Raw genomic sequence first — 56,042 nt, 5'->3', positions numbered from 1 at the left:
GGCCGGAACCGCGCTCGGGCTCTTCACCACGCTGGCCGTGCCGTACCGGATGATCACCGGCCGGATCGACGCGAGCGAGGTCTCCCCCACCTGGCTGCTGCCGGTCGTGCCACCGATGGTCTCCGCGACGACCGGCGCGGCGCTCGCCGCGCATTTGCCTGACGGGCAAGGAAAACTCGCACTGGTACTGGCTTGCTATGGCTTCTTCGGCATCAGTCTCTTCGCGACACTCGCGCTGCTGCCGCTGATCTGGGGCCGCCTGATGCGCGGCGGCGTGCCGTCACCGACGCTGTGGATCGTGCTCGGCCCGCTCGGCCAGTCGACGACCGCGGCACTCGTGCTCGGCGAGGTCGCACCGGCGCCGTACGGCAACGCGGCGCGGGCGTTCGGCTTGCTCTACAGCGTGCCGACGCTGGGGTTCGCGATGCTGTGGCTGGCGCTCGCGATCGCGGTCACCGTGAAGGAGCGACCGGAGTTCTCGTTGTCCTGGTGGGCTTTCACGTTCCCGCTCGGGACATGCGTCACCGGTGCGAGCGCGCTTTCCGCCCGCACCGGGTCAGCGGTGGTCACCGGCTTGGCGGTGACCCTCTATGTGCTGCTGGTCGCGCTCTGGCTCAGCGTCGCACGAAAAACGCGTTGGCGTCAGACTTGAATTGGAAGAGGATCGCCCCGGCGATCAGCACGAGGCTGACGACAGAAAGAAGCGCCGAGAGGATCGCGAGGCCGCCGACGGCGAAGTAGATGCCGAGCGCGAGCAGTCCTACCAAGCCGAGCAGCAAGGCGATACCGCCGAGCACGGTCAGCAGGATGCGGGCCCAATTCTGGCCGGAGCGCATGGCGAACACGGTGCCGATCCAGGCCGCGGCCAGGATGAGCGTGAAAATGGTGCCGAGGATGCTGGCACCAGTGGAGGTCGCCGTGGTGCCGGGGTTGGCGACCTGGAACCGCCGGAAAGTCTCGTCGGCGACGTCCTGGCTGACCGCGATCTCGAGGATGCCGCGGAGGATGAACACACCCGCTGCCGCGAACCAGAGCTTGATCGAAAGTTCGAGCGACTTGGGCACCGGGCCCAGCGCGGCTGGCGCGTGGGGCGGCGGCGGAGGCGCGGCGGGGTAACCGCCACCTGGAGGAGGCTGCTGCGGCTGCTGGCCCCAGTTCTCAGGGCCGGGATTGGTCGACATAGCGCAGCAAGCTACTGCAGACCAACCAGCCAAAACAGACGAAACCCGAAACGTTACCCCCTACTTTTGCCCGACCGGGTGACCCCACCGGCCCCCTAGCCGACAAAAGTACTAAACGGTTAAACCACCCATACTTCCGTAGGTTATTCACCAACCACAAGCGTTCCTAACGTGCAGGATGACCGGTTACTCCTCACCGAAGGAGCACATGATGAAAGCAAGGTCCCTGCTCGCCGGCCTCGCCGTCACGGCGGCTGCAGCACTGTCGCTGACAGCACCCGCCGCCGCCCAGACCGATATCGTCGGCGGCGGGAACGCGACCCAGGTCTACTCGTTCATGGCCTCACTCCAGTCGGCCGGCGGCGGTCACTCGTGCGGTGGCTCGCTCGTCAAGGCGAACTGGGTCGTCACCGCCAAGCACTGCGGGCAGCCGGCCCAGGTGCGCGTCGGCACCACGAACCGGACCAGCGGCGGCACCGTCGCCAAGGTGAGCCAGCGCATCGCCCACCCCAGCGCCGACCTGGCGCTGCTCAAGCTCGCCACCTCGGTGCCGCAGGCCCCGGTCGCGATCTCGGCCTCATCCGGCCCGGTCGGCCAGGCCACCCGGATCATCGGCTGGGGTCAGACCTGCGCACCGGCGGGCGCCTGTGGCGCCCCGGTGATCCTGCAGCAGCTCGACACCTCGATCGTCGCGGACAACAAGTGCCTCGGCATCAGCGGCGCCAGCGAGATCTGCACCAACAACCCCGGTGGCAACAAGGGCGCCTGCTACGGCGACTCCGGTGGCCCGCAGGTCAAGCAGGTCAACGGGACCTGGGAGCTGATCGGCGCGACCAGCAGGGCCGGCAACAACTCCAGCACCTGCGCCACCGGCCCGTCTATCTACGTCGACGTGTCGTACTACAAGTCCTGGGTCACCAGCAACACCCAGTGAGTTCCGGCTCGCGCCGCCCCATCTGCCCCGGGGGCGGCGCGGGCCGAGCAACACGGTGAGCGCACCGGGCGGCAACTCGAACAGCTCCTCGAAGATCCGCACGGCGCGCAGCGAGTCGCTGCGCTCCGGGCGGCTTCTGCCGTTTCGCCAGTAGCTCAACGTCGCGACGCTGACGCGCACGCCACGCTCGGCGAGCCGGTGGCGGACCCGTTCCAGGCTCAGCCCACTGGCGGTGATCGCGGCGTCCAGTGCTCGGGGGAACGCGTTCTGCATGTCTCCCGACACTGCCCGTTGATCACCACGGGAAACAATCAGGGAGCACTACGTACTTGTCACCCGACGTACGCCGCCAAGTGCTCACCGGTGAGCGTCGAACGGTCCGCGATGAGGTCGGCTGGCGTGCCCTCGAAGACGACCTTGCCGCCGTCGTGGCCGGCACCGGGGCCGAGATCGATGATCCAGTCCGCGTGCGCCATGACCGCCTGGTGGTGCTCGATGACGATCACCGACTTGCCCGCGTCGACGAGCCGGTCGAGCAGTCCGAGCAGGTGCTCGACGTCGGCGAGGTGCAGACCGGTGGTCGGCTCGTCGAGCACGTAGATGCCGCCCTTCTCGCCCATGTGCGTGGCCAGCTTGAGCCGCTGCCGCTCGCCGCCGGACAGCGTGGTGAGCGGCTGTCCGAGGCTGATGTACCCGAGCCCGACATCGGACAGGTGGGTCAGGATCTTGTGCGCCGCAGGCGTTTTCTGCTCACCCGCCGCGAAGAACTCGCCGGCCTCGGTGACCGACATGGCGAGCACCTCGCTGATGTCCTTGCCGCCGAGCTTGTACTCGAGCACCTCCGCCTGGAACCGCTTGCCCTCGCACTCCTCGCAGAGCGTGGCGACGGTGGCCATCACGCCGAGGTCGGTGTAGATGACGCCGTTGCCGTTGCAGGTCGGGCAGGCGCCCTCGGAGTTCGAGCTGAACAACGCGGGCTTGACGCCGTTGGCCTTCGCGAACGCCTTGCGGATCGGCTCCAGCATGCCGGTGTAAGTCGCCGGGTTGCTGCGCCGTGAGCCCCTGATCGCGCCCTGGTCGACCGAAATGACGCCGTCCATGGGAGAAACCGAGCCGTGGATGAGCGAGCTCTTCCCCGATCCGGCAACGCCGGTCACCACGACCAGCACGCCGAGCGGGATGTCGACGTCGACGCTCTTCAGATTGTGCGTGCTCGCACCGCGGATCTGGAGCACTTCCGACGACTCCCGCACTTCCGGCTTCAGCGAAGCGCGGTCGTCCAGATGCCGCCCGGTGAGCGTGCCGCTGGACCGCAGGCCCTCGACGGTGCCCTCGAAGACGACCTCGCCGCCCTTGGTGCCCGCGCGCGGTCCCAGGTCGACCACGTGGTCCGCGATGACGATCGCTTCCGGCTTGTGCTCGACGACGAGCACGGTGTTCCCCTTGTCCCGCAACTGGATCAGCAGGTTGTTCATCCGCTGGATGTCATGCGGGTGCAGCCCGATGGTCGGCTCGTCGAAGACGTAGGTGACGTCGGTGAGCGCCGACCCGAGGTGCCGGATCATCTTGGTGCGCTGCGCCTCGCCGCCGGAAAGCGTGCCTGCCGGGCGGTCGAGACTGAGATAGCCGAGCCCGATCTCGACGAACGAGTCGAGTGTGGCCGTCAGGTTCGCCAGCAGCGGCGCCACCGACGGCTCCTTGAGGCCACGCACCCAGTCGGCGAGATCGCTGATCTGCATCGCGCAGGCGTCGGCGATGTTGATGCGCTTGATCTTCGACGAGCGCGCCAGCTCGGACAGCCGCGTTCCGTCGCACTCGGGGCAGACGGTGAAGGTGACCACCCGCTCCACGAACGCGCGGATGTGCGGCTGCATCGCCTCGACATCCTTGGACAGGAACGACTTCTGGATCTGCGGGACCAGGCCCTGGTAGGTCAGGTTGATGCCTTCGACCTTGATCTTGGTCGGTTCCTTGTACAGCAGGTCGTTCAGCTGCTTCTTGGTGAACTTCGCGATGGGCTTGTCGGGGTCGAAGAAGCCGGAGCCGCGGAAGATGCGGCCGTACCAGCCCTCCATGCTGATCCCGGGGATGGTGATCGCACCCTCGTTGAGCGACTTGGTCTCGTCGTAGATCTGGGTCAGGTCGATGTCGTTGACCTGACCACGGCCCTCGCAGCGCGGGCACATGCCGCCGGTGATGCTGAAGCTGCGGCGCTCCTTGACCTTCACGCCTGCCTTTTCGATCGTGACAGCGCCCGCGCCGCTGATGGAGGCGACGTTGAACGAAAACGCTTGCGGTGAACCGATGTGCGGCTTGCCGAGCCTGCTGAAGAGGATGCGCAGCATCGCGTTGGCGTCGGTGGCGGTGCCGACCGTCGAATGCGGGTTGGCCCCCATCCGCTGCTGGTCGACGATGATCGCCGTGGTGAGCCCCTCCAGCACGTCGACCTCGGGCCGCGCCAGTGACGGCATGAAACCCTGGACGAACGAGCTGTAGGTCTCGTTGATCAGCCGCTGCGACTCCGCCGCGATCGTGCTGAACACCAGCGAGCTCTTGCCGGAGCCGGAAACACCCGTGAACACCGTCAGCCTGCGCTTGGGCAGCTCGACACTGACGTCCTTGAGGTTGTTCACGCGCGCGCCCAGCACCCGGATGAGATCGTGGCTGTCCGCGGCGGGCTTGCTCATCGTTTCTCCATCGGTCGGATGCGGCTGGTTACGGCTGCTGCTGGATGCGGATCAGATTGCCCGCCGGGTCACGGAAGGCGCAGTCGCGCACGCCGTACGGCTGGTCGACCGGCTCCTGGACGACTTCGGCGCCCGCCGCCTGCACCTGGTCGAAGACGTCGTCGACGTTCTTGGCAGCCAGGCTGAGGCTGCCGTAGGTGCCCTTGGCCATCATCTCGGTGATGGTCTTGCGCTCCTCGTCGGTGAGCCCGGGGGTGGCTTCCGGCGGGAACAGCACGATGTTGGTGTCCGGCTGACCGGCAGGGCCGACCGTGATCCAGTGCAGTCCCTTGTAGTCGACGTCGTTGCGGACCTCGAAACCGAGGATGTCGCGGTAGAAGCCCAGTGCGGCGTCCGGGTCGTTCTGCGGAAGGAAACTCGCGTTGATGGTGATGTCCATGGCGATCACACTAAGTGCGCCCCGAAGACCGCGCTTCTCGATTCCTGATCGGTCTGGTCACCTGCTTGGCCACGCACGCTGGCATGCCTTCCGTCGCGCTCGCGGCCTGGTCACGGTAGGTGCTGGGAGGTACGCCGACCAGCTCGGTGAAGCGGGTGCTGAAGGTGCCCAGCGACGAGCAGCCGACCTCGAAGCAGACCTCGGTGACACTGAGGTCACCACGGCGCAGCAACGCCATCGCCCGCTCGATGCGCCGCGTCATCAGGTAGGAGTACGGCGCCTCGCCGTAGGCGCGCTTGAACTCGCGGCTGAGATGCCCGGCGGACATGTGCACGCCCCGTGCGAGCGCCTCGACGTCGAGCGGCTGCGCGTACTCCCGGTCGATCCGGTCCCGGACGCGACGCAGGCGCGCGAGGTCGCTGAGTCTCGCCGCGTCGGGGCTGCTGGTCACGCCGACGATCGTGCCACGCGCGCCCCTGAAGTGCCTAGAAAGCGGGATAAAGCGGGCTTTACTCCTTGGTGGAGCAAAGCCCGCTTGTCCTCAGCCTGCGACCAGGGTTCGCCCGTACGTGGTGGTGCGCTGACGTGACGGACGGCCCGCGAGCGAGGCCAGGTGGTCCAACTCGGCCGTGGTCCGCGAAGAACCGTGCTCCGAACCGGCCATCCGCGAGATGGTCTCCTCCATCAGCGTGCCGCCGATGTCGTTCGCGCCGCCGCGCAGCACCTGCGCGGTGCCCTCGTCACCGAGCTTGACCCACGAGCACTGCACGTTGTCGATGCGCCCGTTCAGCGCGAGCCGCGCGAACGCGTGCACCGCGCGGTTGTCACGCATGGTCGGGCCGGGCCGTGCCACGCCCGCCAGGTAGATCGGCGCGTTGTGGTGGACGAACGGCAGCCCGACGAACTCGGTGAAGCCACCGGTCTCGACCGCGATCCGGCCGAGCACCCTGAAGTGCCCGAGCCAGTGGCCGGGATGGTCGACGTGGCCGTACATCATGGTCGACGAGGACTGGATGCCGAGCCGGTGCGCGGTCGACACGACGTCGATCCAGGTCTGCGCGGGCAGCTTGCCCTTGGTGAGCACCCAGCGGACCTCGTCGTCGAGGATCTCCGCCGCCGTGCCGGGAATCGAGCCGAGCCCGGCGTCGCGCAGCTCGGTCAGCCACTCCTCGACGCTCACGCCGGCCTTCGACGCGGCGGACACGATCTCCATCGGCGAGAACGCGTGGACGTGCATGTCCGGGACCGCCGCCTTGATCGCGCGGACGATGTCGGCGTAGTAGCTGACCGGCAGCTTCGGGTCGATGCCGCCCTGCATGCAGACCTCGGTCGCGCCTGCCTCGGCGGCTTCGACGGCACGCGCCGCGACCTCCTCGACGGACAGCCGGAACGCGTCCGCGTCCCGCTCACGCTGGGCGAACGCGCAGAAGCGGCAGCCGACGTAGCAGACGTTGGAGAAGTTGATGTTCCGGTTGACGACGTAGGTGATGTCGTCGCCGACCACGTCGGCGCGCAGGTCGTCGGCGAGCTTGGCCATCGTCTCCAGCGCGGCGCCGTCGGCGGTCAGCAACGCCATCGCGGCCGACGCGTGCTCCGGTTCGAGCAGCGCGCCGGGGTAGTTCTCGGCGAGGCGCAATCCTTCGCGGACATCGGTGTCGAGACGCTCGGCCGACGGGACCTGGGTCTTGAGGATGTCCCAGTCGCCGTAGACGCTGTCGAAGTCACCCCGGCGGTCGGAGGTGCGGCCCTCGGTGTCGATCGAGGTGTTGAGGTCGGCACGGCCGGTGGTCTCCAGCCCGCCGTCCGGCTCCTGCCAGCGGTGACCGACGACCGGCGCGGACTCGTTCGCGAGCCCGTCCGCGTCGGCCAGCGCGGAGATGTGCGGGTCGATCCGGATGTCGAGCCACTTCTCGGCGGCCTTGACGTACTTCGGGTACACCGCGAGCCGCTCGCGCAGTTCGAAACCGGCCTCAGCGGTCAGCGCGCGCAGTTCGTCGACCGCGGGCCAAGGGCGCTCGGGGTTGACGTGGTCGGGGGTGACCGGCGAGACGCCGCCCCAGTCGTCGATACCGGCGCGCAGCAGCAGCGCGTGCTCGTCACCGACGAGGTTCGGCGGGGCCTGGACGCTGACGCCGGGCGGCATCAGCAACCGTCCGACCGCGACGGTCGCGGCGAGATCGTGGAGGTCGGCGTCCGGGGTGTCGCGCATCGCCGTGTCCGGCTTCGCGCGGAAGTTCTGGACGATGATCTCCTGGATGTGGCGGAACTGCCGCGCGCGCTGGCGGATCGCGTGCAGCGACTCGGCGCGCTCGGTCAGCGTCTCGCCGATGCCGAGCAGGATGCCGGTGGTGAACGGGACGCCGACGCGGCCCGCGTCGTCGAGCACGCGCAGCCGGACGGCGGGCTCCTTGTCGGGGCTGCCGTAGTGCGGACCGCCCTTTTCGGACCAGAGCCGGGTCGCCGTGGTCTCCAGCATCATGCCCATGCTCGCCGCGACGGGCTTGAGCCGCTGCTGTTCCTCCCAGCTCATCACGCCGGGGTTCAGGTGCGGCAGCAGGCCGGTCTCCTCGAGCACCGCGATCGCACAGGCGCGCAGGTAGTCCAAAGTGGAGTCGTAACCGCGCGCGTCGAGCCACTCACGCGCCTGCGGCCACCGCTCCTCCGGCCGGTCCCCGAGGGTGAACAGCGCCTCCTTGCACCCGGCGGCGGCGCCGGCGCGGGCGATCTCCAGCACCTCGTCGCGTTCGAGGTACATCGAGTGGAGCTTGCCGGGGACGGTGACGAAGGTGCAGTAATGACATCGGTCGCGGCACAGCTTGGTCAGCGGGATGAACACGCTGCTGCTGTACGTGACGATGCCGCTGCGGCCCTGGTCGGCGAGGTGCGCGTCGCGGACCTTCGCCGCGGCGGCCAGAAGTTGCTCGAGGTCGTCACCACGGGCGTGCAGCAGCACGGCGGCTTCGGTGACGTCCAAGGCCACCCCGTCCGACGCGCGGCGTAGTGCCCGTCGCATCGCGGAGGAGGTCGGCTTCGGCTCGGGCGGGGTGATCAACACGCGGTCAGCCATGACGCGAGCCTACGGACGTGGAGTAAGTCCTAGTAAGAGTTTTCGCTGTGAGGGATCTACGACTCACGCGGGAATAAAACGGCCTCAGCCCGCGAGCGGCGCGCGAGACGGCGGCTCGTCGGCCAGCACGGCTTCCGCCATCGCCGTCGCGGACTCGGCCTGCGCGACGGCACGCGCCTTGCGGCGCTGGCGCAGCACGCCGAGCATCATGCCGACGATCCCCAGCGCGACGGCGATGAGACCGACCGGGCCGAGCAGTCCGAAGGCGACGGAGTTGGACTCCACGACGGCGGCGCCCTGCGCGTGCGCGGCGCCCGCGCCCAGCACGAGCAGCCCGGCGGCGAGTGCCGCTCCACTGATCGCGCGCAGGGCGGATCGCATGAGCAGATGAACTGGGTTGTGCACCGGAGTGCCCTCCCGCAACGTAACGGCTCGCCCGAAGGCCTTCACCCGGAAGAGGGAACCTCTTCGCGTCGATGCTGAAAAAGCTACCCAGTGTGTCAAGACCGGTGGGTCCTGCCTCGCTGGGACGCCCAGAATAGCGACCAGGCGGGTACACACCGCGACCGGGACGGCGGCTTGCCCCTGACCTGCGACAGGGCCGAATCTGGCTGTCCGGCCGCACGCACAGGAGACAGCCATGGTGTCGTTCCCGTTCGCCACTCCGCACAGTGACCACCAGGAGACGGAAGGTGCCAAGCTGCTGGCCGAAGCCACAGTCGTCAGCGCCGAGCTCGCCGGGTCACCCATCTGGCTGGCGCTGGGGCACGACGCCTGTCGCAAGACGCTCTCGGATCATCGGTTCAGCCGCGAGGCGGCGCTCGGCCCCGACGCGCCGGTCATCGTCAGGAGCGCGGCCGACCCCGACGTGCTGACGAGCATCGACCCGCCCCGGCACGCCCAGCTCCGCCGTCTCATCGCGACCGCGTTCAGCCCGCGGATGGTGGAGGCGATGGCGCCGAGGGTCCAGCAGATCGTCGACGACCTGCTCGACACCGTGCAGGCCGGGGACAGACCGGCGGACCTGGTGCCGTCGTTCGTCGCGCCGCTGCCCATCACGGTCATCTGCGACCTGCTCGGCATGCCGGGCGCCGACCACGCCCGCATCGGCGCCTGGTCGCGCAAGCTGATGGCGTCGACGGCATACACACCGGACGAGATCGCCGCCGCCGTGACGGACATCCGCGAGTACCTGAGCGGCCTCGTCGCCGAAAAGCGCGCGAACCCCGGCTCGGACCTGACCTCGGTGCTCGCCGCCGCGCCCGAACTGACCCCGGTCGAACTGCTGGCCAATTTGCAGATGTTGCTCATCGCCGGCCACGAAACGACGGTCAACCAGCTCGGCAACTCGATCGTCGCGTTACTGCGCAACCCTGATCAACTCGCGCTGCTGCGCGCGAAACCGGAACTGATGCCGCAAGCGGTCGAGGAACTGATGCGCTACACGCGGCTCACGACCAGCACACTGCCCCGAGTGGCCACAGAGGACGTCGACCTCGACGGCAGCCTGATCAAAAAAGGTGAAGCGGTGATCGCGCTGACCGGCACCGCGAACATCGACCCGCGCGTGTTCACCGAGCCTGCCGAGCTGAACATCGAGCGCACCGACCGGGCCGGTCAGCTCGGCTTCGGCCACGGCACACATTTCTGTCTCGGCGCGCACCTCGCCCGCCTGGAACTGCGCACGGCACTCACGGCCGTGGTGACACGGTTCCCCGATTTGGCGCTGGCCGTCGACGAATCCGAGCTGCGCTGGAACGAAGGCACCCCGGTACGAGCGTTGAAAGCGCTTCCGGTCACCTGGTAGCCGAAATCGGATAGCCGACTGGCGGAAACCCGACACCCGCGGCGCCCCTGCCGGAAATTGGTCTATACCTAACGTGGTATGGACCAATTGCCGCACAAAGGAGTGCTCAGGTGTCGATACAGCGTGTCTTCGCTTCCTTGATGGCTTTCGCCGCCGCCACGACACTCGCCGTGGTACTCCCGATGTCCTCCGCCTCCGCCGCGAGTTGTGTGGCTGCCTGGAGTTCCGGGCAGGTCTACACCGGCGGCATGACGGCCTCCTACAACAGTCACAACTGGTCCGCGAAATGGTGGACCCAAGGCGAAACCCCCGGCACCGTCGACGTCTGGGCCGACCAAGGTTCCTGTAGTGGCGGCTCCACCCCTCCCGGTGGTGGCGGAAGCTGTGACTACCCGGCCTGGGTCGCCGGAAAGTCTTACGTGACAGGGAATATCGTCAAGTACACCGACGGCAAGTACTACATCGCCGAGCACGACAACCCCGGCTACGACCCGGTGATCAGCACCTGGTTCTGGGACCCGTACACCTGTGGAGGCACTCCGCCGACCACGCCGCCCACCAATCCCGGCGGGTTCGTGGTGAGCGAGGCCCAGTTCAACCAGATGTTTCCGAGCCGGAATTCCTTCTACAGCTACGCGGGCCTCACCGCGGCGATGAGCGCGTACCCGGCCTTCGCGCAGACCGGCAGCGACACCATCAAGAAGCAGGAGGCGGCGGCGTTCCTCGCCAACGTCAACCACGAAACCGGCGGACTGGTGTACATCGTCGAACAGAACACGGCGAACTACCCGCACTACTGCGACTACAGCCAGTCTTACGGCTGCCCTGCCGGCCAGGCCGCTTATTACGGCCGAGGTCCGATCCAGCTCAGCTGGAACTTCAACTACAAGGCGGCGGGCGACGCGCTCGGCATCAACCTGCTCGGTGACCCGTGGCAGGTGGAGCGCAACTCGGCCGTCGCTTGGAAGACCGGCCTTTGGTACTGGATGACGCAGAACGGCCCCGGCACGATGACCCCGCACAACGCGATGGTCAACAGCCGCGGCTTCGGCGAGACCATCCGCAGCATCAACGGCAGCCTGGAATGCAACGGCGGCAACCCCGGCCAGGTGCAGAGCCGGATCGACGCCTACCAGCGTTTCGTGCAGATCCTCGGCACCACCCCGGGCGGCAACCTGTCCTGCTGACCCGAGGTGTCCCTGCTGCCGGGATGACTCCCGCATCATCCCGGCAGCACCACCTGCCCCACGCGTCCGGCTTGACCGACTTTCGTTGTGGGGCAAGCGGTTAGAGCCTGCGCGCGACTCGGAAACTCCTCCTTACCGTGATCTTCGGGGCCGTCACCCACGACGGCCCCGAAGATGTGAGGAGCCGCAGATGCGCTTAAAAGAAGCGTTTGCCCTACTCGCCGCCGCAGTCCTGCTGACCGGGCTAAGCACCGGCACCGCTTCGGCCCAACCGCTCACCCGTGGCTGGCCTGCCCCGATCGACGCAGCCCGCTGGCAGAACCAGGACGACATGACCTGGGCCGACTACCACAAGGTGCCGGGCACGAACTGGGCCGATCCGTCGCTCAAGCCCACCAAACGGACCTTCAAGGGCGCCGTCGTGCTCGCCGACTACCCCGACCAGAACTTCGTCGTGACGCAGCCGCCGAACTCGACCGTCTTCGGCAACCCCGGTGTCGCCGCGAGCAACATCCCGCGCGCGAACGTCGCCAAGTACTACCAGGACTTCCTCAACAAGCCCGGCGCGCTCAACCACGGGCACACGATCAACGAGTACTGGATGGAGGACTCGCTCGGCCGGTTCGGCGTGCAGCTGACCGCGTTCGGGCCCTACCGGATGCCCGGCAAGTCCTTCGAGTACGGCATGGAGTTCCAGCCGGGCGCCTGCCCGCCGGACGCCAACTGCAACCGCAATCTCCGCACCGACGCCGGCAACGCGTGGCGCGCCGAGGTCGGCGGTGGGGCGAACCAGTTCGACTTCATCTTCTACCTCTCCGCGGGCCAGGACGAGAGCTCGACGTGGCAGGAATTCGGCGAAATGAAGTTCGGCAGCAAGGAAAACGTGCCTGACACCTTCGGCCCGCCGAACCACAACCTGCCCAACTACGCCGCCACCCGCTACGTGCCATGGACCTCGTGGAAGTCCGCCGCGAGCATCTGGCCGAACGCGCAGAGCGGCAGCTCGACCCAGGCCGAAAGCTCAGGGCAGTCGACCTACGCGCACGAGTTCAGCCACATCCTCGGCATCGCCGACAACTACAACAACCCGTTCGGCACCCCGCCATCACGCGACTACAGCGGACCGTGGGAAATGCTTTCGCGTGGCACGTTCAACGGTCCTGGCGGCCCGCACACCCGCTGGCAGATCCCGGCCACCCAGGGCAGCTCGATGGGCTCGCAGCACATGATCCGCAACAAGATGAAGCTCGGCATCGTCGACCCGGCCGCCATCCTCCAGCTCGACCGCAACAAGCTCGCCACCACCGGCCCGGTCACCGCCCGCGTCACCGCCCGCGTGGCGGCGCCACTGCCCGGCACCTACAGCGGCCTCAACATCAAGCTCACCGGCGGCGACAAGTCCCCCAAATGCGACCGCGCCAAAGATCCGTTCTGTGACGGCGGCGGCTACGACAACTACACCGTCGAGGTCGTCGACCGTCTCGGCGCGGACTCCTTCAACCCGGATTCCGGCGTGCTGATCACCAAGACGAAGAACGCGGACAGCGCGCCCTTCGAGTGGGTCATCGACGCCAACCCGGGTGACATCGGCATCACCGACTACAAGAAGCCGGACGGCACCCCGGTCAAGATCACCATCGGCGACTACCGCCAGCTCAACGACGCCGCGTTCAAGGCGGGCACCGGCGCGGCCAGCCCCTACGAGTACACCGATGTGGCTAACCGGCTCCACTTCCTGATCACCGACGTCGCCAAGGACAGCCGCGGCGTGCTCACGTACACGGTCACGGTCGCCTCGCTGGACGGCGTAGGCACCCAGGCGCGTGGCACCACGCTCTGGCCGTCACCGCCCGCGTTCGGCGAAGGTGGCCTGGCTTCCTGCGACTTCACGCTGCTGAACAGCGGATCGTCGCGCGGCGCCGAGGCCCCGTACGACACCGACACCTACCGGCTGACCGCGTCCACCGACGCGCGCGGCTGGGAGGTTCGCCTGCCGAACGCGCTCGCCACGGCCAAGTTCGGCCAGCACGTCAAGGTCACCGCGCTGGCGAAGCGAAGCCAGGGCGGTGACCTCACCGCACGGGTCAAGCTGACGGCGACCTCGATCAGCGACCCGTCGAAGACCGCGACAGGCACCTGCACCGCCTTCGGCTTCTAATCGAAAGGGGTCGTGAGTGGTACGGCCGGTTCTAACCGGCGAAAACACTCACGACCCCTTGAAGCCTGCTCGTCTCAGTACCCGCGCGGCGGCTGGCCGAACTGCCCGGGATAGCCGTACTGCTGCGGTCGCTGAACCTGTCGCTGCCCAAGATGAAGTGGCAGCACGGAAACCAGCGACAGCAGTTTTCCGAGCACTGCCAGCACATCGTCCGGCTTGGTCCGGCCGAAGATCGGATGCTCGACGTAGACCAGCTCGTTCCCCACGAGCGACCAGGTGTGCAGTTTGAGCTGCCGCATGGTGCTCATCACCTGCGGCGTCAGTATGTGCACGGCGAGATTCGGGTCGGTGCCGATCAGCTTGTACCACCGGTTGAACTTCCGGTCGGCCGTCGCGGGCTCGGGATAGGCGTCGGTCTCGAACGCGGAGTCCACACTGGACACGATCTGGAAGTTCGGCATCGCCACGGGCAGCGTCACCACCCGCACCGAGTCGATGGTGATCGTGTCGAGCTCGTTGATCTTCTTGTTCGTCCACCGGGTGTGCACGCTCGTCACGGTCGGCCGCCGGTGGAAGTCGAACGTCGTGAACGGCATGCCCTGGTACGCGCCGGCCAGCATGCCGAACGCGAGCCGCTTGTCACCGTGCTGGCTGAACGGCAGCACCCGCCACCGTCCGAGCAGATCCGGCGCGTCCGCGCGGAAGTGCCAGCCCTGCGCGAGCGAAAGCTGGTAGCGCTCGGAGTTGGTCGTCTCGATCCGGTTGGCCTCGTTGGTGTCCACGGTCCGCCCCAGTCGCGTCGCTCAGTCGGAGTAGGTCACCGTGACCGGCGCATGGTCCGACCACCGCTCGGCATACGTCTCGGCACGCTCGACCACCGCGAGCTTCGCCCGCTCGGCCAGCCCGGGAGTGGCGACCTGCAGGTCGATGCGCCAGCCGGCGTCGTTGTCGAACGCCTTGCCGCGGTAGGACCACCACGTGTACGGGCCGGGGCCTTCCGGGTCGAGACGGCGCTGGACATCGACGTACCCGGCCTCGCCGTAGACGCGGTCCATCCACGCGCGCTCCTCCGGCAGGAAGCCGGAGTTCTTGCGGTTGGTCTTCCAGTTCTTCAGGTCGACCTCGGCGTGCGCGATGTTCCAGTCACCGACCACCAGCACCTCTGAGCCCGACGCCTCCGCCTTGCCACGCAGTTCGACGAGATAGGGCAGGAACGCGGCCATGAAGCGTTCCTTCTCGTCCTGCCGAGGCGTGCCGACGTCGCCGCTGGGCAGGTACAGGCTCGCGACGATCACCCCGGGAAGGTGCACCTCGACATAGCGGCCGCTGTCCTCGAACTCGGCCTCACCGAAGCCGATCCGCACCAGCTCGGGCTCGATCCGGCTGAACACCATGACGCCGTTGCGCCCCTTGACCACGGAGCTCGCGTGCGCGACATGCCAGCCTTCCGGCGCGGCGACGGCCGGCGGCAGTTCGTCGAGCTCGGCGCGCACCTCCTGGCAGCAGACGACATCCGCCTCGGTGGCGGCGAGCCACTCGACGAAGCCCTTCTTGGCGGCGGCGCGCAGGCCGTTGACATTCACAGTGGAGACCGTCAGCACGCCAGCGAGGCTACCGGCAGGGTCCGACAAGTCCGCTCAGGCCCGTCAGGCGTTCAGCTTCTCCGCCAGCGCGGCCTCGTACTTCGCGGCGATCTTCCGCAGCTGGGGACCCATCGTCGGCTCCAGCAGCCGCAGCACACCGTTGGTCTCGATCACCACGTCGCAGACGACCTCGGTGCCCTCGCCACTCGGCTGGATGTGCCAGGTGCCGGACACGGTCACCGGCCCGGGGGCGAGCGTGCGAAACGCGACCTCGTTCGGCTGCGAGGCCTCGGTGAGCTCGACATCGCTCGACGTCTCCTTGCGGCCCGGCTTGACCTTCTGCCGGTACTTCGCGCCGACCTGCCCGGTCTCGCCCGACACCAGCTCGGAGGCCAGCACGTCGAACCGCCATTCCGCCTGGTTCGTGAAGTCGACGAGGTAGGCATAGACATGCTCGACCGGCCACGGTGTCACCACCTTGGTCTGCACCTTCTTCATGACGCGCCTGCCTTCCGAGAACCGGGATCGGTAATCGTGGGAGTCGCTCCGACTCCACACCCGTTACGCGGACGGCTCTGCGAGGTTCACTGTGAAGTTGTGAGGGTGTCCAGCCAAGCGCCCACCTCCTTCGCGTAGCGCTCCGGCTCGACCCGGTGCGGGGTGTGCCCGGCCTCCGGGAAGGTGGCCAGCCGCGTACCCGGCCGCGACTGGACCATCTCCCGTGCCTCGGCGGCGGACAGCACCTCGCTGCGCCCGCCGTGGATCAGCAGCGCCGGGCAGCCGGACCCGAGCCAGTCCGGCCACCAGTCACCGCCCAGGCTCCGGCCCGCGGACTCGATTTCGGCGGCGCGCCACCGAAATCCCCAGCCGTCTTCGAACTCGGCGGCGTTCTCGAGGAAGTAATCCTCTTGACCGGCCATGGCTTCGCCGAGTGCCCGCCGCAGGTCGCGGAAGGCGTCGAATCTGACGGGGAGCTCGTACATCCAGCCCGCGGGTCCGGGCTCAGGCCTGGCACCGATGTCCTCGACCACGATCGCCGTGACCAGCTCGGGGCGCCAGCAGGCGAGCTGGAAGGCGTTGACGCCGCCTAGCGAATGCCCGAGCACCGGACACGGGCCCATGCCCAGTCGCTCGATCATTTCCGCGGCGTCGGACACGAAACCCTCACGCGAGTAGCAGGAAGCCGCGTCCGACCAGCCGTGTCCACGCTGGTCCGGTGCGACGACGCGCCACCGCGGGCCGAGTCGCCTGGCGAGGCCGGCGAACATCCGCCCGCGTCCGCACATGCCGTGCAGCGCGAGCAACGGCCGCCCTGGCCCGCCTTGGTCGAGATAGGCGAGCCGGCGTCCGTCCGCGAGAGTCAGGAACCGGGTTTCCATGCCCTCGTGTCTAACAGGGCACACCGACAGTTTTCGAAGATCGGCAGGTCAGCCGCAGTTGGCGGAGCCTTCGAGCGGCTTGACGAACTCGGCGGACACCCACTTGCCCTCGGCGATCTTGCGGTAGCCGTTCTGCACGAGCGGGAGCGCGTCGATCTTCGCGTCCTTGGTGTACTTGCCGACGATGCCGCCGTTCACGGCCGGCGCGTCACGCGCGTTGAGCACGTCGGCGGTGACGATCACCTTGCATCCCGTCGGCGAACTCGCCGCGGACTGCTTGTCGGAGCCCAGCACGTAGACGATCAGCACACCGGCCAGCACGGCGATGACGATCAGCATCTTCTTCGGAATGCCCAAGAACACCTGTGCTCCTCAGGACGGAACTTGTCCTCGACCAGGGTAGACACACAGTGGGCCCGGCGGACAGCTCTGGCGCGATCAACCACCCGACAGCGCCAATGGCGTGACCACCCCATTACAAAAAGTGACGGCCTCCTTCGCGAACGAAGGAGGCCGTCACGGTCGATCAGGTGAAAATCAGCCCGCGATCTTCTTGGCGAGGTTCTCGTCGAGGGTCGCGAGGAACTCCTCGGTGGTCTGCCAGGCCTGGTCGGGGCCGACCAGCAGTGCGAGGTCCTTGGTCATCTTGCCGCTCTCGACGGTCTCGACGACGACCTGCTCCAGCTTGGTGGCGAAGCCGATGAGCTCCGAGTTGGAGTCCAGCTTGCCGCGGTGCTCGAGGCCACGGGTCCACGCGTAGATGGACGCGATCGGGTTGGTCGAGGTCGGCTTGCCCTGCTGGTGCTGGCGGTAGTGCCTGGTCACCGTGCCGTGCGCGGCCTCGGCCTCGACGGTGCGGCCGTCCGGGGTACGCAGCACCGAGGTCATCAGGCCGAGCGAGCCGAAGCCCTGCGCGACGGTGTCGGACTGGACGTCACCGTCGTAGTTCTTGCACGCCCAGACGTAGCCGCCCTCCCACTTCATCGCCGCGGCGACCATGTCGTCGATCAGGCGGTGCTCGTAGGTGATGCCCTTGGCGTCGAAGTCGGCCTTGAACTCGGCCTGGAAGATCTCCTCGAACACGTCCTTGAACATGCCGTCGTAGGCCTTGAGGATCGTGTTCTTGGTCGACATGTAGACCGGGTACTCACGGTCGAGGCCGTACTGCAGCGAAGCGCGCGCGAAGTCCTCGATCGACTTGCGGTAGTTGTACATGCCCATGGCGACGCCGCCGCCCTCGGGGAACTTCGTGACCTCGAACTCCATCGGCTCGGAGCCGTCGTCCGGGGTGTAGCTGATGGTCAGCGTGCCGGGACCGGGGACCTTGAAGTTGGTCGCCTTGTACTGGTCGCCGTGCGCGTGACGGCCGATGATGATCGGCTTGGTCCAGCCCGGCACCAGGCGCGGGATGTTCTGGATGACGATCGGCTCGCGGAAGATGACACCGCCGAGGATGTTGCGGATCGTCCCGTTGGGCGAGAGCCACATCTTCTTCAGGCCGAATTCCTCGACCCGCGCCTCGTCAGGGGTGATCGTCGCGCACTTGACGCCGACGCCGTGCTTCTTGATGGCGTTCGCGGAGTCGATGGTGACCTGGTCGTCGGTGCGGTCGCGCTCCTCGATGCCCAGGTCGTAGTAGTCCAGGTTGATGTCCAGGTACGGGTGGATCAGCTTGTCCTTGATGAACTGCCAGATAATGCGGGTCATCTCATCGCCGTCAAGCTCGACGACGGTGCCCTGGACCTTGATCTTGGCCATGAGCGACGGTGCTCCTCTCGCGCGGATCTTCGCGTCTTCTTAAGCCTCTGGGTAGCGGTACGAGCGTACTGCTAAACGGACCTGAATGGTTCTAGAAGTGGTCAGTATCAAGTCTCTCAGCAGGCCATTGTGTGCGACATCACCGGGCGGGATCGTAGGGGGATGAGAGCTTTGGGGATCGGGGGCGCCCTGCTGCTGCTCGCGGGGTGCGCGCCCGCGCCGATCGAAGTCAAAGCGCAGGTCGACTGCGCACATCCGCCCGCTTTCGACGGCAATGTGATCCAGGCGCAGTCGACCGGCGGAACGGTGTTCGCGGTGCTGTTCACCACCGGCGCCATCACCGCGGGCGTCGAGACGAAGATCGTCTGGCGGATCACCGGCACCGGGCCCGCCCGGTTCAGCGCGACGGGGCCGGACTTCCAGGCGGTCGGGCCGACGTGGGGGCCGGAGGGACATGGTGGCTCGACACTCGACGTCCCCGGCGAGGAATGGGGCACCGGGTTCGCCTTCCCCACCCGCGGCTGCTGGACGATCCACGTCGCGCGCGACGACGTGAACGGGTCGCTGAGCCTGCCCGTGGGCTAATTACGATGGCGGCCATGGGATTGTTCACGGTGCCGGAGGCGCGCGCCGAGCTCGCCCGCCTGCGTCCGGTACTCGACGAACTGGTGGCCGTCCGCGCGGACGCCGCCGAACTGGTCGCCTCCCTGAACCCCGGCGGCACCCCGACCGAACTCGGCGGGCTGCCCGAGCTCAAGGGCGCGCAGGCCAGGCTCGACGAGCTGATGACCACGGTCCAGCGCACGGGCGCGGAACTCAAGGGCTTCGCGCCACTGCTGGTCGACTTTCCCGCCGACCTCGATGGCGTGCCGGTGCTGTTGTGCTGGCTCGAAGGCGACCCCGAGCTCGGCTGGTATCACCGGCTCGACCTGGGGTTCGCCGGGCGCCGCCCGCTGGACTAAAGCGTCTCGCGGTACGCGTTCACCGAGCGGGTGAGCTCCCGCAGCGTGGCGTGCAGCTGGTTGAAGCGCACCGGGGGAAGTCCCATCGCCTCGGTGACGGCACCGGGGATGCAAGTGGCCTTCGCGCGCAGCGCGTCGCCTTCTTCGGTAAGCGTCACGCGCACCGAACGCTCGTCTTCGCTGCGGCGCTCGCGACGCACGAGCCCAAGCTTTTCAAGCCGCTTGAGAAGCGGTGACAGCGTGCCGGAGTCCAAGCTGAGCGCCTCGCCGATCTCGGTGACACCGCGGTCGCCGTGCTCCCAGAGGGTGAGCATCACCAGGTACTGCGGGTAGGTGATCTCCAGCTCCTTGAGCAGCAGCCGGTACAGCGCGGTCACCGCACGCGAAGCGGCGTACAGCGAGAAGCACAGCTGGTCGTCGAGCAGGGGCGTTTCTTCCACATCGTCCATTGTGGTCACACCTTTCCCGCCTCGCAATCTAAGTGCGCTACATCTCATCGCGCACAGTTTAGTTGTGCACAACTTAGTTGCTCGCTAGCTTATCGGGCAGACAGTCCACCGGCACTTGAGGAGACCGAGATGACCGCCAACCCGCACAACCTCGCGCTGGAACCCGCCGCCCAGGCCTTCGCCGAGGCCACCGACAACCCGCCCTACCTGTTCGAGCTGGATCCGTCCGAAGGCCGCAAGGCGGTCGACGAGGTCCAGTCGGGTGAAATCGCGAAGCCTGCCGTCGATATCGAAGACCTGACCGTTCCCGGCGGGCCCAAGGTCCGGATCTTCCGCCCGGAGAACGCGACCGGACCGCTGCCGGTCCTCGTGTACCTGCACGGCGCGGGCTGGGTGTTCGGCAACGCGCACACGCACGACCGGCTCGTCCGCGAACTCGCGGCAGGCACGGGAGCCGCGGTGGTCTTCCCCGAGTACAGCCTTTCCCCGGAGGCCCGCTACCCCATCGCGATCGAGGAGAACTACGCGGCGGCGAAGTGGGTGGCCGAGCATGGCGCCGAGCACGGCTTCGACACCACGCGCATCGCCATCGCGGGCGACTCCGTCGGCGGCAACATGACCGCGGCCGTCACCCTGCTCGCCAAGCAACGCGGCGACGTGAACTTCCTGCAGCAGGTGCTCTTCTACCCGGTGACCGACGCGAACTTCGACACCGAGTCCTACCTGCGCTTCGCCGAGGGCTACTTCCTCGGGCGCGAGGGCATGAAGTGGTTCTGGGACCAGTACACGACGGACCCGGCCCAGCGCGCGGAGATCACCGCGTCACCACTGCGCGCGAGCCTCGACGACCTCGCCGGGCTGCCGCCCGCGCTGGTCATCACCGGCGAGGCCGACGTGTTGCGTGACGAGGGCGAGGCGTACGCCGCGAAGCTGCGCCAAGCCGGTGTCGCGGTGACGGCGGTGCGCTATCAGGGCATCATCCACGACTTCGTGATGCTCAACGCGCTGCGCGAGACCTACGCGGCCGAGGCCGCTATCACCCAGGCGATCACGACGCTTAAGAAAGCGTTCGGTCTCTGAAGTAGCGCCTCCGGGTGCCGGATCACCCTGACCTTGGGCGATCCGACACCGGAAGTCGATTCAGCTAACGCTCGAAGTGCACCGAGCCACGGAACGCCGGGTGGTCAGGACCGCTGCATCGCTGTTCGAACGTGGCGTCCAGCGCGACGAGCTGCTCGCCGTCGCGCTCGATGCGCGTGATGGTGAAGGCGGAGTAGTCATCGGTACAGCCGAGGCCTCCGGAAATGGCGAGAATGTGCGCGCCGCCCGCATGGTCGTAAGTGCCGGGCCGCAGCGAGGCACCGTCCGGGCCGGTGAATTCGAGTGCGAAGTAATCGAACCCGCCGTTCGCGTCCGCGTCGACCTTGAGGACGTTGCCGCTTTCGCGGATCATCACCTCGTGGTCGGGCCCGGCCACCCAATGCCCGCTCTGCCCGCCGAACGGGAAAGCACCGTCCTCGGCGACGAAGTCGACGGTCTCCGGAATGCTTTCCGCCGACGCGGCGGGCGCCAACGCGGACCCGATGCCCGCGACGACAGCACAAACGGTCAGTGCACGACGAAACATGTACTCCCCCAGGAGTCGATGCCGTCCCCCATGGATCGGCAGCCTCGATAGTGCCACAAAAGTCTTTCAGCCCTCGGAGTTGCCGATGGCCGGGACTACGGCTTGAGCCAGACCCGCAAGTCGCCCAACGGCGTGAAGCCGCAGTCCACAGCGGCCGCCAGGTCGGCGCCGTGTTCGTAGCCGACGATCGGTCTCCCCGGGAACCGCGTGGCGATGGCGGCGGTCACGCCGGACCAGGCCTCGGCAGGATCGCCTGTCGTGAAGAGGTTGGACAGGCCGACGACCTCGCCGCTGACGTTGACGATCGCGCCGCTGCGCCAGCGGTCATCGTCGAAGTGGCCGAGTACGGACACCGAGTCGTCGGCAGGGAAGATTTCGAGGTCGAAATCCGCTGTGCGCAAGGTTTCCGGGTCACGGACGACGATCCAGGGCGACGGCGCCGGAGCGGGGCGGCAGGTGATCCAGGTCGCGGTGAAAAGGACTTCGAAGCCTTCGAGGTCGAGGCTGGCGAAGCTGTCCTTGACCGAGCAGCCGGAGGTGGTGTCGATGGCGGGCAGGATGTCGGCCGCGGTGGCGGCCGGATCCAAGGTGACGGCGTCGGGGTAATACAGCGGAGTGCGGGACTTCGCGGTCCAGGCGAGCGGAGTGAACTCGCCGGGGTTGGCGTTGGCGCGGCAGACGAGGTCACACCACCGCGCGTTGTTGTGGACGGCTTCGGCGAGTGTCACCGGCGTGCCAGCCAGATGACGTCCGGTTCACCTTTGGGGACGGGGATTTTCAAGACCTGCACCTCGTTGAATCGGGAGCGGAGACGGCGGGTGAACTTGGAATCGGCCTCGGCACTCCAGACCGCGACCACACCGCCAGGTCGCAGCCGATCGGCGAGTGCTTCAAGACCCGCGTCACCATAGAGCGCCTCATTACTCTTCGTTACAGTCCATTGTGGACCATTGTCGATGTCGAGGCACAGGGCGTCGAACCGCTCTTCAGTGCGGTGCAACCACTTCACGAGGTCACTTTCGACGACGGTGACCCGGCGGTCGGCGAGCGCGTCGCGGTGGACCTCGCGCAGCGGGCCGGTGCGGTTCCATTCGATGACGGACCGTTCCCGTTCCACGACGACGATCTCGCCGACCCCGGGATGGTCCAGCGCCGCCCGCAGTGAGTAGCCGACGCCGAGCCCGCCGATCAGCATCCTCGCCTTGCCGGGCACCATGTCCGCGGCGACGGAGACGAGCAGCCGCTCCGACTCGCCGTTACGGGTGTCCATCAGGAAGACACCGTTGGCGATCACCTCGAAATCGGCGCCGTCCTGGCGCAGCACGAGTTTGCCGCAGACTCCGTTCACCTCATCGAGCACCTTGGTCACCCAGCCACCATAGCGATTTCTCCCCGATCGCCCCCTGTACGACGCAGCCGCCTGCTCTTAACCTGGAGTGACGGAGGTACGCCATGCATGCGACAGTCGGAGACGAAATCCACGTCCACGGCCGCACCGTGGGCGCGGGCGGCCAACGCGGCGAGATCATCGAAGTCCGCGGCGCGAACGGCTCGCCCCCTTACCTGGTCCGCTTCACCGACGGCCACGAAGGTCTCGTCGTACCCGGCCCCGACTGCGAAGTCGAAGCCGCCGGTTCGAAGAAGTAGCGGTCACAAGAGCCCGGCGAGCTTGTACAGCACCAGGCTGCCCGCGACCGCGACGTTGAGGCTCGAACCGGTACCCACCATGGGAATCTCGACGGCGACGTCCAGCAACGCGACGGCCTCGTCCGGAATCCCGGACTGTTCATGCCCGAGCACCGCGACCGTCCGCCCGCGCGCGGCAGGCAGCTCGGCGAGCCTCATCGCGCCCTCGGCCAGTTCGACGCCGACGACCGCGCTGCCCGCCTTCCGTTCCCTGCCGAGCCAGCCGAGCGGATCGCCGACCCAGTGCACACAAGCGGGCTGGCGCAAGGTGTTCCCCCTGCGCAATGCTTCCGGCACCCAGGGATGACGCGGCACCGCGAGGCACGCGCCGACGGCATCGCAGGTCCGCAGCAGCGTGCCCAGGTTGGCGCCGTGCAACGGCCACAGCGGAGCCGCGACCAGATGTCCCCAGCAGGAATGCCTTCGGCGGCGCCGGGACGCCTTGAGTTCCGCGCGACCGCGGACCCGGATCGACGGGCTCACCAGAGCCGAGGTTCGGGGCCTCCAAGGTTGATCGTCATGACTCCAGTCTAGGTCAAGTCGCGTACGGGACCGGCAAGTTCACGTGCACGAAGGGCCAGTTCGCGTGCGCGAGAGGCAAGTTCGCGTACACGAGGGGCGAACATTCGTGCGGGGCAAGCGAACTCGGGTCCCAAGTCCGCCTGCCGTGCTCCCCAAGACGAGTGCCCGGTCAGTCGGCATCCGTACCTGGATGGACGACACGCGTACCCGGGCAGTCGGCACGCGAGCCTGAGCAGTCGGCACGCGAGCCTGGGCGTCGGACACGGCGGGCGGGGGCGGGTTAGGCGGGGGCGGGCTCCAAGTCGGGGGTCGGGGTGGGGGCGGGGCGGCGGAAGCCGAGCAGGATTACGAGGAGGGCCAGTGCGCTGAGGATGGCTGCGGCCTCGGGGAGGAGGCGGGGGCCTGCCGAGTGGAGGACGGCGCCGCCGACCAGGCCGGAGAGTCCTACGCCGAGGTAGATGGCGGAGGCGTTGAGGGACAGGACGAGGCCGGCCTGGCGGGGGGAGAGTTCGATCAGGCGGCTTTGGATGGGTGGGTTGACCGACCAGGTGCAGAGGCCCCAGAGGAAGAGGATCACCGCGGCGCCCAGGACGGTGGTCGAGGCCAGGGGCAGGGTGGCGAGCACGAGGGTGGTGGCGGTGAAGACCACGAGGAGGGGTCGGCGGGGACCCCAGCGGTCGGTGACGCGGCCGCCGAGCCAGTTGCCGATCGCGCCGCCGATGCCGTAGCAGAACAGCAGCAGGCTGACGGCCGTGCCGTGCACGCCCGTGGTCTCCGCCAGTACCGGCGCGATGAAGGTGTACACGCTGAAGGCGGCGAGGCAGCCGAGGACGGTCGCGCCCATCATCGCGAGGACGCGAGGGTCTGCGGCGGCCATGAAACGCTCGGCCAGGCGGACCGGTGGCGGCGGGGCGACCTTGGGCAGCACCAGGCCGACCGCCGCCGCTCCCAGCAGCGAGAAGGCCGCGACCAGCGCGAACACCATGCGGTAGCCGAAGTGCTGAGACAACAGGCTGCCCAGCGGGACGCCGAGAATGGTCGCGATCGTCAGCCCGCCGAACACCAGCGCGACCGCGCGGCCGCGGTGCTCCGGCGCGGTCAGCTCGGCCGCCACGGCGCTGGCCGCGGGCGTGAACACGGCGGCGCCGATCGCGGTGACCACGCGGGCCGCGAGCAGTGGCTCGAAGCCGGAGACCACCGCGGCGAGCGCGTTGCCGAGCGCCGTGATGCCGAGTGCGACGACCAGCAGGCGGCGCCGCTCCCAGCGCCCGGTGGCGGCCGCGAACAGCGGGGAGCCGATGGCGTACGCGATGGCGAAGGCCGTGACCAGCTGGGCTGCCGTCGACGGGGACACGGCGAGCTCCGTCACCAGCGCGGGCAGCAGCCCGGCGACGACGTACCCGCTGGTGCCGACGGCGAACGTGCCCAAAGCGAGTACCGCGGTGCGTGGTGGAGCTGGCATCGGATCCCCAATGTTCGATAGCTGTCGTACTACGAAGAACACCGTACTACGAGGGTCCGACAATTTCGATGAGTGTCGTACTATGGACGCCATGAGCGCACCCATCGAAGCCGTCCTGCAGGCACTCGCCGACCCGGTCCGGCTCAAGATGGTGCGGCAGCTCGCCAAGGAGGACGGCGAGATCTCCTGCAGCGGATTCGACGTCGCGGTGACCAAGTCCACACTCACCCATCACCTGCGCACACTGCGCGAAGCCGGCGTGATCCAGGCCAGGCAGCAGGGCACCACAAGATTCAATTCGTTGCGGCGCAACGATCTTGACCTCGCGTTTCCCGGGCTGCTCGACGCGATCTTGACCGCGCCCGCCGTCGATCACCAGACGAGTGGGCAGCCTCACGCGATATCGGGATGACAAAACATCCCCTCATAGGTTGAACTAACTGCAGGACAGCTCAGCGACGTCGGGGGCCCCGCTGACTGTCTTTATTCATGCCCGTGAACTGTATCGATTCAGTACCTGAAAGGAGAGCCGTGCCCATCGCGCTGCTCGCGCTCGCCATCGCCGCATTCGGCATCGGCACCACCGAGTTCGTCATGATGGGCGTGCTGCCGCAGGCGGCCGCCGACTTCGGAGTGTCCATCCCCTCGGCGGGCTATCTCATCTCCGGCTACGCGCTCGGCGTCGTGGTCGGCGCACCGCTGCTCACCGCGGCCGCCGTCCGGCTGCCGCGCAAGACCATGCTCCTGGCCATGATGGGCCTGTTCACCCTGGGCAACGTCCTGTTCGCGTTCTCGCCGAACCAGGAGTTCGGGGTCGCGTTCCGTTTCGTCGCCGGGCTGCCGCACGGCGCGTTCTTCGGCGCCGGCGCGGTCGTCGCGTCGAGCCTGGTCGAAAAGGGCAACCGCGCCAAGGCCGTGTCCATGATGTTCATGGGCCTGACGCTGGCCAATGTCGTCGGCGTGCCGCTGGGCACCCTGCTCGGCCAGCGCGTCGGCTGGCGTGCGACGTTCCTCGTGGTCTCGCTGATCGGACTGGTCGCCATCGCCGCGATCGCCAAGCTCGTCCCGCACCAGGGCCGCCCGGAGAACCCGTCGCTGCGCGGTGAACTCGACGCGTTCCGCCGCCCGCAGGTGTGGCTGGCGCTGGCGATCGTCACGTTCGGACTCGGCGGCGTGTTCGCCTGCCTGTCCTACATCGCGCCGATGCTCACCGACATCGCCGGGTACTCGCCCGGCCACGTGACGGTGCTGCTCTCGCTCGCCGGTGTCGGCATGACCATCGGCAACTACGTCGGCGGCCGCCTCGCCGACAAGCGCCTCATGCCGAGCCTCTACATCTCGCTGCTCGCGCTGGCCTCGGTGCTCGGGATCTTCACGATCACCGCGCAGGGCAAGGTCGGCGCCGCGATCACGATCTTCTTCGTCGGACTCGCCGGCTTCATGATCGGCCCGATGATGCAGGCCAGGATCATGGAGAAGGCAGGCGGCACGCCGTCGCTGGTCAGCGCGGCCGTGCAGTCGGCGTTCAACATCGCCAACTCGATCGGCGCCTACCTCGGCGGCCTGGTGATCGCCGGCGGCCTCGGCCTGGTGGCGCCGAACTGGGTCGGCGCGCTGCTGGCCGTGTTCGGGCTCAGCATCGCCGTGGTTTCCGGCGGGCTGGACAAGCGCGAAGAGCGCCAGCTCGCGCTCGCCTAGGAGACGCGAACACTAGGAGTCGAACGGCCCGCCGGTGATCGTGAAGGTCACGAACAGCATCAGGGTGGCAAGGCCCGCGTAGGTCAGGAAGTCGACGGCCTTGCCCCTGATGGCCAGCAGACCGGCCTGTTCATCGGACAGCACCGCCCGCAATACCGCGCCGACCAGCAGCGCGGCGCCGATCAGCGCCGCGCCCTGGCGCCAGTGGTACTGCCCGATCCGCAGCGCCGCGACGGCGACGATCAGCATCACCACCGCGAACGGCAGCTGCGTCAGCCGGGTGCGCTTGGGCGTCACGACACTCACGCGAGCGATCGCTCAGCGGCTTCGACGACATTGCTGACGAGCATCGCCCGCGTCATCGGCCCGACACCGCCGGGGTTCGGCGACAGCCAGCCGGCGACCTCTTCGACACCAGGCGCGACATCGCCTGCGAGCTTGCCGTCCACTCGGGACACACCGACGTCGAGCACGGCGGCGCCGGGCTTGACCATGTCCGGCGTGATGATCCCCGGCACCCCGGCGGCGGCGATGACGATGTCCGCGCGCTTCACCTCGGCCGCGAGGTCGCGGGTACCGGTGTGGCACAGGGTGACCGTCGAGTTTTCACTCCGCCGGGTGAGCAGCAAGCCCATGGTGCGACCCACGGTGATCCCGCGGCCGACGACCGTGACGTTCGCGCCGTTCAGCGGGACGTCGTGGCGGCGCAGCAGTTCGATGATCCCGTAAGGCGTGCAGGGCAGCGGCCCCGGCTGGCCGAGCACGAGGCGGCCGAGGCTGCCCGGCGCGAGCCCGTCGGCGTCCTTCTCCGGCGCGATGCGCTCCAGGATCGGGCCCGCGTCCAGGTGTTTCGGCAGTGGGAGCTGCACGATGTAGCCGTGGCAGGCCGGGTCGGCGTTGAGCTCGTCGATGACGGCTTCGAGCTTCTCCTGCGTGATGTCGGCAGGCAAGTCGCGGCGGATCGAGTTGATGCCGATCTTCGCGCTGTCCGCATGCTTCATCTTCACGTAGGAGTGCGAGCCGGGGTCGTCACCCACAAGGACGGTGCCGAGCCCGGGCGTCACCCCCCGCTCAGCGAGAGCCGCGACGCGGGGCGCGAGCTCCGCGAAGATGGCGTTTTTGGTGGCCTTGCCGTCCAGAACGATCGCCGTCACGGCGCCCATTCTGGCAAAGCCGTCTCCGACGGGTTCAGTGTGGACACATTTGCCCAGGTCAAGGCATTTCAGAAGGTGTTCAAGGCCGCAAACCTCACATGCGGGGTGCACAGCGGCCGTTGAACAGTCAAAATGTTCACGTGGCACAACCGACGACCCAGCTGAACGCGACCGAGCAGGACACACTGGTCAAGCAGATCGGCCTTGCCCTGCTGCGAGCCGCCCCGCGCGACTGGCGCCGGGTCACCGCGGAGTACCGAGCCGTCGGCAGGTACCACGAGATGACCGGCGAGATCATCACCGAGGACGGCGCCGCGGTCGAGTGGGTCGCCACCCACGACATCGCGACCCTGTTCGGCAAGCTCCGTGCCGGGATGTACCGGGACGGCCGCGGTACCTGGTTCAACGCCAAGTACCAGCTGGACCACCCGTCGAGCTACAACCTGGAGTACAACCGCGACGAGCCGCGCTGGCACCTCGCGCCGCCGCCGCAGGCCTACTCCGACGAGCTGCGGATGTTCCCGCGCTCGGAGGAGAACGTCCCCGAGTGGCTCATCCGCCGCATGTCGGGGCTGCAGCCGGAAGGCGGCCCCCGGTTCCGCATCGCGCGGATCTTCGACACCATCGGCCCGGCAGGGCGTCCGGTGATCAACCGGCCCGACCTCGAGGTCGACGAGCAGGACAGGCTGCTCGACTACCTCGACGCCGCGCCGCTCGTGGTCTCCGAGCGCGGCTACGACGTCGACCGGCTCGCCCAGACGCCCGAGGCGACCGTGCCGGTGGCGTTCCACAGCGACGGGCAGTGGATCTGGCCTGCCGCCGTCAACTTCTACCTGCGTGAGTACGGGGTGTCTCCCGAGCCTGACCTGGTCGAGCACATCAGGGGCACCGGGTTCGCGCTGCCGGAGGCCGACGAGGCGACGCTGCAGGCGGCCGCCGCGTACCTCCAGCCGCCGCGGCCTGCCCAGGTCCCGCCGCAGGCCAGTGCGCCGCCGCCCCCGCCCCCTGCTCCCCCGGTCGCACCGCCGCCGGCGCCGCCGGCGGCCGAGCCGGAGCCGCCCGCGCCCGTCGCGGCCGAGCATCCGCCGTTCGAGGACGAGTTCGACCAGACCCAGATCCACGATCCGTTCATCGACGACTTCGACGAGGAAGAGGAAGCGTTCCACCAGCCGGAGCCTGCCGCTCAGCTGATCGAGGAGAGCCCGGAGGAGATCACCGAAGAGGTGCCTGCCGGGATGGGCGCGAACGGCACCGAGCCCGGTGTCGAGCACCCGACCGCGTTCGCGCCGCCGCCAGTGCCCGAGCCTGTGCCGCAGGCGCCGGTGGTCCCGGTCGTGCACGAGCCGGAACCAGAGCCGGAGCCCGAACCCGAGCCGGAACCGGAACCCGAACCGCGTGAGCCGGTGCTGAACCAGCTGCAGGCGAAGCTGGGCGAGCTGAACGTGCCCGCGGAGGCGTACCGCATCGGCGAGCCGGCCGACCGTGGCTGGAGCGTCGAAGAGATCGAGTCGGGCTGGCGGGTCGGCTGGTACGACGGCGAGCTGACCAACCCCGCCGTGTTCGGCGACGCCGAGGACGCCGCGGCGTTCATGCTCGGCAAGCTGCTGCTCGACCCGGACGGCCAGGCCTTCGCCGCGCCGCCGGAGCCGGAACCCGAGCCCGAACCGGAGCCGGTCGTCGAAGAGCCGCCCGCGCCGGTCATGGCGACGTTGACGCCGGAGCAGGCGACGGGTGTGCCCGCCGCGGCTCCCCCGGCGCAGGACGACTTCGACCCTCAGGCGACGCTCGCGGAGGACCCGCGTGGTGGCCCGCCCACCATCGCGGCGCCGCCGCTCGCCGCCACACCGCCTCCCCCGGCACCCTTGCCGCAGCGTGGACAGGGAGCGCCGATCCCGCCTCCGCCCGCCGCACCGGCCGTCCCGCCGGTGCCTCCCGCACCGCCGGCGCCCCCGCGCCGGGAGCCGCCGCCACCTGCGCCGACCGTCGCGGTTCCGGTGCCCCCGAGGCAGGAGCCCGCTCGCGCGGCCGCTCCTTCGTCGAACCAGCAGTGGCCGATCGGCCCGATGGCGGGCGAGCCGCCGTTGACGCTGTTCCGAGGCAAGGAGCTCCGCGAGCTGCCCGCGGGCAGCGAGCTCGACCGCTTCGGTGGCCCGAACGGCAACCTGACGTACGCCGCCGGGACGCCGTTCGAGGAGCGCTCGCTGGTCCCGGAGTGGGTCAACCGGCCGTACCACGTGTACCGGGTGCAACGCCCGATCGAAGCACTGGCAGGCGTCGCGATCCCGTGGTTCAACCAGCCCGGCGGCGGCTCGGCCTACCTGCTGCCCGCCTCGATCGAAACCCTGCTGGCCGAGGGCGACCTGATCGAGCTGGACCCAGGCGAGCCCCCGGTCGACTGAGCCAAAAAAATCCCAATGTGGCTTTCGTCAGCTCTGAGCTGACGAAAGCCACATTGGGGCGCTGAAACCTGACCAATGCCGCATTGGGATTTTTTTCCCTAGGTGACCAGGAGGCCGTGGGCGGCCGCGTAGGCGACGGCCGTTTCGAGGTCGACGGTCGCGCCGGTGAAGGTGCCCTGGACCAGGCCGTGTGCGTCGAGTTTGGCCGAGCGGAGGTCGGCGCCCGCGAAGTTGGCGCCCTGGAGGCGGGCGCCGCGCAGGTCGGCTCCGGTGAGGTCGGTGTCGGAGAGGTCGGCGTCGAGCAGGTTGGCCTCGCGGAAGCGGAGGCCTGCCAATCCGACTTTGCCGAGGCGGGCGCGGCTGAGTGAGGCGAGCGAGAAGTCGCAGTCCTTCAAGGAGATCGGGCGCATTCGGCAGTCCACAAAGGACGATCCGAGCAGTGAGCAGCCCGACCAGCTGGTGTCCGCGAGCACCGTGCGGTCGAAGGTGCACGAGCGGAACGCCGACGACGTGTGCACGGAGTCGCCGAGGTCCGCCTTGGTGAAGTCGCACTCGTCGAAGGTGCAGCCTTGCGTGCGCAGGCCGCGCAGGTCGGCCTCGCTGAAGTCGCAGCGGACGAACTGCCGCTTCTCCCAGTGCGCTCTCGGCATGACGGCGTCGCGGTAGTCCTCGCCCGTTTCGATCACACCGGCAGCGTATCCGGCCACTCGACGCGGTCGAACAGCGCGCGGAGCCGGGCGGCACACGTGGGATGACCGGTACCGATCCAGCCGATGCGGCCGAGCAGGTACGCGCGGAAATCCGGGCGCCCGCAACGGTTTTGCGCCGCCGGACCGGTGCGGGCGCAGTTGTGCAGCAACGCGCGCAGGTCGTCGTAGTCGGAGCGGGCCGCGGCGGGCGCGGAGTTGACGACCAGGCCTGCGACGCGTTGCCGGTGGTGCGCCGCGGCAATCGAAGTCTTGCTGTCCCGTAAGCGAAATCCCTCAGCGCGCACGATCTCGCGGACACCCGGCAGCAGCCGGTGCAACGGCAGGTCAGCAGGCCCGGAGAAGGCGAGATCGTCGGCGTAACGGGTGTACGTGGCGCCGAGTACGCGCGCGAGCCCGGCGATCCTGTGGTCGAGATGGTGGACGACCGCGTTCGCCACCGATGGCGACGACGGCGCGCCCTGCGGCAGGTGTGTGCGGGCGAGATTGTTCAGCAGCCGCACGCGGGACGCGTCGCGCGTGCCGCCGGGCGCGGCGGTGATCACGTCGACCGGCGCGGCCGTGGTGAGCACTCCGGCCAGCGCGACGGCCACGGCTTCCGGGTAGCCCGCGAGCAGGAGCAGCGAGCGGACCCGGCGCGCGGACACCGACGGGAAGAAACCCTCGAGGTCCATGCGCACGACCAGCGCCTGGCCGGCGTGCGGCGTGGCGCAGGTCAGCGACGACCTGCCCGCACGGAAACCGTGCGCGGCGTCGTGCACCGGCAGCGCGCCGACGACATGGCGGACCACTCGCCGTTGCAGCTCGGCGAGCCGCGGCTTCGGCCGTTCGAGCAGCCTGATCCCACCGCTCGCCGACGGGATCCAGCGATACGTGTAGTGCCGCAACGGTGCGTCCGCGCGCCTGTTCCACGTGCGTGTGTCAGCGAACCAGCTCAGCTCCCCTTCCGTCAGATCCAGCGCCCGCGCGCAGTCCGCGAACGTCTCCCAGCGCGCGACCGGCCACCGCCACACCGGACCGAGCACCCGAAATCCTTTCCAGTACCTGAAGAGCGACGCGGAGGCGACCTTTTCTCCGTTCGACCGCGCCGCGTCGTCCGCGGAGCGTGCCCATCGGCGTGGGGTGCCGTGCGCAGGTGCCATGGTGCGCCCCGGGGTTGCCCCGGAGCGGGTGGATCACTCCACCGTGCTCACCTCCGCGTCGCTGATCACACCCTAACGAAGGGGTACGACATTCGCGCTCGTCACGTAATCCATCGCGTCGGCATAGCGAGGCATTGCCATGCGGCGCATGGCTTCCGCCTCATCGAGGTCCTCCAGCCGCTCCTGGATCCACCAGACGTTGCCGAGCGGATCGCGGACGCGGCCGACCTTGTCGCCGAAGAACAGCTCGGTCATCTCGGTGACCGCGGTGGCGCCCGCTTCGAGCGCCTGCTTGAACGTGGCGTCGCCGTCCTCGACGTACAGCCGCAGGAAGCAGGGCGTGTCCTGCCATTCGGGGCGCGAGTCGAAGAACATCACCACCGAGTCGCCGATCCGCATTTCGGCGTGCCCGACGGAGCCGTCGGGCATGGCCACCACCGCGATCTCCTCGGCGTCGAACGCCCGTGCGGCGAACGCCATCGCCTGGCGGCTGTCGCGGGTGATGATCCACGGGGTGACGGTGTGGTAGCCCTCGGGAATCGGCATTGTCTGGCTCCTTTTCGATTGGCTGAGACCAACGTTAAGGACCATCTAGGCCAATACTTGTCCTAGATGAGCCAGAATCGGTTCGAATAGCCGCTCCGGGCAGGTCTCCACGATCCAGTGGCCCGCGCCGTCCAGCTCGATCGCGTGGAACGGCCCGGTGACCCAGTCTCCGCACCGCGACGCGGTCCTCACGGTCAGCGCCGGGCCCACCGAGTGGAAGAACAGGGTAGGAACGGCCGTCATCGGCACAGCGGCCAAGTCGTCGGCCGATACCGAATTCCAGGCCAGCGCACCGGAAAGCGCCTCGACCGTGCCGAGCCGAGCCACGGTGCGCCCGATCAGCGCGGGGTCCATTCCGGACCCACGGAGGAAACCGCGCAGGCCACCGGCGTTGTCGGCGAGCAGGGCACGGGCCGCGGGCCGGGGCGGTTTGAGGCGGTCGAGCTTCGCCCAGGCCGCGGCCTGCGCCGGATCGGTGCGCAGGCCGTGCGCGAGCGCGGCGGGATGCGGGTAGCGGAGGGTGGTCAGCGTCCGGACCCGGCCGGGGTGCATGCCCGCCAGCGCCCAAGCCTGCATCGCGCCGACACCGAACCCGGCGACGTCGAACCGGTCCAGCCCGTGTGCGTCGGCGACGGCCAGCGCGTCGCCGACGAAACCGTCCAGGTCATAGGTTTCCAGCGCGGGCCTGGCACCGGGTGAGTACCCACGCTGGTCGAACGCGATCACCCGGACGCCCCGACCCGCGAGCAGCCTGGCCAGTCCGTCCCAGCTGCCTGCCTCCTGCGGAAACCCGTGCAACGCGAGCAAGGTGCGCCCATCGGCCGGGCCCCATGAGCGCACCTCGAAGCGCAGCGGGACGTCAGTCCTCACCGAGCGCTCGCTTCAGCTCGGCGTCGAGCACCTGATGGAACGCGGCGACGAACTCGGGGCCGAGCAGCGTGTGGTGTTCGCCCGGCACCCGCCGATAGCGCACAGGTGTGCGCGAATGCTCGTCCCAGCGATGGATGCGCGCGGACCAGTCCTCCTTGGTCCACCGCAGGGGTGACGCGTACAGCACGGTGACACCCTCGACCGTGTCCGTCGGCTCGTAGGTCTTCGCCGCGGTGACCAGCGCGTGCGCGATGTGCACCCACTCGCTGAACTGGGCCAGGTCCAGGTCGAGCTCGGCGAGCCTGGCCGGGCTCGCGAGCCCGATCAGGTGAGCCAGCTGATCCTCGTGGGACAGTCCACGCAGCACCGGCGGCAGCGTCTCCAGCTGTTCGACGTTCGTCAGTCCCACGAACAACGCCAGATTCGTTGCCGTGCAAGCGAAATCGAAGACGTCGATGTCGGGAATGTGCGGCGGCAGGTCGATGCTGCAGTAGAAGTCGACGCGCTCGCCCGCCGCCTCCAGCCGCTTCGCCACGTCGAAGGCGATGGCGCCGCCGAGTGAATAGCCGGTCAGCGCGTACGGCCCTTCCGGCTGGGTGCGACGGATGGCGTCCACGTAGCAGCCGACCATCTCGTCCCAGCTGCCGAACGGCTCCTCGGCCGCCCCGAAACCACGGAACCGCAAGGCGTAGAACGGCCGCTCGCCGGTGAAGTGCTTGGCCAGCGCGACGAAGACGAGCACTTCGGCGCCTGCCGGGTGCACGCAGAACAGCGGCGTTCCCGATCCGCTGGTCTGCAGCGGCACGATCGGGTCGTACGGCAGGTCACCGGCCGCGTCGACGCGGGTCGCGAGCAGCCGCACGGTCGGCGCGCCGAACAGCTGCGGCACGGTCACCTCGGTGCCGGGCAGGCGCTGCTCGACCAGGCGGCGCAGGCGCAGCACATCGATGGAAGTGCCGCCCAGGTCGAAGAAACTCGCGGTCGCGCTGACCGTCGCCGGGTCAAGACCGAAGACCTGGCCGTAAACCTCGGCGAGGATCTCCTCGGTCGGCCCCTCGGGTGCCGTGTAGCCGCCCAGCTTCCGCCGTACCAGGTCTGCCACCGCGAACTCGTGCTCGGCGTAGACGCCGGACTCCAGGTTGCGGCGCATGAGCGGACGCTGGATCTTGCCGAGGCTGGTCTTCGGGAATTCCTCCTGCGGCAGCGGCAACACGAGCGCCGGACGGAAACCCCAGTGCTGGGCGGCACGGTCGCGTACCGCCGTCACCACCCGGTACAACGCGGTTTCGTCGGCCGCGTCGGCGGCGAAGGCGACGACCAGCTCTTCAGTGTCGCTACCGGGCGGCCGGATCGCGAAGGCCGCGACGAAGGACGGCTCGACACCCGGCAGCGCGGTGATCACCGCTTCGAGGTCGTGGCTGTAGTAGTTGACGCCATTGACGACGATGGAATCCTTGCTGCGACCGGCCAGCGTCAGCCTGCCGTCGCGCATGCTGCCGAGGTCACCGGTGCGGAACCAGCCGTCCTCGGTGAAGGAGGCCGCGTTGGCATCGGGGTTGTCGCGGTAGCCGGGCGTGATCATCGGTCCGCGCAGCTGGACCTCACCGACGTCCGTGCCGTCCTCGGCGGCGATGCGGATCTCCAGTCCCCGCGCCGGCGTCGGCGTCGGGGAACTCCTGGTTGTAAAGGGAACCCGCGCAGGTCTCGGTCATCCCGAACGCGGGCCACAGCGCCCTGCTGTGCAGCCCATACGGCGCGAGGCGGTCGAGGAATCCGACACCGGTGCTGACCGGGTTGGCCTCGCCGCCGGAGATGACGTACCGGACGGCGGAAAGGTCCGCGTCCAGCGGCTCGGTCAGCCGGTCGAGCTCGGCGTTGACCAGGCCGAGCAGGAAGTTGGGGGTGAACGTGATGGTCACGCCGTGCCTGCCGATCAGCCGGGGGAACTCCAGTGGATCGGCGAGCACGTGCGACGGCGGGACGTGCACCTGCACCGCGCCCGCGGCCAGCGGCAGGATGTGGGTCTCGATGGTGGCCGCGACGTGGTCGAACGAGACCCAGTTGAGCATGACGTCCTCGGCGGTCAACGTCAGCGCGTCGATCTTCGCCGCCAGCGCGGCCAGCAGGTTCGCGTGCGTCAGCTGCACCGCCTTGGCCACCCCCGTCGAACCGGAGGTCAGCATGGTCAAGGCGACCTCGGACGGGTCAGGGCGATACGGCCGGACCTCGTGCGGCGTGATCGTGGCGCCCAGCAGCCGCGCCTGCTCGATTCCGGCGACCAGTAAGCCGCTTTCCGCGGCACGGGAAGTCAGCGCGAGATCGTCGGTCACGAAGAACGGCCGATCGAGCAGTTCGTCCAGCTGTTTGAGCCGCGCCACCCGTTCATTCAATGAATCGGTAATCGGAGCCGGTGCGCAGGCAATGAACCCGCCGAGGAAACACGCCCATAAAGCGGGAATGAAGTCTTCACCCTGCTCGGGAAGCAGCACGACCACCTGACCGGGCCGCACGCCGATTTCGCGCAAACCACCCAAAACGCGGAGTGCTTCGTCGCGCAATTCCGGATAACGGACGAACTGGCCGGTTGTGGCGTAAAGAAGCCCACTGTCCTGGTGCTGGCCAGCTGCCCGAAACAGTAGGTCACCGACAGCAGAGGAGGCAGTGTTCTCGACGAAAAGGGCGCGCGGCAGCAGATCTTCGTGGATCGACATGGGCTCGTTCTCCCGTGGAATTCGGTTGAGTGGCGCGGGTCTGATTTCCGCAGCGAAACCTTTTCCAGGTTAGCCCAAGCCTCATTGACGTACGTATGACCTCGGCGCATCACTGTCAGGTCCGCGCTTTTCTCCCAGGTGGAGATAGGGCGTCACATTGCGCATTGCCCGCGAGACGTATTCCTCTTTCTCTCCCACCGGAGCGACGTAATGCAACGCCTCCGCGGCGGCTTCGACGCCGACCAGGTGACTGATGACCCAGGCAGCCAAGTAGTGCGACGCGAGGCAGCCACCGGCGGTGGCGACATTTCCCTTGGCGTACAAGGGTTGGTTGAGGACCTCGACCCCGGCCGCGACGACCCACGGCTTGGTCGTGAGGTCGGTGCAAGCCGGAACACCTTTGAGCAGCCCGAGTTTGGCGAGCACGAGCGTTCCGGAACACTGCGCGGCGAGCAGCTGCCGTCCTGGATCGAGATCGCTCAGCACCGACATGATCGCCGGGTCCTCGACGACCTCGCGGGTTCGCGCCCCGCTCCCGACGATGACCGCGTCGGCGGCGCAAGCTTCTTCCAACGTCGCCATCGAGGAGATCACGACGCCGTTCATCGAGCGGACGGCTGGCGAGGGACAGGCGATCGACACCCGCCAGCCGGGCAGTTTGACCCGGTTGAGCACGCCGAGCGCGATGAGCGAGTCGAGTTCGTTGTAACCCTCGAAGGTCAGGATCGCGATGTGCATGACCGAAGCCTAGGAATCTGATCCATGACAGTCGAATAATTGTCATGGATACAATCCGGGGCGTGGCACGGATACCCCGGTACAAGCAGGTGGTCGACGCTCTCGCCGCCGACCTCCGGTCAGGACGCTGGGCCGCCGGGACCCGCCTGCCCACCCACCGCGAACTCGCCGCGCGCGAAGGCATCGCGCTGGTGACCGCGACCCGCGTCTACGCCGAGCTGGAAGCGATGGGCCTGGTCAGCGGTGAACAGGGCCGCGGCACGTTCGTCCGCGATCTGGCGGTGCCGCCCGGCCAAGGGATCGATCAGCGCACGCTGGCGGTCGACGCCGTCGACCTCAGTTTCAACTACCCCACGGTGCCGGGCCAGGCGGACCTTTTGCGCCACGCGCTGCGAGAACTGGCGACCGCGGGCGATCTCGACGCGCTCCTGCACTACCAGCCCCATCGCGGGCGCACCGGCGACAGGGCCTCGGTCGCCCGCCACCTCCTCCGCCGCGGTGTGGCCGTGAACGCCGACCAGGTCCTCATTGTCAGCGGAGCCCAGCACGGACTCGCGGCGACGGCCATGGCGACGCTCCAGCACGGTGACATCGTGGCGGTGGACGCGCTCACCTACCCCGGTTTCAAGGTGCTCGCGCACTCGCTCGGGTTGGAGCTGGCGCCGCTGCCGGTCACCCCGCGCGGCCCCGATCTCGACGCGCTCGAACAACTCTGCGCCCAGCGGCCGGTCCGCGCGCTCTACGCGATGCCGACGCTGCACAACCCGCTGGGCTGGGTGCTCTCCGCCCGCGCACGCAAACGGCTGGTGGCGATCGCGCGCCGCCATGGCCTGCTCATCATCGAAGACGCGGCCTACGCCTACCTGGCCGAGAACTGCCCGCCGCCACTCGCGGCGCTGGCGCCGGAGACCACGATCTACGTCTCCAGCCTGTCCAAGAGCATCGCCACCGGCTTGCGTGTCGGCTTCGTCGCGGCTCCCGGCGCACTGGTCCCCGGCATCGAACGCGCGATCAGGGCGACCACCTGGAACACGCCCGCACTCACCACCACGATCGCCTGCCGCTGGCTCGACGACGGCACCGCCGACCGTCTCGAAGCCCGGAAACGCGAGGACGCGACCACACGGCAAGCCATCGCCCGCGAAGTCCTCAATGGACTCGTGAGTCATCCGTCGTCCTACTTCGCCTGGTTGCCTTTGGTGGAGAACGCGCGAGCGGACCGGATCGCGGCGACACTGGCCCGTCAACGGATCTACGTCTCCACCGCCGAGCCGTTCGCCACTACCACCCATGTACCGCAAGCACTTAGGCTGGCACTCGGCTCTATCGGACTTCCCGAGTTACGCCGGACACTGCTCGACGTCAAACGGGTGGTCGAAGAAGACGCGTACAGCTAATGGAAATCCCGTGACTTCGTGCGGATGCGCATGGGCAGGTTCTGCAGCCGGTCGGCCAGGATGTTGACCACACCTTCGTTCTTCTCCACCACGCCGCGGACGAGCAGCGCGGCACTGTTCCTGGCGATGCGGTGATAACGCCGCCAGAGGCCGAGTGTGCAGATCACGTTGATCATCCCCGTCTCGTCTTCGAGGTTGAGAAAGGTGATACCGCCCGCGGTCGCCGGACGCTGGCGATGCGTCACCGCGCCGCCGACGAGTACCCGCTGACCGTCATCGCAATCCTTGAGCTTGCCGGCTGGCACCACGCCGAGCGCGTCGAGACGCTCCCTGATGAACTGCGTCGGGAAGCTGTCCGGAGACACGCCGGTCGCCCAGACATCCGCGACGGCCAGGTCGAGACCGTCCATTCCGGGCAGTGACGGCGCGTCGATCGGACTGCCCGGCAGCTTTTCCGCGCGCTCCTCGGCTGCGGGCCCGGCTGCCCAGAGCGCCTGCCGCCGGTCTTCGAGGAAGCAGCCGAACGCGCCTGCCGTCGCCAGTGCCTCCACCTGCGGGGTGGTCAGCCGGACGCGCCTGGCGACGTCGGTCATGTCCTGATACTGCCCCTGCTCGCGCTCTTCGAAGATGCGTTCGGCCAGCGGCTGCCCGATAGTCCGGATACTGGCTAGTCCTAATCGGACGGTCCCTTCGCCTTCGAGGGTGGCGTGCGGAAGGCTGGCGTTGACGTCCGGTCCGAGCACGGTGACACCGTGCCGCCGCGCGTCGGCGACCAGCGACTGCGGGGAGTAGAACCCCATGGGCTGGGCGCGCAGCAGCGCCGCACAGAAGGCATCCGGGTGATACAGCTTGAAATACGCGCTGGAGAAGACGAGATGGGCGAAGCTCAGCGCGTGACTCTCCGGGAAGCCGAAGTTCGAAAAAGCCTTGAGCTTCAGGAAGATCTTCTTGGCGAGTTCGAGCTCGACCCCGTTCAGCACCGCGCCGTCGAGGAACCGCTTCCGCAGCCGTTCCATCCGCTTCTCCGACCGCTTGGAGCCCATGGCGTGCCTGAGCTGATCGGCCTCGGCCGCGGTGAAGTTCGCGACGTCGAGCGCGATCTGCATCATCTGTTCCTGGAACAGCGGCACCCCGCACGTCTTGTGCAAAGCCTTGTACAGCAACGGATGGTCGTAATCCCAGGTTTCCTGGCCGGTCTTGCGCCGGATGTAGGGATGGACGGACCCGCCCTGGATCGGGCCTGGCCGGATCAGCGCGACCTCGACGGCGAGTTCGTAGAAACAGCTGGGTTTCAGCCGGGGCAGCGTCGCCAGCTGCGCCCGGCTCTCCACCTGGAAGACGCCGATCGCGTCGGCCCGGCAGAGCATGTCGTAGACGTTCTTGTCCTTGATGTCGAGCCTGGCGAGGTCGATCTTCTCGCCCTTGTGCTCCTCGACGAGGTCGAGCATGTAGTGCAGCGCGGACAGCATGCCGAGGCCGAGCAGGTCGAACTTCACCAGCCCGACGTTCGCGCAGTCATCCTTTTCCCATTGCAGGACACTGCGATTCTCCATCCTGGCCCACTCGATCGGGCAGACCTCGCTGACCGGCCGGTCGCAGATGACCATGCCGCCCGAATGGATCCCGAGGTGTCGCGGGAAGTCCTCGAGCGCGTTCGCCAGCGCGACGACCTCGTCCGGGATGTCGTGATCGTGGTCCTTTTCCGTCTCCCGCAAGGAACCCCAGCGGTCGATCTGCTTGCTCCACGCGTCCTGCTGCCCGGTCGGGAAACCGAACGCGCGCGCCGCGTCACGGACCGCGGAGCGCGAGCGGTAGGTGATCACGTTCGCCACCTGCGCGGTGCGGAGCCTGCCGTGTTTCTCGAAGACGTACTGGATGGCCTCCTCACGGCGGTCGGACTCGATGTCGACGTCGATGTCCGGGTAACCGTCACGGTCCGGCGCGAGGAACCGCTCGAACAGCAGGCCTTCCTTCACGGCGTCGACGTTGGTGATGCCCAGCGCGTAACAAACCGCGGAGTTGGCCGCGGATCCCCGGCCCTGGCAAAGGATGTTGCTGCGACGGCAGAAGTCGACGATGTCGTGCACGATCAGGAAGTAGCCGGGGAACCCCAGGTCTTCGATGATCCGCAGTTCGTGGTCGAGCTGCTCGTACGCCTCGGGCTGCTCGGCGCGGGGGCCGAATTTCTGAAGCGCGCCGATGTAGGTCAGCTCACGCAGGAAGGTCGCTTCGCTGTGCCACTCCGGCACGTCGAAGGGCGGCAGCTTCGGCGCCACCAGTTTGAGGTCGAAGGCGCATTCGGTGCCCAGCAGCGCCGCACGGCGCACCGAGCCGGGGTACCGCTTCCCGAAGATGTCCTCCATCTCCTCGCCGGACCGCAGGAAGGCCATGCCCGACGCGGGCAGCCAGCCCTCCATGTCGTCGAGGCTGCGCCTGGCCCTGATCGCGGCCATCGCCGCGGCCAGCCTGCCGCGCTCCGGCCGCGCGTAGTGAGCGGCGGTGGTGGCGACCGTCGGCAGGTGGAACTCCTTGGCCATAGCGAAAAGAATGTCGTTGTGCGTGCTGTCGAGCGGCTGGCCGTGGTCGATCAGCTCGACGTAGACGTTGCCGGCGCCGAACAGGTCGACCAGCTCCTGAAGGCGCATGGCCGCCGCGTCCGCGCCCTGGGTGAGCAATGCCTTGCGCACCGCGCCCTTGCGGCAGCCGGTGAGCACCGCGCACTGCCCGCGCACCTCCTCGGCGACCTCCTCGAGCCGGTAGACCGGGCGCCCTTTCTCCGCGCGTTGGTCCTTGGGCAGTTCCACGTCGTGCCCGCGCAACTGGCCCGCGGTGATCGCCCGGCACAGGCTCGCGTAGCCGTCGGTCTTGCGCGCGAGCAACAGGAGATGCTCGCCTTCGGGATCGGCGATCCCGTTCTGTGGCTGGGAAAGCTCGAAGCTCAGCTCGGTGCCGTACACCGTGCGCACGCCGAGTTCGCGTGCCGCTTCGGCGAAGCGGACCACGCCGTACATGCCGTCGTGGTCGGTGAGCGCGATGGCGTCGAGCCCGAGCCTGGCGGCCTCCTCGACCAGTTCCTCGGGATGGCTCGCGCCGTCGAGGAAGCTGAAGTTGGAATGGCAGTGCAACTCGGCGTACGGCACGCGGGTGCCGGTGCCCGCGTCGTCGGTGCCACGCAGGCCGAGTTCGCCGGGACGGAGGTAACCCTCGCGCTTGCGGCCCCACGCCGGGCTGTCGTTGCCGTCGCCGGGCGGATCACCGGTGAGCGCCCGGTTGAGCTCCTCCCACCGCATCGGCGGGTTGTTCCAGCCCACGTCAGCTCCGTAGGTTTTCCGGGGAGGCCCGCTGCACCGGGATGAGCGTCGCCAGGTCGATGTCGAGCCACTCCAGCAACTGCTGGTTATAGTCCTCTTCCTCGGACATCAGTCGTACATCCCTTCGATTGTCCACATCGGACGGTCCCCGCCCATCCGCGCCAGCAGCAGCGCGGTGTCGTCTTCCAGCAGCACCTGGATGCGGGCGGCGACGCCTCTGCCGTCACGTGCCCACCACTGGCTGTCCACCAGCCACGGGCCCGCCCAGTCGAGCACCAGCTTCGGTGCGCCGCCGTCGAGGCTGACCTGATACGGCGGCGCGGTGACCCGTCTCCTGGCGGTGATGGCGACCTCGCGGCCGTCCACGTCGACGACACCGGCCCGCACCGGCCGGTCGAACACGATCGACGGTGAAGGCGACGGCAACCGGCCAGGCCATGTCGTGCCCTCCGGCGCGGTCTCGGCGCGCGGGTCACCCCAAGGCACCAGCCGGACCCGCTCGGCGGGCCCGCGACCGCCGTCGAGCAACGCGGTGAAGACGCTCTCCGGGCCGAGTAGACCCTGCACTCGCACCAACGCCCTCGCGGCCTTGTCGGCGGCGAGCGCGTGTTCGGTGCCGAGCAGTCCGAGCTGCAGTGAACGGCCTTCGACGGTCTCTTCCGGTTCGAGCCGCAGCCGCACCACACCGGACGTCGGACGGTCGCGCGCCTTGAGCCAGCCCTCGAACTGCCAGCGCACCCGGTCCGCGATTCCTTGCGGGGTAAGGGGTTCCGCGCAACGCCAGACCCGGCCGAACTCCTCGCCGCGCTCGGTGACCGCGTAGATGCCGATCCTCGTGCAGGCCAGCCCCCGGCTCGCCAGCCCGGCGTGGAACCGCTCGCCGAGCGGCTTCGCGATGAACGCGGCGGCGTCCACCCGGTCCAATGGCGGTTCGAAAGTCTTGCTGATGGCCAATTCCGGCGGTGGTTTACGCCGGGACGGCGGCCGATCCGACCGGCCTGCCGCCAGCCGGTACGCGAGCAGGCCGGCACCGCCGAACCGGGTGATCACGTCCCGCTCGGCCAGCGCGGCGAACGTGCCGAGCGTGCGCAGGCCGAGTCTTTTGAGCAGGTCCACGAGCTCGGCCCGCTCCGCGCCCGGCTGATCGAGCTCGTGGATGCCCAGCGGGGCCAGGAAAGCCGCGGCCGCGCCCCGTTCGACCAGCGCCGACCGATGCGCCGCCAGCGTCGCGGCGAACAACCCGTCCGCGACGCCGACCTGGCATTCCACGCCCGCCGCACCGGACACGTGGTCGACCAGCTTCTCGACCAGCTGGTACTCGCCGCCGAAGTACCCGGCGGCGCCGTCCACCGGCACCGCGACCAGTCCAGGCCGCACCACCTCGACCCCGACGACCAGCTCTTCCACGGCGGCCGCGACCGGCTCGAACAGCCGGGCGTCGCGCCCGTCGTCCTCGCCGAACACGCCCAGCTCCGGGCATTTGGCCTGCGCCTCACGCCGCCGCATGCCGCGGCGGACGCCTGCCGATCTGGCGACCGCCGTGCACGCGACCACTCGATTGGCTGAAAAGACCGCGGCTGGCAAATGCGGCGAGTGCCCTTCGGCGGCCCCCGCCGCCACCGCTGGCCAGTCCGGGCACCAGAGGACCAGCATGCGCTTGCCGTTCACCCGACCTCCGAAGAAAAGATCGAATGCACGTTTTGTTCTTGTCTCGCAACGACTCCCGCCGGACCGGGCAAGAGCACCCGCGTGCTCATGGGCCGTGCCGCCGCACCCCTTCCCCGGGCGTGGACCACGACTCCACGAGCACGCAGGTGCCCATACCCCGCTTCGAGCCCGGACCAGCGGCCCGGTTCGCAGCGAAGCTCCACCTCGGCGCCGGGCCAGGAACCCAGCGCCAGCAGCACGGCGTCCCGATGCCGTGCCCGCGCGGACAGCCGCCTGGCCACCTGCGCGTTCACCCCGGCGGCCCCGACCGCCACCAGATCGACCCCGTCCAGCAGCGCGGCCGTCACCGCGGGGAACTCGACGCCGGGGCGGGGTATGAGAGCGAGCCTGCCCACCTCGACGCCGAGCTCTTCCGCGGCGGCCAGGCCGAGCGTGGGCACGCCCACCACTGCGGCCCACGACCCGGCCGCCGTGGCCTCCGCCAGCAACGCGAGCAGCAGGGAGACCGAGCCCAGCACCGCGACGGTGCTCCCGCGCCTCAGTCCAGCCGACGGCAGCAGATCGGCGAAGGCGGGGTGCACCCTGAGAACCCCGCCCGTCGATCGCGCGTGCTCGGCAGCGGACGCCACTCCGCTGGCCGTGCTCACCCCTGGCAACGAAGCCAGCCGCGCCACTCCCGCCGACACCCCGCACCCGCTCCCTCTCAGACCAGCGTCACCGGCGCACGCCCCCGCGAAAAGGCGTGCTCCGACGGCGCTACGGTCACCGCGGGGAAGGCGGCGAATCGCACCTCGAACACTTGTTCGACAAACCCAGTAGACACGACGCGGCGGAGTGCTGTCAAGCCGACTGTGACCTGCGGCGAAAGTCCGGCGTGAGCCATGATCGAGGTTGTTATGCTCGGCCCGAATCGCGGTGTCTGCCGCGGCTGGGGATTTAAGGAAAAACCATGCTCAACCTGCGAAGACTGTCTTTTGTCGTCGGGTCCGCACTCCTGCTCGGCGCTGTCACCCCGATGGCGGCTTTCGCCGATCCGTCCATCGAAGAACTACCCGCGCTCGACGGCGGTTCCGGCTCCGGCGCCTGGGGCGTCAACGACGACGGAGTGGCCGTCGGCTGGTCGAACACCGAGGACGGCACGCACGCCGTGCGCTGGGCCCCGGACGGCTCCGTCAACGACCTCGGCACGCTCGAGGGCGACACCGGCAGCCGCGCGTACGGGATCAACGCCGTCGGCGCGATCGTCGGCTCCTCGTCGAACGCGGACCACCGGCGCCCGACGATGTGGACGCCGGAAGGCGAGATCATCGAACTCGCCTCACTGCCCGGCATCGACTTCTGCGAGGCCAAGTCGATCAGCGAGCGCGGCGAGATGGCAGGCTGGTGCGCCGAATCCGGCAACAGCTACGACGGCCACGCGGTGCGCTGGACCGCCGAGGGCGAGGTGACCGACCTCGGCACCCTGCCAGGCGGCCGCACCAGCACCGCGACCGGAATCGCCTCCGACGGCACGGTCGCGGGCTCGGCCCAGGGCGCCGACGGCCGGACCCAGGCGGTCCGCTGGAACCCGGACGGCACGATCGTCTCACTGCCCAACGTGCGCAACGGCTACTACTCGGTGGCCACCGGCATCAACAACGACGGCACGATCGTCGGCACCCTGCAGGCCACGGTCGGCCGCGACTACGGCGTCTTCGCCATCCGCTGGAACACCGACGGCACCGCCACCGAGCTTCCCGGCTTCCCGAACTCGGGCCGCGATGACAGCGGCGCACGGGCGATCAACGACGGCGGCGTCATCGTCGGCGACTCACGCACCCCGGAAAACCGCTCCAACCCCGCGCGGTGGACGGCCGACGGCGTCACGGAACTCGGCATTCTGGACGACGCGGGCCCCGGGACGATCTCGTTCGCGGCCGCGGTCAGTTCGAGCGGGCTGATCGTGGGCAGTTCGGGCGGCAAAGCCGTCCGCTGGACCGAATAGCACGCGCTTTCGTTTTATCGGCCCGGGGTCGAGCGGGTGGTACCGCCAGGCAACGTCCAGCAAGCGTCCACAAAGGACTCACACGGGCGATTGAAGGAATGAACGCCACGTTCACAACGCTGAGCGTTCATGCCGCCCAGCCCACTCCAGAATGCACGCAAAAGCGACAACGTGGAGCAAAGATCGGTCGCCTGGTGCAAGTTGATCTTTGTGAAGGGAGCCTTCACAAGCTTGGGTTGGATGAAGGCTCCCTTCACAAAGCCGGAGCGTGTGAGGGCCTCCCTCACCAAGCGCGAGTGTCGAGCATGGTGCGCGCGGCCACCGCCATCTACACCAAGCGCGTCGAGCCGTCGTTGATGTGCAGCAACGCGTCGGCCCCATCGACAGTCGCCTGCTCGAGCGGGAAATACCCTTGCCGCCCCTCGACATCGGTCCGCTTGCGGCCGGAAACCGCGGCCCGCGTCATGCCCCACGTCTCGATATCGCGTTGCAGCGCACCCTCGAAGGTGTCCGCGTCAGGCTCCCCCAACCCGATATCGGCATTCCGCCCCAGGCTTCCGAGCACGACGACATACCGCGCACCCACCAGCGACCCCACGATCGAACCCGCAGGCGCCCACTTGAAATCCCTGCCGTCGATCTCCCAGCGGCCGAGATTCCGTTGCAGGTGGGTGTTCTGCGCGAAGACGAACGTCGGCCCCCTGCCCGTCTCGGCTCGCCTGATGGCGAACAGGTTCTGGGCCATGAGCGCGTCGCGGGTCGCCATCAACCTGGACACCCGCGCGTTCAGCTCGAGCTTTTGCGCAGCCTGCTTGTGATAACGCAGCAAGCCGAGCCCGGCGGTGAGCTGCGCCTCGGCCCTGAACCACTCCGCACGTGAGGTCGCTTCGATCAGTTCAGGGCCGCGCCAGTAGAGCGCGGTGAGCATGTCGTCGGCGAGCACCCGGAGTTCGCCGGCCGGTGCGGTGTCGCCGATCGACATGGCCGGGTCCATGATCGCTTCCGTGCGGCTCCACTGCTCGTCGGCGCCCGCGAGGCTCGCGAGGTCGAGATCGAGCCCCATGTAGTCGCGGGCGTATTCGAGATAGCCGAGCGGACTGGGTGCCGTGAAATTCTCGGTGGGCGCGTCGAAACCGTGGAATGCCAAGCGTTCTTCCGCCGGGCGGTCCTCGTTGTACTCACGCATCCAGGCGACCAGCCGCCGGTTGTCTTCCAGCTCGCCGAACTGGTGTGAAAAGCCTTCGCTCATCACCTTTTCGAGAGTTCCCACGCCCTTTTGGACGTAGTCGTTCACGATGAACGCGGCCACGCGGTCGGTCTCCAGCGCGATCGACCGGAAGCCGTTGACCACCAGCTGGGCGAACAGTTCATGGCGGACCCGGCGGAAGGCCGAGCCCAGATGCGTCGGCTCGCCGAACGCCAGCAGTTCACATGACGGGGTTACGAAGTCTCGAATGTCCTGACTCATGAGAGTCAATCATATCTTTGAACACTCGGTTGAGACTTAGCGTGCGCCAGCCAGCCACTCCTGCTCCAAAGTCTCAAAGGAGGAGGTGAACCGCACCTGTCGCCCCTTGTTCGACTCGTACACGAAAGCCCGCAGCGAGTCCGAGTCCGCCAGGTGCTCCGCGATGTCCCCGACGATCACCACCCGCAGCCGGTAATCGAGCAGCTTCTGCAAGAACTCGCCCGCGATCCGCGTCTCCAGCCGGAAGAAGCCGGCACCCAGCCGCGAGACCGGGATGACGACGACGTTCGTGTCCGCGCTCAACGCTTCGCCGACCAGGTCGACGGCATCGCGATAGGACCCGAGCAAGGGCCCTTCGGCGGCGACCTCAAGCATGGACGGCCGCCAGGAACTCGGTGATCATCTTCGTCTGGTCCGGCAGCATATGCCCGGCGGACGGCAGCACCTCGATCCGCGCGTGCGGCACGGCCGCGCCCAGCCGCAACGCCGTCTGCGTGGTGTCGATCATCATGTCCCTGGCGCCGACCACGGTCAGCAGCGGCATTTTCAAGCCACGCAACGCCTCGTCCGAAAACACCGGCAGCGGCTTCGTGCGGGGATTGAAGTTCTTCGAGATGAGCAGAACGTAGCTCGCCGTCACCGGGTCCAGTTCGACGCCGACCGCGGTCGACAAGGCACGGCGCTGCCCCCATTCCCCGAACAGCCGCCAGAACAACGCCTTGAACAACACCGACATCTTCTGCCGCCCGACACCGGCGGGTGTCAGCAACGCCAGGCTGGTCACCTGCTCCGGCCGCCGGATCGCGAAGTCGAGCGCCAGCCAGCCGCCCAGCGACTCCGCGACCACCGAGGCACGCTCGATTCCCAGCTCCCGCAACACATCCGAGAGCCAGAGCGCGTACGCCTCGGAGTCCAGCGGCGGCCGCGAAGGCGCGCTGAGCCCCGGCTCGCCGATGATGTCGACGGCGTAAACGCGATGGTCTCGCGCCCACTCGCTCACCGAACCCAGCCACCGCAACGTGTTCGACATCGAGCCGTGCAGCGCCACGACCGGCGGCGCGCCGACCGGTCCGCTCGCGACGACGAAAGTGTCGCCCTCACGGGTCGGGACGGTCAGCGTCTCGTGCTCGACCGGCCAGGTCTTCAGCGCCTCACGGTATTTTTCTTCGAGCAGCAGGCGGCCCGCCTCGCTCTTGTAGATGTTCATCGCTCACCCCATCAGCATGTCGGCTATTTCCAGCAACTTCGCGGTGTCGAGCGGACTGGCCAGCACGATCACCTTCAAGCTCGCGCGCTCTTCGTCGTACGCGGACTCGATACGCACCGGCGGCCCACCCGGCTCACGCCCCTGCAGCGACGCGTTGAGCCCGAGGATCACCCGGCTCGCGCCGTCGCGGTCGATCGCGTCGACCTGGACGATCGTCGTCACCTCGATCCGCCGCCGCCGGACGGCCGACTCACGCGGCGTCGCCGGAACCACCCCGCCGGTCAGCGCCTCGAGGTCCTCACGGGCGATCCGGTACTGCTTGCCGATGCGCACGGCCTTGAGCCGGCCGTCACGCACGTAGTTACGCACCGTGCGCACATGCAGGCCGAGCCGGTCGGCGACCTGCTCAACCGAGTACAACTCCTGATCCATATTCCTCAAAATACCCTATCTTCCGGAATATAGGGAGTCTTGAGGTAAATTCAGTGGCGCAGGACACCCGGTCACCACCAAGCTGAGCGCCATGGAAAACCCGAAACATCAGATCCGCGCACGGATGACCGACAACACGGTCACCGTCTACCAGGCATACAGCCCGCACATCGGCCTGCCCGCGGCGCGGGACAACCGCTTCCCGCCCATGTGGAAACGCGACCGGATGACCTGGATCAAACCGTCGTTCCTCTGGATGATGTATCGCTGCGGCTGGGGCACCAAGGAAGGCCAGGAGACCGTGCTCGCCGTCGAAATCACCCGCGACGGCTTCGAGTGGGCACTGCGCAACGCCTGCCTGTCCCACTACGACCGGGCGTTGCACACCGACAACGCCACCTGGAAACGCCTGCTCAAGCAGTCACCCACCCGGGTCCAATGGGATCCAGAGCGCACGCTCCGCCTCGCACCACGCGACTTCCGCTCACTGCAGCTCGGCCTCTCCGGCGAGGCCGCGCGCCGCTACGCCGACGAGTGGACGGTCTCCATCACCGACGTGACCCCGCTCGCCCGCGAGATCCACGCGCTCGTGCGCGCCGACGACCTCGACGCCGCGGCCGGGCTACTGCCCGAAGAAGTCCCTTACCTCCACCAGGAAGACCTGATCGCTCACCTGATCAGCTGACCGCGAGCACCCGCACGCGCACGCCGTCGCGGGGCCGCATCGCGGCCGGCGAGGTCGGTTTGAACGCGTCGTCCAGCAACTCCAGCGAAGTACGCAGCCGAAGCCGCGCGAGCATCGCCCGCAACTCCGTCGTCGCGAAATGCGAGCCGACGCAGCGATGCGGGCCGCCGCCGAACGGCAGGTACTCGTGTGGCCCCGGTTTCCGCGTCTCCCAGCGGCTCGGGTCGAAGCGCAGCGGATCCGGCCAGACCTCTTCGAGCCGGTGCGTCACGAACGGGCTGTAGACCACGAAACGCCCGGCACGCACGCGATGTCCCTCGTAGGTGAACCCCCGCACCGTCTTGCGCAAGCTGATCACCGCGGGCGGGTACAACCGCAAGGTCTCCGAAACCACATCGTCCAAAGAGGACTCGCCGGGGTTCATCAGCAGCGCGCGCACCGCCCACGCCATCGCCGCGCTTGTCGTCTCGTAGCCTGCCGCGATCAGTGAGATCACCTGATCGACGATTTCCACATCGGACAGTCCGGAGCCCAGCAACGCGCCGAGCACATCGTCGCTCGACCGGTCGCGTGCCATCTCCGCCCGCACCTTCGCCTCGACCCGCGCACGGGCCGCGACCGCACGCCGGTACGACGGCAGAAACCGTTGTACCGGCTGCAAAAGCGGGCTCTGGTCGAGCAGATCGAGCGCGATCTGGAGGTCATGGCCGAGCACCGGTTCGTCGGCCGCGAGCACCCGACCGAACAGGACCTCGATCGTCGCGCGCCGGATCGCGGTACGGAACTCCTTGTAGACGTCGACGACCGACCCCGGCCGCCAGGTGTCGATCACCCGGTCGGCGTGCGCGGCCATCGTCTTCTCGTAGCCCGCGATTCGCGCGCGGCTGAACGCGGGCGTGACGAGCCGCCGCCTGCGCTGGTGGTCCTCACCGTCGCTGACGATCAGCGCCGTCTCGCCGTCGACCGGGATGAGCGACTCGAACGCGCCACGCCAGCTGAACAGCTCCGCGTTGGCGAAGACGAACTTGTTCGCCTCCGGACCGAGCAGGTTCACGTACGGCCCGATCTCGCTGACCGGCCCGAATCGGCGGTACAGCTCCGGGTAGCCGGTGAACGGATCGCGGACCAGTGCAACCGCGCTTGTGGCCCTTTCGAGCGCTCTCATGCCAGCGACAATGCCATATGCCCCAGCAGAATGGGGGCGCGGATCATGCAGCGATACGGGCAGCCGTACTACTACCCGCCGCGCCGAAAAAGTCTCGCGGGCCTGGTCTTCGCGATCATCGGCGCGTCATTCGTGATGCTCTTGGCCGCCGGGGTCATGACGACGGCACACGCTCGCCAAGCTCACCTGACGCGTTCGACCAGCAGATCGTTCGCGACATCCTTCACCGCGGCCATCGACTCGTCCGAGGGAATCGGCTCGGTGCTGAAGAACGTCTTGTCCCAGCCCTTGTAGATGATGTCGACGTAGTACGTGCCCTTCACGAACATGAGCTCGGCGCCGCTGAACGAGCTGTCGGTGTCGAGCGATTCCAGTATCGAATCTTCGCCGATACCCGGAATCGTCAACTGCTTCTTGTACGGGCTCACCCTGAGCTTGAAGTCCCCTTGCGCCACATCCGGCCTGGGGTACTTGAACACGATGACCGACAACTGGCGATCGTGGACGTGCTCGCTCTTCATCGGCCGCCAGCTGCAGCCGTACCGCTTGCCGGCGTTCTCCCCGATGCCGACGGACGCCTCCTCGGACGGCCCGGTCGGCGTCGGGGTGTACAGCCGCTCCAGCAGCCCTTCCGTCTTGACCATGCATTCGCCGCGCGGCGACGGCGAGTTCGCCGCGACACCCACCGAGGCGAAGTAGTCCATGGCGAACAGCCCCAGTGGAATGCCCGTCGCCAGCAGCGCGAACACCACGGACAGCGAGATCCACAGCCCGGTCCGCTTCTTTTTCGGAGGTGGCTGCTGCTGGTAGCCATAACCGGGCCAGGGCCGCTGCTGCGGCTGCTGGCCCCAGCCCGGTGGCTGCTGCGGTGGATACGACACTGTTCCCCCAGTTTCGGATCTCAGTGCGCGAAGTGGCGCGTCCCGGTCAGGTACAGGGTCACCCCGGCTGCCTCCGCCGCCGCGATCACCTCGGCGTCGCGCACCGAACCACCCGGCTGCACGACCGCACGGACACCGGCCTCGAGCAGTACCTCGAGACCGTCGGAGAACGGGAAGAACGCGTCCGAGGCCGCGACCGAACCCTTGGCACGGTCGCCGGCACGCTGCACCGCGAGGCGCGCCGAGTCGACCCGGTTGACCTGGCCCATGCCCACGCCGACGGTGGCGCTGTCGTCCGCGAGCAGGATCGCGTTGGACTTCACCGCACGCACCGCGCGCCACGCGAACTCGAGGTCGGCCAGCGTCTTCTCGTCGGCGGGCGTGCCGCAGGCGAGCGTCCAGCCGGCCGGGTCGTCGCCGGGAGCGTCGATCTGGTCGGTGGTCTGCAGCAGCACCCCACCGGAGATCGGGCGCAGCTCGATGCCGAGGCCATGGGCCTCCGGCAGCTTCAGCAGGCGGATGTTCTTCTTGCGGGACAACACTTCCAGGGCGTCGGCGTCGAAGCCGGGCGCGAGCACGACCTCGGTGAAGACCTCGGCGATCTGCTCGGCAGCGGCCAGCGTCACCGGCCGGTTCGTGGCGATGACGCCGCCGTACGCCGAAACCGGGTCGCAGGCGTGCGCCTTGCGGTGCGCCTCGGCGATGTCCGCGCCGACCGCGATGCCGCACGGGTTGGCGTGCTTGATGATCGCCACCGCGGGCTCGCTGAAGTCGTACGCGGCACGGCGCGCGGCGTCGGTGTCGACGTAGTTGTTGTACGACATGGCCTTGCCGTGCAGCTGCTCCGCGTGCGCGAGGCCGCCGTGGATGTTCTTGTACAGCGCGGCTTTCTGGTGCGGGTTCTCGCCGTAGCGCAGTACGTCGCCGCGCTCCCAGGTGCCGCCGAGGAAGTCGGGGAAGCCGGAGTCGTCGGCGGGCGCGTACGCGCTGGCGAACCACGACGCGACGGCCGTGTCGTACGCCGCGGTGTGCGCGTACGCCTGCGCCGCGAGCCGCTTGCGGTCGGTGAGCTCGAACCCGCCGCTCTTGACGCGGTCGAGCACCCACTCGTAGCGCGCCGGGTCGACGACGACGGCCACCGAGCCGTGGTTCTTCGCGGCCGCGCGGACCATCGCCGGGCCGCCGATGTCGATGTTCTCGACGCAGTCCTCGGGGCTCGCACCCGAGGCGACGGTCTGGGTGAACGGGTACAGGTTGACCACGAGCAGGTCGAACGGCGCGATGTCGAGCTGCTTGAGCTGCTCGACGTGCTCCGGCCGGTCCATGTCGGCGAGCAGCCCGGCGTGCACGCGCGGGTGCAGCGTCTTCACGCGGCCGTCGAGCGACTCGGGGAACCCGGTGACTTCTTCGACCGGGGTGACCGGCACGCCCGCGTCGGCGATGACCTTCGCGGTGCCGCCGGTCGAGACGATCTCGACGCCCGCGGCGTGCAGCCCGGTCGCGAGCTCCAGCAGGCCGGCTTTGTCCGAGACGCCGATGAGCGCACGCCGAACAGGGCGCAGTCCAGTGCTCACGAGAAAATCACCTTTCGTCCTTCGACAGCGCAGCCGCGCCGGCCGAGCTTTGCGATCGTTTCCACCAGCAGCCTGCGTTCCACTGCCTTGATGCGTTCGTGCAGTACGGCTTCGTCGTCCTCGGGCTCCACGAGCACCGCTTCCTGGGCGATGATCGGGCCGGTGTCCACCCCGGAATCCACGAAGTGCACGGTCGAGCCGGTGACCTTGACACCGAGCGCGAGTGCGTCGGCGACCGCGTGCATGCCGGGGAACGCGGGCAGCAGCGCGGGGTGCGTGTTGATCACGCGATTCGGGAACCTGGCGAGGAACTCGGCGCCGAGGATCTTCATGAACCCGGCCGAGACGACCAGGTCCGGCGAGTACGCGGCGACAGCTTCGGTGAGCGCCTTGTCCCAGGCATCGCGGTCCGGGTGGTCGGCGACCCGCACGGTGAACGACGGCACGTGCGCGCGCTCCGCCCTGGTGAGCGCCTCGATCCCGGTGCGGTCGGCGCCGACCGCGACCACCTTGGCGGGGTAGTCGTTGGCGGCGACGGCGTCGAGCAGCGCTTGCAGCAGGGTGCCGGAGCCGGAGGCCAGCACCACGATCTTCACCGGCGAGGGCAGGTCCAACCGACTAGCCAGGACAATCTCCTTGCCGGGGCCGCACACACTCGGGTGCGCGGCGATTCACCAGGTCACACGCACTCTAACGGTCCGGCTGTTGATCTTGATCGGCCGGTGCCGGGGTGGATTCGCCGTCGGATTCTTCAGTGGTTTCCGTCACGGCCTCGGCGGGCTCGGGCTCAGTGGGCGCTTCGTCGGCTTCGGGCTCTTCGGGCTCTTCGGGCTCTTCCGCTTCTTCGGGTTTCTCGATCGCCTCAGGCACCTCAGGCGTCTCGGCCTCGTCGACGTCTTCGGCGTCTTCAGTCGCTTCGGATTCTTCGGTCGCTTCGGGCTCTTCGAGTTCGTCAGTGGCTTCGGCGGTCTCCGGCTCCTCAGCCGTCTCGTCGGTCTCGGCCGTCTCGACACCCATGACCTCACTGGGCGCGGCGGGCGGCGAATGCGGTCCGGCGAAGAACGCGACGAAGCAGCCGGGGATCACGATCCACGCGAACGCGACCACCGAGGCGATCCCGACCGGCACGCTCACCGGATCGAACGGCCCGTGCCCGAGCCGCCCGCCCGCGAGTGTCCCCAGCACGACGCAGCCGAAGCCGACGATCGCGCCGGCGACCCCGACCGTGCGCAGCCGCGCGACCGGGTCGTCGTCGATCTTGCGCACCGACCAGCCGACGAGCGCTCCGGCCACCAGTGGCAGCAGCATCAGCACCGGCCACCACATCGCGTGGTGATCGGGGATGCCGCCGAGCAGTGGCACTCCGGGCACCGCGCCGCCGCTGAAGCCGAACGGCGTCACCGTCACGGAGCCCAAGGAGAAGCCGGGGCCGGACGCGAACGACAGCGCCGCGACGATCGCGTTCGGCAGGTAGCCCAGCGAAAGCAGGAACAGCCCGAGGCTGCTGCCGAACGCCGGCTCGAATAGATCGTCCACAGTGGACCAGGACAGCGCGAGGCTGAGCGTGAACGTCACCGCGCCAGCGGCGAACAGCGCGGCCATCCCCAGCGCGCCGGCTCGCAGGCCGCGCAGCGCGAGCGGGTCGAGGTACTCGGCGGCGACTTCGAGCATGCCGCAGCGTTTGGCCAGGCCTGCGGTCGCGGCCACGGCGGCGACCACCCCGGGAACGGCGAACGCGGTGAACGCGTTCACCCCGACCTGCTTGCCGTCGGCGATCAAGGCGATGAGCACGCCGAGCGTCGCGTGCGCGAAGCCGATCACCACGACGACCGGCACGGCCTCACGTGGCGAGCGGAGCCCGAGCCGCTGCGCGGCACCGCCAGCGGTGCGCGCGTTGAGCACGGCGAGCCCGATGGTCGGCAGCAGGGGCAGCACGCCGAGCGGCTTGCCGCCGATGTCGACCGGGACCTGGTACGAGGCGAGCCAGCCCGGCCCGGCGGAGAGCACCACGCCGATCACGGTGAACCGCGCGCGCTCTGCGGAGACGGTGATCAACGCCAGCAGCGTCGCGACCAGTGCATAGCCGGTGACGAGCGGGGCGAGCGCGGCGAAGAGCAGCACCCGCAGCCGCGCCGACGGCGACGGCTCGGCGACCGGCTCGTCGACGTCGGACCACTCATCGGCCTCGGGGGTGAGCAGTTCCGCCATGATCGGCACACTGACACCCGGCTTGCGCCGACCGGGTGAGACACGCCGCCCGGCCAGGCGGATGTGAGAGCACGCCCACTCGGACGGGTCAAATCCGGAAAAGAAAACACCCGCGGTGACACGGAGCGTCACCGCGGGTGGTCTTCCCAGTTCAGGGACTTACTTGGGCTCGCCGAATCCGCCGGGCGGGGTGCCGGGCGAGGACGGCGGCGGGGTGGCCTGGGTCGGCTCGGACGAGAAGAACTGACCCTGCTGCGGCGCGTAGGTGGTGGCGCCGGAGCCGGGGCCCGACGGCGGCGCGACGGGCGGGTTGAACTGCGTGCCCTGCGGGCCGGACGACGGCTGCTGAGGCTGCGCGCCGGTCTGCGGCTGCTGCTGGGGCGGGCCCTGCTGGAACTGCGGCGGCTGGTGGCCGAACTGCTGACCGTAGGGCTGGCCGTACGGGCTCTGCGGCGCGGCGGGCTTCGGCGCGGGCAGCTTGATGACGTCGTGCTCGAACAGCAGCGCCGCGACCGCGACCAGCATCTGCAGGATGCCGAGGATCAGGATCACGGTGATGATGCCCGGCGTGGTGGCGTCAGTGGGCGTCGAGATGACCAGGTCGAGCGCCTGGAACGCGCCGAGCACGCTGAACAGCGCCGCGAACGGCAGCGCCTTCGGCCCCTTCAGCAGCGCGCGCAGCCCGGCGAGCAGGCCACCGATCAGCAGGTACATCGTCACCGACCCGGCACGGTTGGCCTCGTCGGAGAAACCGATGAAGTACTGGACCAGGCCGAGAACGGCGACCGCCAACGCGAGCAGCAGACCGAGGTTCAGCGGGTTCTCCGACGAGGCGGGTGCCTGCGGCGGCGCCTGGGGAGGGAATCCGCCCGTGTTCGGTGCGGGCTGGTGGGGCTGGGCGCCACCCTGTTGGGGGTAGCCAGGCCCACCGCTGGGGAAGGTCATCCGAGCTCACTCCTGTCATTGAAGACCGGCGCCCCGGGAGCAGGCGGTACACCCGGGACAAACGAGGCGCCTGTGATGTGGGGAAACGCTAGCGCACCCGCGGTCACCCGCGGTTTCGGGTGTAAGACGCCGCGTTCACCCGATCGGTTGCACTTTCCACCGTACAAAACAGCGCCCCGCCAAGTGGGCCATTCGCCGAGCCGCTCCCTGTGTCCCATCTCGCCCCCAGCTTCGGGGTCGTGAGTGGTACGGCCGGTTCTAACC

55 protein-coding genes (1 of these 55 running past the window's edge) are annotated in these 56,042 nt (G+C 68.4%); 15 read left to right on the top strand and 40 right to left on the bottom strand.

Annotated features, from left to right (window positions below; all coding sequences use genetic code 11):
- Positions 1 to 652, top strand: the 3' portion of a protein-coding gene (locus ACFV15_RS18075) for a TDT family transporter (protein ID WP_378351602.1). Its footprint begins 302 nt before the window's first position; the window shows 652 of its 954 coding nt (coding positions 303-954); its start codon lies beyond the left edge, outside the window; its stop codon occupies positions 650 to 652.
- On the opposite strand, the gene ACFV15_RS18070 is transcribed toward ACFV15_RS18075, so the two are convergent.
- Complete coding sequence (locus tag ACFV15_RS18070) at positions 615 to 1,181, bottom strand: hypothetical protein (RefSeq protein ID WP_378351601.1); 567 nt, start codon at positions 1,179 to 1,181, stop codon at positions 615 to 617. The genes ACFV15_RS18075 and ACFV15_RS18070 overlap by 38 nt on opposite strands.
- A gap of 211 nt (positions 1,182 to 1,392) precedes the next feature.
- On the opposite strand from ACFV15_RS18070, the gene ACFV15_RS18065 reads away from it, so the two are divergent.
- On the top strand, positions 1,393 to 2,115 hold the full coding sequence (locus ACFV15_RS18065; protein WP_378351600.1) for a S1 family peptidase: 723 nt from the start codon (positions 1,393 to 1,395) through the stop codon (positions 2,113 to 2,115).
- Positions 2,116 to 2,447: 332 nt separating this feature from the next.
- Here the strand turns inward: ACFV15_RS18065 and ACFV15_RS18060 are convergent, their stop codons facing one another.
- The 5 genes from ACFV15_RS18060 to ACFV15_RS18040 all read right to left on the bottom strand — a co-directional run bounded on the left by ACFV15_RS18060 (position 2,448) and on the right by ACFV15_RS18040 (position 8,689).
- Positions 2,448 to 4,802 (bottom strand): ATP-binding cassette domain-containing protein, encoded by a 2,355-nt coding sequence (locus ACFV15_RS18060; RefSeq protein ID WP_378351599.1) that lies wholly within the window; start codon positions 4,800 to 4,802, stop codon positions 2,448 to 2,450.
- Positions 4,803 to 4,830: 28 nt separating this feature from the next.
- Entirely contained in the window at positions 4,831 to 5,241 is a 411-nt protein-coding gene (locus tag ACFV15_RS18055; RefSeq protein WP_378351598.1) for a VOC family protein, read from the bottom strand.
- 10 nt (positions 5,242 to 5,251) lie between these two features.
- Entirely contained in the window at positions 5,252 to 5,692 is a 441-nt protein-coding gene (locus tag ACFV15_RS18050) for a helix-turn-helix transcriptional regulator (RefSeq protein WP_091293893.1), read from the bottom strand.
- A 90-nt stretch (positions 5,693 to 5,782) separates the two neighbouring features.
- On the bottom strand, positions 5,783 to 8,308 hold the full coding sequence (locus ACFV15_RS18045) for a bifunctional FO biosynthesis protein CofGH (protein WP_378351597.1): 2,526 nt from the start codon (positions 8,306 to 8,308) through the stop codon (positions 5,783 to 5,785).
- Between the two features lie 84 nt (positions 8,309 to 8,392).
- Entirely contained in the window at positions 8,393 to 8,689 is a 297-nt protein-coding gene (locus tag ACFV15_RS18040; RefSeq protein WP_378351596.1) for a hypothetical protein, read from the bottom strand.
- A gap of 259 nt (positions 8,690 to 8,948) precedes the next feature.
- Between ACFV15_RS18040 and ACFV15_RS18035 the strand changes: the two genes are divergently transcribed.
- From ACFV15_RS18035 to ACFV15_RS18025, 3 genes are all read left to right on the top strand, one after another.
- Positions 8,949 to 10,115, top strand: a complete 1,167-nt coding sequence (locus tag ACFV15_RS18035) for a cytochrome P450 (RefSeq protein WP_378351595.1) — start codon at positions 8,949 to 8,951, stop codon at positions 10,113 to 10,115.
- A gap of 140 nt (positions 10,116 to 10,255) precedes the next feature.
- On the top strand, positions 10,256 to 11,302 hold the full coding sequence (locus ACFV15_RS18030) for a glycoside hydrolase family 19 protein (protein ID WP_378351631.1): 1,047 nt from the start codon (positions 10,256 to 10,258) through the stop codon (positions 11,300 to 11,302).
- 190 nt (positions 11,303 to 11,492) lie between these two features.
- Positions 11,493 to 13,460: a M6 family metalloprotease domain-containing protein gene (locus ACFV15_RS18025; protein WP_378351594.1), complete on the top strand. Its 1,968-nt coding sequence runs from the start codon at positions 11,493 to 11,495 to the stop codon at positions 13,458 to 13,460.
- 74 nt (positions 13,461 to 13,534) lie between these two features.
- Here the strand turns inward: ACFV15_RS18025 and ACFV15_RS18020 are convergent, their stop codons facing one another.
- From ACFV15_RS18020 to ACFV15_RS17995, 6 genes are all read right to left on the bottom strand, one after another.
- On the bottom strand, positions 13,535 to 14,242 hold the full coding sequence (locus ACFV15_RS18020) for a hypothetical protein (RefSeq protein ID WP_378351593.1): 708 nt from the start codon (positions 14,240 to 14,242) through the stop codon (positions 13,535 to 13,537).
- 21 nt (positions 14,243 to 14,263) lie between these two features.
- Positions 14,264 to 15,061, bottom strand: a complete 798-nt coding sequence (locus ACFV15_RS18015; RefSeq protein WP_378351592.1) for an exodeoxyribonuclease III — start codon at positions 15,059 to 15,061, stop codon at positions 14,264 to 14,266.
- A 45-nt stretch (positions 15,062 to 15,106) separates the two neighbouring features.
- Positions 15,107 to 15,541, bottom strand: a complete 435-nt coding sequence (locus tag ACFV15_RS18010; RefSeq protein WP_378351591.1) for an SRPBCC family protein — start codon at positions 15,539 to 15,541, stop codon at positions 15,107 to 15,109.
- A gap of 86 nt (positions 15,542 to 15,627) precedes the next feature.
- Positions 15,628 to 16,422: an alpha/beta fold hydrolase gene (locus ACFV15_RS18005; protein ID WP_378351590.1), complete on the bottom strand. Its 795-nt coding sequence runs from the start codon at positions 16,420 to 16,422 to the stop codon at positions 15,628 to 15,630.
- Positions 16,423 to 16,470: 48 nt separating this feature from the next.
- On the bottom strand, positions 16,471 to 16,761 hold the full coding sequence (locus ACFV15_RS18000) for an SH3 domain-containing protein (protein ID WP_378351630.1): 291 nt from the start codon (positions 16,759 to 16,761) through the stop codon (positions 16,471 to 16,473).
- Between the two features lie 198 nt (positions 16,762 to 16,959).
- A complete protein-coding gene (locus ACFV15_RS17995; RefSeq protein WP_378351589.1) occupies positions 16,960 to 18,180 on the bottom strand; it encodes an NADP-dependent isocitrate dehydrogenase in 1,221 nt (406 codons plus the stop codon).
- 162 nt (positions 18,181 to 18,342) lie between these two features.
- Between ACFV15_RS17995 and ACFV15_RS17990 the strand changes: the two genes are divergently transcribed.
- Positions 18,343 to 18,765 carry a hypothetical protein gene (locus ACFV15_RS17990; RefSeq protein WP_378351588.1) on the top strand — a complete coding sequence of 141 codons (423 nt, stop codon included), beginning with the start codon at positions 18,343 to 18,345 and terminating at the stop codon, positions 18,763 to 18,765.
- Between the two features lie 14 nt (positions 18,766 to 18,779).
- Positions 18,780 to 19,142, top strand: coding sequence for a DUF2203 domain-containing protein (locus ACFV15_RS17985; protein WP_378351587.1), 363 nt, complete (start codon positions 18,780 to 18,782; stop codon positions 19,140 to 19,142).
- On the opposite strand, the gene ACFV15_RS17980 is transcribed toward ACFV15_RS17985, so the two are convergent.
- Positions 19,139 to 19,591, bottom strand: coding sequence for a MarR family winged helix-turn-helix transcriptional regulator (locus ACFV15_RS17980; protein WP_378351586.1), 453 nt, complete (start codon positions 19,589 to 19,591; stop codon positions 19,139 to 19,141). The two genes, ACFV15_RS17985 and ACFV15_RS17980, sit on opposite strands and share 4 nt — an antisense overlap.
- Before the next feature lie 129 nt (positions 19,592 to 19,720).
- Here ACFV15_RS17980 and ACFV15_RS17975 point away from each other — a divergent pair, with 129 nt between their 5' ends.
- Positions 19,721 to 20,671, top strand: a complete 951-nt coding sequence (locus ACFV15_RS17975; protein ID WP_378351585.1) for an alpha/beta hydrolase — start codon at positions 19,721 to 19,723, stop codon at positions 20,669 to 20,671.
- Between the two features lie 64 nt (positions 20,672 to 20,735).
- Here the strand turns inward: ACFV15_RS17975 and ACFV15_RS17970 are convergent, their stop codons facing one another.
- From ACFV15_RS17970 to ACFV15_RS17960, 3 genes are all read right to left on the bottom strand, one after another.
- On the bottom strand, positions 20,736 to 21,218 hold the full coding sequence (locus tag ACFV15_RS17970; RefSeq protein ID WP_378351584.1) for a hypothetical protein: 483 nt from the start codon (positions 21,216 to 21,218) through the stop codon (positions 20,736 to 20,738).
- 95 nt (positions 21,219 to 21,313) lie between these two features.
- A complete protein-coding gene (locus ACFV15_RS17965) occupies positions 21,314 to 21,946 on the bottom strand; it encodes a hypothetical protein (RefSeq protein ID WP_378351583.1) in 633 nt (210 codons plus the stop codon).
- Positions 21,943 to 22,587 (bottom strand): spermidine synthase, encoded by a 645-nt coding sequence (locus ACFV15_RS17960; protein ID WP_378351582.1) that lies wholly within the window; start codon positions 22,585 to 22,587, stop codon positions 21,943 to 21,945. Before ACFV15_RS17960 ends, ACFV15_RS17965 begins: the two co-directional genes overlap by 4 nt.
- A gap of 83 nt (positions 22,588 to 22,670) precedes the next feature.
- Here ACFV15_RS17960 and ACFV15_RS17955 point away from each other — a divergent pair, with 83 nt between their 5' ends.
- On the top strand, positions 22,671 to 22,865 hold the full coding sequence (locus ACFV15_RS17955; RefSeq protein ID WP_378351581.1) for a DUF1918 domain-containing protein: 195 nt from the start codon (positions 22,671 to 22,673) through the stop codon (positions 22,863 to 22,865).
- 3 nt (positions 22,866 to 22,868) lie between these two features.
- Here the strand turns inward: ACFV15_RS17955 and ACFV15_RS17950 are convergent, their stop codons facing one another.
- Complete coding sequence (locus ACFV15_RS17950; RefSeq protein WP_378351580.1) at positions 22,869 to 23,387, bottom strand: TrmH family RNA methyltransferase; 519 nt, start codon at positions 23,385 to 23,387, stop codon at positions 22,869 to 22,871.
- Positions 23,388 to 23,706: 319 nt separating this feature from the next.
- Positions 23,707 to 24,888, bottom strand: a complete 1,182-nt coding sequence (locus tag ACFV15_RS17945; RefSeq protein WP_378351579.1) for an MFS transporter — start codon at positions 24,886 to 24,888, stop codon at positions 23,707 to 23,709.
- A 91-nt stretch (positions 24,889 to 24,979) separates the two neighbouring features.
- On the opposite strand from ACFV15_RS17945, the gene ACFV15_RS17940 reads away from it, so the two are divergent.
- Both ACFV15_RS17940 and ACFV15_RS17935 read left to right on the top strand, forming a co-directional pair.
- On the top strand, positions 24,980 to 25,300 hold the full coding sequence (locus ACFV15_RS17940; protein WP_378351578.1) for an ArsR/SmtB family transcription factor: 321 nt from the start codon (positions 24,980 to 24,982) through the stop codon (positions 25,298 to 25,300).
- 119 nt (positions 25,301 to 25,419) lie between these two features.
- Complete coding sequence (locus tag ACFV15_RS17935) at positions 25,420 to 26,586, top strand: MFS transporter (protein ID WP_378351577.1); 1,167 nt, start codon at positions 25,420 to 25,422, stop codon at positions 26,584 to 26,586.
- A gap of 12 nt (positions 26,587 to 26,598) precedes the next feature.
- On the opposite strand, the gene ACFV15_RS17930 is transcribed toward ACFV15_RS17935, so the two are convergent.
- The gene (locus ACFV15_RS17930) at positions 26,599 to 26,835 is read right to left on the bottom strand and encodes a DUF3017 domain-containing protein (protein ID WP_378351629.1); all 237 of its coding nucleotides are present in this window, start codon (positions 26,833 to 26,835) and stop codon (positions 26,599 to 26,601) included.
- Between the two features lie 53 nt (positions 26,836 to 26,888).
- Positions 26,889 to 27,740 (bottom strand): bifunctional methylenetetrahydrofolate dehydrogenase/methenyltetrahydrofolate cyclohydrolase, encoded by an 852-nt coding sequence (locus ACFV15_RS17925; RefSeq protein ID WP_378351576.1) that lies wholly within the window; start codon positions 27,738 to 27,740, stop codon positions 26,889 to 26,891.
- Positions 27,741 to 27,838: 98 nt separating this feature from the next.
- On the opposite strand from ACFV15_RS17925, the gene ACFV15_RS17920 reads away from it, so the two are divergent.
- Entirely contained in the window at positions 27,839 to 30,139 is a 2,301-nt protein-coding gene (locus tag ACFV15_RS17920; RefSeq protein ID WP_378351575.1) for a TNT domain-containing protein, read from the top strand.
- Positions 30,140 to 30,237: 98 nt separating this feature from the next.
- Here the strand turns inward: ACFV15_RS17920 and ACFV15_RS17915 are convergent, their stop codons facing one another.
- The 7 genes from ACFV15_RS17915 to ACFV15_RS17885 form a co-directional block, all read right to left on the bottom strand.
- On the bottom strand, positions 30,238 to 30,825 hold the full coding sequence (locus ACFV15_RS17915) for a pentapeptide repeat-containing protein (RefSeq protein ID WP_378351574.1): 588 nt from the start codon (positions 30,823 to 30,825) through the stop codon (positions 30,238 to 30,240).
- Positions 30,822 to 31,871: a reverse transcriptase family protein gene (locus ACFV15_RS17910; RefSeq protein ID WP_378351573.1), complete on the bottom strand. Its 1,050-nt coding sequence runs from the start codon at positions 31,869 to 31,871 to the stop codon at positions 30,822 to 30,824. The genes ACFV15_RS17915 and ACFV15_RS17910 overlap by 4 nt, the downstream gene beginning before the upstream one ends.
- A gap of 189 nt (positions 31,872 to 32,060) precedes the next feature.
- The gene (locus tag ACFV15_RS17905) at positions 32,061 to 32,534 is read right to left on the bottom strand and encodes a VOC family protein (RefSeq protein ID WP_378351572.1); all 474 of its coding nucleotides are present in this window, start codon (positions 32,532 to 32,534) and stop codon (positions 32,061 to 32,063) included.
- 45 nt (positions 32,535 to 32,579) lie between these two features.
- On the bottom strand, positions 32,580 to 33,404 hold the full coding sequence (locus ACFV15_RS17900) for an alpha/beta fold hydrolase (RefSeq protein WP_378351571.1): 825 nt from the start codon (positions 33,402 to 33,404) through the stop codon (positions 32,580 to 32,582).
- Complete coding sequence (locus ACFV15_RS17895) at positions 33,394 to 34,986, bottom strand: thioesterase domain-containing protein (RefSeq protein WP_378351570.1); 1,593 nt, start codon at positions 34,984 to 34,986, stop codon at positions 33,394 to 33,396. The genes ACFV15_RS17900 and ACFV15_RS17895 overlap by 11 nt, the downstream gene beginning before the upstream one ends.
- 19 nt (positions 34,987 to 35,005) lie before the next feature.
- Positions 35,006 to 36,115 (bottom strand): AMP-binding protein, encoded by a 1,110-nt coding sequence (locus ACFV15_RS17890; protein ID WP_378351569.1) that lies wholly within the window; start codon positions 36,113 to 36,115, stop codon positions 35,006 to 35,008.
- A gap of 81 nt (positions 36,116 to 36,196) precedes the next feature.
- Positions 36,197 to 36,853: a DJ-1/PfpI family protein gene (locus ACFV15_RS17885; RefSeq protein ID WP_378351568.1), complete on the bottom strand. Its 657-nt coding sequence runs from the start codon at positions 36,851 to 36,853 to the stop codon at positions 36,197 to 36,199.
- Between the two features lie 62 nt (positions 36,854 to 36,915).
- On the opposite strand from ACFV15_RS17885, the gene ACFV15_RS17880 reads away from it, so the two are divergent.
- On the top strand, positions 36,916 to 38,250 hold the full coding sequence (locus tag ACFV15_RS17880) for a PLP-dependent aminotransferase family protein (RefSeq protein ID WP_378351567.1): 1,335 nt from the start codon (positions 36,916 to 36,918) through the stop codon (positions 38,248 to 38,250).
- Here ACFV15_RS17880 and ACFV15_RS17875 read toward each other — a convergent pair.
- The 3 genes from ACFV15_RS17875 to ACFV15_RS17865 all read right to left on the bottom strand — a co-directional run bounded on the left by ACFV15_RS17875 (position 38,247) and on the right by ACFV15_RS17865 (position 43,936).
- Positions 38,247 to 41,561, bottom strand: a complete 3,315-nt coding sequence (locus tag ACFV15_RS17875; protein ID WP_378351566.1) for an error-prone DNA polymerase — start codon at positions 41,559 to 41,561, stop codon at positions 38,247 to 38,249. The two genes, ACFV15_RS17880 and ACFV15_RS17875, sit on opposite strands and share 4 nt — an antisense overlap.
- 108 nt (positions 41,562 to 41,669) lie before the next feature.
- The gene (locus ACFV15_RS17870) at positions 41,670 to 43,214 is read right to left on the bottom strand and encodes a DNA polymerase Y family protein (RefSeq protein WP_378351628.1); all 1,545 of its coding nucleotides are present in this window, start codon (positions 43,212 to 43,214) and stop codon (positions 41,670 to 41,672) included.
- A gap of 11 nt (positions 43,215 to 43,225) precedes the next feature.
- Entirely contained in the window at positions 43,226 to 43,936 is a 711-nt protein-coding gene (locus ACFV15_RS17865; RefSeq protein WP_378351627.1) for a hypothetical protein, read from the bottom strand.
- Positions 43,937 to 44,178: 242 nt separating this feature from the next.
- Here ACFV15_RS17865 and ACFV15_RS17860 point away from each other — a divergent pair, with 242 nt between their 5' ends.
- Entirely contained in the window at positions 44,179 to 45,213 is a 1,035-nt protein-coding gene (locus ACFV15_RS17860) for a hypothetical protein (protein WP_378351565.1), read from the top strand.
- Positions 45,214 to 45,541: 328 nt separating this feature from the next.
- On the opposite strand, the gene ACFV15_RS17855 is transcribed toward ACFV15_RS17860, so the two are convergent.
- Genes ACFV15_RS17855 through ACFV15_RS17840 form a run of 4 tightly spaced genes read right to left on the bottom strand, consistent with a single transcriptional unit; the run spans position 45,542 to position 48,320 of the window.
- A complete protein-coding gene (locus ACFV15_RS17855; protein WP_378351564.1) occupies positions 45,542 to 46,681 on the bottom strand; it encodes an erythromycin esterase family protein in 1,140 nt (379 codons plus the stop codon).
- Between the two features lie 36 nt (positions 46,682 to 46,717).
- The gene (locus ACFV15_RS17850; protein ID WP_378351563.1) at positions 46,718 to 47,056 is read right to left on the bottom strand and encodes a DUF4180 domain-containing protein; all 339 of its coding nucleotides are present in this window, start codon (positions 47,054 to 47,056) and stop codon (positions 46,718 to 46,720) included.
- On the bottom strand, positions 47,049 to 47,888 hold the full coding sequence (locus tag ACFV15_RS17845; RefSeq protein ID WP_378351562.1) for an alpha/beta fold hydrolase: 840 nt from the start codon (positions 47,886 to 47,888) through the stop codon (positions 47,049 to 47,051). Before ACFV15_RS17845 ends, ACFV15_RS17850 begins: the two co-directional genes overlap by 8 nt.
- 3 nt (positions 47,889 to 47,891) lie before the next feature.
- Entirely contained in the window at positions 47,892 to 48,320 is a 429-nt protein-coding gene (locus ACFV15_RS17840) for a helix-turn-helix domain-containing protein (RefSeq protein ID WP_378351561.1), read from the bottom strand.
- A 91-nt stretch (positions 48,321 to 48,411) separates the two neighbouring features.
- On the opposite strand from ACFV15_RS17840, the gene ACFV15_RS17835 reads away from it, so the two are divergent.
- Entirely contained in the window at positions 48,412 to 49,005 is a 594-nt protein-coding gene (locus tag ACFV15_RS17835) for a DUF4291 domain-containing protein (protein WP_378351560.1), read from the top strand.
- Here ACFV15_RS17835 and ACFV15_RS17830 read toward each other — a convergent pair.
- The 6 genes from ACFV15_RS17830 to ACFV15_RS17805 all read right to left on the bottom strand — a co-directional run bounded on the left by ACFV15_RS17830 (position 48,998) and on the right by ACFV15_RS17805 (position 55,778).
- Positions 48,998 to 50,170, bottom strand: coding sequence for a cytochrome P450 (locus ACFV15_RS17830; protein WP_378351559.1), 1,173 nt, complete (start codon positions 50,168 to 50,170; stop codon positions 48,998 to 49,000). The two genes, ACFV15_RS17835 and ACFV15_RS17830, sit on opposite strands and share 8 nt — an antisense overlap.
- A 182-nt stretch (positions 50,171 to 50,352) precedes the next feature.
- Positions 50,353 to 51,051 (bottom strand): hypothetical protein, encoded by a 699-nt coding sequence (locus tag ACFV15_RS17825; RefSeq protein ID WP_378351558.1) that lies wholly within the window; start codon positions 51,049 to 51,051, stop codon positions 50,353 to 50,355.
- A 20-nt stretch (positions 51,052 to 51,071) separates the two neighbouring features.
- The gene (purH, locus tag ACFV15_RS17820) at positions 51,072 to 52,625 is read right to left on the bottom strand and encodes a bifunctional phosphoribosylaminoimidazolecarboxamide formyltransferase/IMP cyclohydrolase (protein WP_378351557.1); all 1,554 of its coding nucleotides are present in this window, start codon (positions 52,623 to 52,625) and stop codon (positions 51,072 to 51,074) included.
- Positions 52,622 to 53,239 carry a phosphoribosylglycinamide formyltransferase gene (gene purN, locus ACFV15_RS17815; protein ID WP_378351556.1) on the bottom strand — a complete coding sequence of 206 codons (618 nt, stop codon included), beginning with the start codon at positions 53,237 to 53,239 and terminating at the stop codon, positions 52,622 to 52,624. The genes purH and purN overlap by 4 nt, the downstream gene beginning before the upstream one ends.
- A gap of 76 nt (positions 53,240 to 53,315) precedes the next feature.
- Positions 53,316 to 54,833 (bottom strand): DUF6350 family protein, encoded by a 1,518-nt coding sequence (locus ACFV15_RS17810; protein ID WP_378351555.1) that lies wholly within the window; start codon positions 54,831 to 54,833, stop codon positions 53,316 to 53,318.
- A 159-nt stretch (positions 54,834 to 54,992) separates the two neighbouring features.
- Positions 54,993 to 55,778: a DUF5336 domain-containing protein gene (locus ACFV15_RS17805; protein ID WP_378351554.1), complete on the bottom strand. Its 786-nt coding sequence runs from the start codon at positions 55,776 to 55,778 to the stop codon at positions 54,993 to 54,995.
- Positions 55,779 to 56,042: the final 264 nt, after the last annotated feature.

Source organism: Amycolatopsis sp. NPDC059657 (assembly GCF_042734395.1).
In the GTDB taxonomy this organism is placed as follows: Bacteria; Actinomycetota; Actinomycetes; order Mycobacteriales; family Pseudonocardiaceae; genus Amycolatopsis.
Note: the sequence above shows the minus strand (reverse complement) of the source record. Positions and strands in the feature narration are given on the sequence as shown.

Bases quoted from the DNA above. Each gene is read 5' to 3' on its own strand.
- ACFV15_RS18070 (WP_378351601.1), bottom strand. From the start codon at position 1,181: ATGTCGACCAATCCCGGCCCTGAGAACTGGGGCCAGCAGCCGCAGCAG.
- ACFV15_RS18065 (WP_378351600.1), top strand. From the start codon at position 1,393: ATGAAAGCAAGGTCCCTGCTCGCCGGCCTCGCCGTCACGGCGGCTGCA.
- ACFV15_RS18060 (WP_378351599.1), bottom strand. From the start codon at position 4,802: ATGAGCAAGCCCGCCGCGGACAGCCACGATCTCATCCGGGTGCTGGGC.
- ACFV15_RS18055 (WP_378351598.1), bottom strand. From the start codon at position 5,241: ATGGACATCACCATCAACGCGAGTTTCCTTCCGCAGAACGACCCGGAC.
- ACFV15_RS18045 (WP_378351597.1), bottom strand. From the start codon at position 8,308: ATGGCTGACCGCGTGTTGATCACCCCGCCCGAGCCGAAGCCGACCTCC.
- ACFV15_RS18040 (WP_378351596.1), bottom strand. From the start codon at position 8,689: ATGCGATCCGCCCTGCGCGCGATCAGTGGAGCGGCACTCGCCGCCGGG.
- ACFV15_RS18035 (WP_378351595.1), top strand. From the start codon at position 8,949: ATGGTGTCGTTCCCGTTCGCCACTCCGCACAGTGACCACCAGGAGACG.
- ACFV15_RS18030 (WP_378351631.1), top strand. From the start codon at position 10,256: ATGGCTTTCGCCGCCGCCACGACACTCGCCGTGGTACTCCCGATGTCC.
- ACFV15_RS18025 (WP_378351594.1), top strand. From the start codon at position 11,493: ATGCGCTTAAAAGAAGCGTTTGCCCTACTCGCCGCCGCAGTCCTGCTG.
- ACFV15_RS18010 (WP_378351591.1), bottom strand. From the start codon at position 15,541: ATGAAGAAGGTGCAGACCAAGGTGGTGACACCGTGGCCGGTCGAGCAT.
- ACFV15_RS18005 (WP_378351590.1), bottom strand. From the start codon at position 16,422: ATGGAAACCCGGTTCCTGACTCTCGCGGACGGACGCCGGCTCGCCTAT.
- ACFV15_RS18000 (WP_378351630.1), bottom strand. From the start codon at position 16,761: ATGCTGATCGTCATCGCCGTGCTGGCCGGTGTGCTGATCGTCTACGTG.
- ACFV15_RS17995 (WP_378351589.1), bottom strand. From the start codon at position 18,180: ATGGCCAAGATCAAGGTCCAGGGCACCGTCGTCGAGCTTGACGGCGAT.
- ACFV15_RS17990 (WP_378351588.1), top strand. From the start codon at position 18,343: ATGAGAGCTTTGGGGATCGGGGGCGCCCTGCTGCTGCTCGCGGGGTGC.
- ACFV15_RS17985 (WP_378351587.1), top strand. From the start codon at position 18,780: ATGGGATTGTTCACGGTGCCGGAGGCGCGCGCCGAGCTCGCCCGCCTG.
- ACFV15_RS17980 (WP_378351586.1), bottom strand. From the start codon at position 19,591: ATGGACGATGTGGAAGAAACGCCCCTGCTCGACGACCAGCTGTGCTTC.
- ACFV15_RS17975 (WP_378351585.1), top strand. From the start codon at position 19,721: ATGACCGCCAACCCGCACAACCTCGCGCTGGAACCCGCCGCCCAGGCC.
- ACFV15_RS17970 (WP_378351584.1), bottom strand. From the start codon at position 21,218: ATGTTTCGTCGTGCACTGACCGTTTGTGCTGTCGTCGCGGGCATCGGG.
- ACFV15_RS17955 (WP_378351581.1), top strand. From the start codon at position 22,671: ATGCATGCGACAGTCGGAGACGAAATCCACGTCCACGGCCGCACCGTG.
- ACFV15_RS17945 (WP_378351579.1), bottom strand. From the start codon at position 24,888: ATGCCAGCTCCACCACGCACCGCGGTACTCGCTTTGGGCACGTTCGCC.
- ACFV15_RS17940 (WP_378351578.1), top strand. From the start codon at position 24,980: ATGAGCGCACCCATCGAAGCCGTCCTGCAGGCACTCGCCGACCCGGTC.
- ACFV15_RS17930 (WP_378351629.1), bottom strand. From the start codon at position 26,835: ATGCTGATCGTCGCCGTCGCGGCGCTGCGGATCGGGCAGTACCACTGG.
- ACFV15_RS17920 (WP_378351575.1), top strand. From the start codon at position 27,839: ATGCGGGGTGCACAGCGGCCGTTGAACAGTCAAAATGTTCACGTGGCA.
- ACFV15_RS17905 (WP_378351572.1), bottom strand. From the start codon at position 32,534: ATGCCGATTCCCGAGGGCTACCACACCGTCACCCCGTGGATCATCACC.
- ACFV15_RS17895 (WP_378351570.1), bottom strand. From the start codon at position 34,986: ATGATCACGCCCGGCTACCGCGACAACCCCGATGCCAACGCGGCCTCC.
- ACFV15_RS17890 (WP_378351569.1), bottom strand. From the start codon at position 36,115: ATGTCGATCCACGAAGATCTGCTGCCGCGCGCCCTTTTCGTCGAGAAC.
- ACFV15_RS17885 (WP_378351568.1), bottom strand. From the start codon at position 36,853: ATGCACATCGCGATCCTGACCTTCGAGGGTTACAACGAACTCGACTCG.
- ACFV15_RS17870 (WP_378351628.1), bottom strand. From the start codon at position 43,214: ATGCTGGTCCTCTGGTGCCCGGACTGGCCAGCGGTGGCGGCGGGGGCC.
- ACFV15_RS17860 (WP_378351565.1), top strand. From the start codon at position 44,179: ATGCTCAACCTGCGAAGACTGTCTTTTGTCGTCGGGTCCGCACTCCTG.
- ACFV15_RS17855 (WP_378351564.1), bottom strand. From the start codon at position 46,681: ATGAGTCAGGACATTCGAGACTTCGTAACCCCGTCATGTGAACTGCTG.
- ACFV15_RS17850 (WP_378351563.1), bottom strand. From the start codon at position 47,056: ATGCTTGAGGTCGCCGCCGAAGGGCCCTTGCTCGGGTCCTATCGCGAT.
- ACFV15_RS17845 (WP_378351562.1), bottom strand. From the start codon at position 47,888: ATGAACATCTACAAGAGCGAGGCGGGCCGCCTGCTGCTCGAAGAAAAA.
- ACFV15_RS17840 (WP_378351561.1), bottom strand. From the start codon at position 48,320: ATGGATCAGGAGTTGTACTCGGTTGAGCAGGTCGCCGACCGGCTCGGC.
- ACFV15_RS17835 (WP_378351560.1), top strand. From the start codon at position 48,412: ATGGAAAACCCGAAACATCAGATCCGCGCACGGATGACCGACAACACG.
- ACFV15_RS17830 (WP_378351559.1), bottom strand. From the start codon at position 50,170: ATGAGAGCGCTCGAAAGGGCCACAAGCGCGGTTGCACTGGTCCGCGAT.
- ACFV15_RS17810 (WP_378351555.1), bottom strand. From the start codon at position 54,833: ATGGCGGAACTGCTCACCCCCGAGGCCGATGAGTGGTCCGACGTCGAC.
- ACFV15_RS17805 (WP_378351554.1), bottom strand. From the start codon at position 55,778: ATGACCTTCCCCAGCGGTGGGCCTGGCTACCCCCAACAGGGTGGCGCC.